Annotated in this window: 57 protein-coding genes (1 of these 57 running past the window's edge); 22 read left to right on the top strand and 35 right to left on the bottom strand. The window is 67.7% G+C overall.

All coding sequences use genetic code 11. The features are described 5' to 3' along the window. The 3 genes from CQ393_RS10880 to CQ393_RS10870 form a co-directional block, all read left to right on the top strand. Positions 1-46, top strand: the 3' end of a protein-coding gene (locus CQ393_RS10880; protein WP_153191619.1) for an alpha/beta fold hydrolase. Its footprint begins 986 nt before the window's first position; the window shows 46 of its 1,032 coding nt (coding positions 987-1,032); its start codon lies off the left edge, out of view; its stop codon occupies positions 44-46. Positions 47-109: 63 nt separating this feature from the next. After that, positions 110-2,179 (top strand): tetratricopeptide repeat protein, encoded by a 2,070-nt coding sequence (locus CQ393_RS10875; protein WP_153191567.1) that lies wholly within the window; start codon positions 110-112, stop codon positions 2,177-2,179. A 65-nt stretch (positions 2,180-2,244) separates the two neighbouring features. Continuing rightward, complete coding sequence (locus CQ393_RS10870; protein WP_153191566.1) at positions 2,245-2,856, top strand: YbhB/YbcL family Raf kinase inhibitor-like protein; 612 nt, start codon at positions 2,245-2,247, stop codon at positions 2,854-2,856. Positions 2,857-2,993: 137 nt separating this feature from the next. On the opposite strand, the gene CQ393_RS10865 is transcribed toward CQ393_RS10870, so the two are convergent. Beyond that, positions 2,994-3,815 (bottom strand): META and DUF4377 domain-containing protein, encoded by an 822-nt coding sequence (locus CQ393_RS10865; RefSeq protein WP_153191565.1) that lies wholly within the window; start codon positions 3,813-3,815, stop codon positions 2,994-2,996. A gap of 84 nt (positions 3,816-3,899) precedes the next feature. Further along, positions 3,900-4,694 carry an undecaprenyl-diphosphate phosphatase gene (locus CQ393_RS10860; RefSeq protein WP_153191564.1) on the bottom strand — a complete coding sequence of 265 codons (795 nt, stop codon included), beginning with the start codon at positions 4,692-4,694 and terminating at the stop codon, positions 3,900-3,902. 211 nt (positions 4,695-4,905) lie between these two features. On the opposite strand from CQ393_RS10860, the gene glnA reads away from it, so the two are divergent. From glnA to CQ393_RS10820, 8 genes are all read left to right on the top strand, one after another. Then, on the top strand, positions 4,906-6,315 hold the full coding sequence (gene glnA / locus CQ393_RS10855) for a type I glutamate--ammonia ligase (protein WP_153191563.1): 1,410 nt from the start codon (positions 4,906-4,908) through the stop codon (positions 6,313-6,315). 289 nt (positions 6,316-6,604) lie between these two features. After that, complete coding sequence (locus CQ393_RS10850) at positions 6,605-6,943, top strand: P-II family nitrogen regulator (RefSeq protein ID WP_153191562.1); 339 nt, start codon at positions 6,605-6,607, stop codon at positions 6,941-6,943. 203 nt (positions 6,944-7,146) lie between these two features. Then, entirely contained in the window at positions 7,147-8,490 is a 1,344-nt protein-coding gene (amt, locus tag CQ393_RS10845) for an ammonium transporter (RefSeq protein ID WP_153191561.1), read from the top strand. Positions 8,491-8,572: 82 nt separating this feature from the next. Then, on the top strand, positions 8,573-9,631 hold the full coding sequence (locus CQ393_RS10840; RefSeq protein WP_153191560.1) for an ATP-binding protein: 1,059 nt from the start codon (positions 8,573-8,575) through the stop codon (positions 9,629-9,631). Further along, positions 9,624-11,048, top strand: a complete 1,425-nt coding sequence (gene ntrC, locus CQ393_RS10835; protein WP_153191559.1) for a nitrogen regulation protein NR(I) — start codon at positions 9,624-9,626, stop codon at positions 11,046-11,048. Before CQ393_RS10840 ends, ntrC begins: the two co-directional genes overlap by 8 nt. Before the next feature lie 158 nt (positions 11,049-11,206). Next, positions 11,207-13,675 carry a serine/threonine-protein kinase gene (locus CQ393_RS10830; RefSeq protein ID WP_153191558.1) on the top strand — a complete coding sequence of 823 codons (2,469 nt, stop codon included), beginning with the start codon at positions 11,207-11,209 and terminating at the stop codon, positions 13,673-13,675. 150 nt (positions 13,676-13,825) lie between these two features. Beyond that, the gene (locus CQ393_RS10825) at positions 13,826-14,395 is read left to right on the top strand and encodes a superoxide dismutase family protein (protein WP_153191557.1); all 570 of its coding nucleotides are present in this window, start codon (positions 13,826-13,828) and stop codon (positions 14,393-14,395) included. A gap of 44 nt (positions 14,396-14,439) precedes the next feature. Further along, positions 14,440-15,054 carry a superoxide dismutase family protein gene (locus tag CQ393_RS10820; RefSeq protein WP_153191556.1) on the top strand — a complete coding sequence of 205 codons (615 nt, stop codon included), beginning with the start codon at positions 14,440-14,442 and terminating at the stop codon, positions 15,052-15,054. A gap of 85 nt (positions 15,055-15,139) precedes the next feature. On the opposite strand, the gene CQ393_RS10815 is transcribed toward CQ393_RS10820, so the two are convergent. After that, positions 15,140-16,027, bottom strand: a complete 888-nt coding sequence (locus CQ393_RS10815; protein ID WP_194269647.1) for a hypothetical protein — start codon at positions 16,025-16,027, stop codon at positions 15,140-15,142. A 107-nt stretch (positions 16,028-16,134) separates the two neighbouring features. On the opposite strand from CQ393_RS10815, the gene CQ393_RS10810 reads away from it, so the two are divergent. Then, on the top strand, positions 16,135-17,415 hold the full coding sequence (locus tag CQ393_RS10810; RefSeq protein WP_153191555.1) for an acetyl-CoA C-acetyltransferase: 1,281 nt from the start codon (positions 16,135-16,137) through the stop codon (positions 17,413-17,415). A 103-nt stretch (positions 17,416-17,518) separates the two neighbouring features. Here the strand turns inward: CQ393_RS10810 and CQ393_RS10805 are convergent, their stop codons facing one another. The 4 genes from CQ393_RS10805 to CQ393_RS10790 form a co-directional block, all read right to left on the bottom strand. Continuing rightward, entirely contained in the window at positions 17,519-18,235 is a 717-nt protein-coding gene (locus tag CQ393_RS10805; RefSeq protein ID WP_153191554.1) for an ankyrin repeat domain-containing protein, read from the bottom strand. Between the two features lie 23 nt (positions 18,236-18,258). Continuing rightward, positions 18,259-19,521 carry a heme biosynthesis HemY N-terminal domain-containing protein gene (locus CQ393_RS10800; RefSeq protein ID WP_153191553.1) on the bottom strand — a complete coding sequence of 421 codons (1,263 nt, stop codon included), beginning with the start codon at positions 19,519-19,521 and terminating at the stop codon, positions 18,259-18,261. Next, the gene (locus tag CQ393_RS10795; RefSeq protein WP_153191552.1) at positions 19,518-20,498 is read right to left on the bottom strand and encodes a uroporphyrinogen-III C-methyltransferase; all 981 of its coding nucleotides are present in this window, start codon (positions 20,496-20,498) and stop codon (positions 19,518-19,520) included. The genes CQ393_RS10800 and CQ393_RS10795 overlap by 4 nt, the downstream gene beginning before the upstream one ends. A 100-nt stretch (positions 20,499-20,598) precedes the next feature. After that, positions 20,599-21,381, bottom strand: a complete 783-nt coding sequence (locus tag CQ393_RS10790; protein ID WP_153191551.1) for a uroporphyrinogen-III synthase — start codon at positions 21,379-21,381, stop codon at positions 20,599-20,601. Between the two features lie 48 nt (positions 21,382-21,429). Between CQ393_RS10790 and CQ393_RS10785 the strand changes: the two genes are divergently transcribed. From CQ393_RS10785 to CQ393_RS10765, 5 genes are all read left to right on the top strand, one after another. Next, positions 21,430-21,888, top strand: coding sequence for a YiiD C-terminal domain-containing protein (locus tag CQ393_RS10785; protein WP_153191550.1), 459 nt, complete (start codon positions 21,430-21,432; stop codon positions 21,886-21,888). Between the two features lie 76 nt (positions 21,889-21,964). Further along, complete coding sequence (locus CQ393_RS10780) at positions 21,965-22,342, top strand: hypothetical protein (RefSeq protein ID WP_228114470.1); 378 nt, start codon at positions 21,965-21,967, stop codon at positions 22,340-22,342. A gap of 64 nt (positions 22,343-22,406) precedes the next feature. Beyond that, positions 22,407-22,850, top strand: a complete 444-nt coding sequence (locus tag CQ393_RS10775) for a rhodanese-like domain-containing protein (RefSeq protein ID WP_343199935.1) — start codon at positions 22,407-22,409, stop codon at positions 22,848-22,850. 104 nt (positions 22,851-22,954) lie between these two features. After that, positions 22,955-23,467 carry a protein-export chaperone SecB gene (gene secB, locus CQ393_RS10770; protein WP_153191548.1) on the top strand — a complete coding sequence of 171 codons (513 nt, stop codon included), beginning with the start codon at positions 22,955-22,957 and terminating at the stop codon, positions 23,465-23,467. Positions 23,468-23,486: 19 nt separating this feature from the next. Continuing rightward, positions 23,487-24,515, top strand: a complete 1,029-nt coding sequence (locus tag CQ393_RS10765) for an NAD(P)H-dependent glycerol-3-phosphate dehydrogenase (protein ID WP_153191547.1) — start codon at positions 23,487-23,489, stop codon at positions 24,513-24,515. Between the two features lie 290 nt (positions 24,516-24,805). Here the strand turns inward: CQ393_RS10765 and CQ393_RS10760 are convergent, their stop codons facing one another. After that, positions 24,806-25,378, bottom strand: a complete 573-nt coding sequence (locus tag CQ393_RS10760) for an Ax21 family protein (protein WP_153191546.1) — start codon at positions 25,376-25,378, stop codon at positions 24,806-24,808. Between the two features lie 423 nt (positions 25,379-25,801). Between CQ393_RS10760 and CQ393_RS10755 the strand changes: the two genes are divergently transcribed. Both CQ393_RS10755 and CQ393_RS10750 read left to right on the top strand, forming a co-directional pair. Next, a complete protein-coding gene (locus CQ393_RS10755) occupies positions 25,802-26,218 on the top strand; it encodes an H-NS histone family protein (RefSeq protein WP_153191545.1) in 417 nt (138 codons plus the stop codon). Positions 26,219-26,574: 356 nt separating this feature from the next. Beyond that, a complete protein-coding gene (locus tag CQ393_RS10750) occupies positions 26,575-27,327 on the top strand; it encodes a DNA-formamidopyrimidine glycosylase family protein (protein ID WP_153191544.1) in 753 nt (250 codons plus the stop codon). A gap of 115 nt (positions 27,328-27,442) precedes the next feature. On the opposite strand, the gene CQ393_RS10745 is transcribed toward CQ393_RS10750, so the two are convergent. From CQ393_RS10745 to CQ393_RS10665, 17 genes are all read right to left on the bottom strand, one after another. Beyond that, positions 27,443-27,862 (bottom strand): c-type cytochrome, encoded by a 420-nt coding sequence (locus tag CQ393_RS10745; RefSeq protein ID WP_153191543.1) that lies wholly within the window; start codon positions 27,860-27,862, stop codon positions 27,443-27,445. 53 nt (positions 27,863-27,915) lie between these two features. Beyond that, a complete protein-coding gene (locus tag CQ393_RS10740; protein WP_153191542.1) occupies positions 27,916-29,595 on the bottom strand; it encodes an electron transfer flavoprotein-ubiquinone oxidoreductase in 1,680 nt (559 codons plus the stop codon). A 171-nt stretch (positions 29,596-29,766) separates the two neighbouring features. Beyond that, positions 29,767-30,150 carry a nuclear transport factor 2 family protein gene (locus tag CQ393_RS10735; RefSeq protein ID WP_153191541.1) on the bottom strand — a complete coding sequence of 128 codons (384 nt, stop codon included), beginning with the start codon at positions 30,148-30,150 and terminating at the stop codon, positions 29,767-29,769. A gap of 50 nt (positions 30,151-30,200) precedes the next feature. Further along, positions 30,201-30,662 (bottom strand): hypothetical protein, encoded by a 462-nt coding sequence (locus tag CQ393_RS10730; protein ID WP_153191540.1) that lies wholly within the window; start codon positions 30,660-30,662, stop codon positions 30,201-30,203. Continuing rightward, positions 30,647-31,129, bottom strand: coding sequence for a DUF2007 domain-containing protein (locus CQ393_RS10725; protein ID WP_153191539.1), 483 nt, complete (start codon positions 31,127-31,129; stop codon positions 30,647-30,649). The genes CQ393_RS10730 and CQ393_RS10725 overlap by 16 nt, the downstream gene beginning before the upstream one ends. A gap of 89 nt (positions 31,130-31,218) precedes the next feature. After that, on the bottom strand, positions 31,219-31,560 hold the full coding sequence (locus CQ393_RS10720; RefSeq protein WP_153191538.1) for a transcription initiation protein: 342 nt from the start codon (positions 31,558-31,560) through the stop codon (positions 31,219-31,221). Further along, positions 31,545-31,967, bottom strand: coding sequence for a hypothetical protein (locus tag CQ393_RS10715; protein WP_228114464.1), 423 nt, complete (start codon positions 31,965-31,967; stop codon positions 31,545-31,547). The genes CQ393_RS10720 and CQ393_RS10715 overlap by 16 nt, the downstream gene beginning before the upstream one ends. A 329-nt stretch (positions 31,968-32,296) precedes the next feature. Continuing rightward, complete coding sequence (locus CQ393_RS10710) at positions 32,297-32,557, bottom strand: YdeI/OmpD-associated family protein (RefSeq protein ID WP_194269646.1); 261 nt, start codon at positions 32,555-32,557, stop codon at positions 32,297-32,299. Between the two features lie 927 nt (positions 32,558-33,484). After that, entirely contained in the window at positions 33,485-33,823 is a 339-nt protein-coding gene (locus CQ393_RS10705; RefSeq protein WP_153191537.1) for a hypothetical protein, read from the bottom strand. Between the two features lie 68 nt (positions 33,824-33,891). Next, positions 33,892-34,323, bottom strand: coding sequence for a tetratricopeptide repeat protein (locus CQ393_RS10700; RefSeq protein WP_153191536.1), 432 nt, complete (start codon positions 34,321-34,323; stop codon positions 33,892-33,894). Positions 34,324-34,824: 501 nt separating this feature from the next. Further along, positions 34,825-35,595: a hypothetical protein gene (locus tag CQ393_RS10695; protein WP_153191535.1), complete on the bottom strand. Its 771-nt coding sequence runs from the start codon at positions 35,593-35,595 to the stop codon at positions 34,825-34,827. A gap of 771 nt (positions 35,596-36,366) precedes the next feature. Further along, positions 36,367-36,762, bottom strand: coding sequence for a hypothetical protein (locus CQ393_RS10690; RefSeq protein WP_153191534.1), 396 nt, complete (start codon positions 36,760-36,762; stop codon positions 36,367-36,369). A gap of 92 nt (positions 36,763-36,854) precedes the next feature. After that, positions 36,855-37,172 carry a hypothetical protein gene (locus tag CQ393_RS10685; RefSeq protein ID WP_153191533.1) on the bottom strand — a complete coding sequence of 106 codons (318 nt, stop codon included), beginning with the start codon at positions 37,170-37,172 and terminating at the stop codon, positions 36,855-36,857. Positions 37,173-37,243: 71 nt separating this feature from the next. Next, the gene (locus CQ393_RS10680) at positions 37,244-37,543 is read right to left on the bottom strand and encodes an immunity 53 family protein (protein WP_153191530.1); all 300 of its coding nucleotides are present in this window, start codon (positions 37,541-37,543) and stop codon (positions 37,244-37,246) included. 57 nt (positions 37,544-37,600) lie between these two features. Continuing rightward, positions 37,601-37,930, bottom strand: a complete 330-nt coding sequence (locus tag CQ393_RS10675; RefSeq protein WP_153191532.1) for a hypothetical protein — start codon at positions 37,928-37,930, stop codon at positions 37,601-37,603. Positions 37,931-38,043: 113 nt separating this feature from the next. Further along, positions 38,044-38,424 (bottom strand): hypothetical protein, encoded by a 381-nt coding sequence (locus CQ393_RS10670; protein WP_153191531.1) that lies wholly within the window; start codon positions 38,422-38,424, stop codon positions 38,044-38,046. Positions 38,425-38,506: 82 nt separating this feature from the next. After that, entirely contained in the window at positions 38,507-38,806 is a 300-nt protein-coding gene (locus CQ393_RS10665; protein ID WP_153191530.1) for an immunity 53 family protein, read from the bottom strand. Between the two features lie 920 nt (positions 38,807-39,726). On the opposite strand from CQ393_RS10665, the gene CQ393_RS10660 reads away from it, so the two are divergent. Next, positions 39,727-40,752: an integron integrase gene (locus CQ393_RS10660; RefSeq protein WP_153191615.1), complete on the top strand. Its 1,026-nt coding sequence runs from the start codon at positions 39,727-39,729 to the stop codon at positions 40,750-40,752. A 74-nt stretch (positions 40,753-40,826) separates the two neighbouring features. Here CQ393_RS10660 and ilvD read toward each other — a convergent pair whose 3' ends face one another. Further along, on the bottom strand, positions 40,827-42,665 hold the full coding sequence (gene ilvD / locus CQ393_RS10655) for a dihydroxy-acid dehydratase (protein WP_153191529.1): 1,839 nt from the start codon (positions 42,663-42,665) through the stop codon (positions 40,827-40,829). 260 nt (positions 42,666-42,925) lie between these two features. On the opposite strand from ilvD, the gene CQ393_RS10650 reads away from it, so the two are divergent. Together CQ393_RS10650 and CQ393_RS10645 are read left to right on the top strand one after the other, a co-directional pair. After that, on the top strand, positions 42,926-43,495 hold the full coding sequence (locus CQ393_RS10650) for a DUF1190 domain-containing protein (protein ID WP_153191528.1): 570 nt from the start codon (positions 42,926-42,928) through the stop codon (positions 43,493-43,495). Positions 43,496-43,499: 4 nt separating this feature from the next. Next, positions 43,500-44,687, top strand: a complete 1,188-nt coding sequence (locus CQ393_RS10645) for a glutathionylspermidine synthase family protein (RefSeq protein WP_343199934.1) — start codon at positions 43,500-43,502, stop codon at positions 44,685-44,687. Positions 44,688-45,079: 392 nt separating this feature from the next. Here CQ393_RS10645 and CQ393_RS10640 read toward each other — a convergent pair whose 3' ends face one another. From CQ393_RS10640 to CQ393_RS10600, 9 genes are all read right to left on the bottom strand, one after another. Then, a complete protein-coding gene (locus tag CQ393_RS10640; RefSeq protein ID WP_153191527.1) occupies positions 45,080-46,378 on the bottom strand; it encodes a DUF58 domain-containing protein in 1,299 nt (432 codons plus the stop codon). Positions 46,379-47,234: 856 nt separating this feature from the next. Next, positions 47,235-48,254 carry a MoxR family ATPase gene (locus CQ393_RS10635; RefSeq protein WP_228114462.1) on the bottom strand — a complete coding sequence of 340 codons (1,020 nt, stop codon included), beginning with the start codon at positions 48,252-48,254 and terminating at the stop codon, positions 47,235-47,237. Further along, entirely contained in the window at positions 48,251-49,396 is a 1,146-nt protein-coding gene (locus tag CQ393_RS10630) for a DUF4350 domain-containing protein (RefSeq protein ID WP_153191526.1), read from the bottom strand. Before CQ393_RS10630 ends, CQ393_RS10635 begins: the two co-directional genes overlap by 4 nt. Continuing rightward, positions 49,393-50,970, bottom strand: coding sequence for a DUF4129 domain-containing protein (locus tag CQ393_RS10625; protein WP_153191525.1), 1,578 nt, complete (start codon positions 50,968-50,970; stop codon positions 49,393-49,395). The genes CQ393_RS10630 and CQ393_RS10625 overlap by 4 nt, the downstream gene beginning before the upstream one ends. Then, entirely contained in the window at positions 50,960-51,952 is a 993-nt protein-coding gene (locus CQ393_RS10620; RefSeq protein WP_153191524.1) for a stage II sporulation protein M, read from the bottom strand. Before CQ393_RS10620 ends, CQ393_RS10625 begins: the two co-directional genes overlap by 11 nt. Further along, complete coding sequence (locus CQ393_RS10615) at positions 51,949-52,626, bottom strand: RDD family protein (RefSeq protein ID WP_153191613.1); 678 nt, start codon at positions 52,624-52,626, stop codon at positions 51,949-51,951. The genes CQ393_RS10620 and CQ393_RS10615 overlap by 4 nt, the downstream gene beginning before the upstream one ends. A 198-nt stretch (positions 52,627-52,824) precedes the next feature. Further along, the gene (locus tag CQ393_RS10610) at positions 52,825-53,133 is read right to left on the bottom strand and encodes a hypothetical protein (RefSeq protein ID WP_153191523.1); all 309 of its coding nucleotides are present in this window, start codon (positions 53,131-53,133) and stop codon (positions 52,825-52,827) included. A 31-nt stretch (positions 53,134-53,164) separates the two neighbouring features. Then, positions 53,165-54,064, bottom strand: coding sequence for a DUF2167 domain-containing protein (locus CQ393_RS10605; protein ID WP_153191522.1), 900 nt, complete (start codon positions 54,062-54,064; stop codon positions 53,165-53,167). 201 nt (positions 54,065-54,265) lie between these two features. After that, on the bottom strand, positions 54,266-54,785 hold a 520-nt coding region (locus CQ393_RS10600), incomplete at its 5' end, for a gamma carbonic anhydrase family protein (protein ID WP_153191521.1).

Raw genomic sequence — 54,785 nt, 5'->3', positions numbered from 1 at the left:
CGCGTGGCGGGCGCCGCGGGAAGCCGCGTTCGCGCTGGGCTCCTGACCCGCGGCCAGCCGGCGGACGCACCCCGGCTACAATGGCGTTTTGCGCTTACGCCGGACCGCCATGCAAGACACGATCATTCAAGCCCTGCGCCGCAACGCCACCGACGAAGCTGTCGCCGCGGCGCGGCAGTGGGTCGCCGCCGAACCGCAGCAGCCGCAGGCGCACCGCTGGCTGGCGCTGGCTTTGCAGCAGCAGGGCGACGCCGCCGCCGCGCAGGCCAGCCTGGAACAGGCGCTGGCGCTGGCGCCGGACAATGCCGACCTGCACCTGCAGCACGCCGGCCTGCTGCTGGCCCAGCGCCGCATCGACGACGCCGGGCAGGCGCTGGAGCGCACCACCGCGCTCAACCCCAACGAGTTCTCCGCCTACCTGATGCAGGCGCACCTGGCGCTGGCGCGCGAGGACATCGACGAGGCCGAGCGCCTCGGCCGCATGGCCGCGCGCGTGGAGCCGGACAGCCCGGAACTGGGCGCCATCGAAGGCATGGTCGCGCTGCGCCGCGGCGACGCCGACCGCGCGCTGGCGGTGCTGTCGGCCGCCAGCCAGCGCCTGCCCGACGACCCGCGCGTGCTCTACGCGCTGGGCTTCGCCTACCTGGGCAAGGACTTGCTGGCCTTCGCCGAGCAGGCGTTCCGCCGCGTGGTCGAACTCGCTCCGTCCAACCACGCGCTGCGCGGCCTGCTGGTGCAGCTGGCGCTGCGCCAGGGCCACCCGGACCGCGCCGCCGAGGTGATGCGGCAGGTGCTGTCCACGCCGGAAGGCGACACCCCCGGCATGCGCCGCCTGGCCGGCGAACTGGAGCTCGATTCGGGCCAGCCGCTGCAGGCGCTGGAGCACCTGCGCCCGCTGCTGGCGCAGCTGCCCGGCGACCGCGCCACCCTGCAGATGCTGCTGGTCGCCTGGCAGCGCCTGGGCCGCGAGGACGAGGCGCGCGCCGAATTGGACGCGGCGCTGGCCGCGCACCCGCAGCTGCACGACCTGTGGCTGGCGCGGCTGGCGGTGGCGCCGGTCGGCAGCCCAGAAGCGGTGGAGGTGGTCGAGCGCTGGCTGGCGGCGATGCCCGACCACCTGCCGGCGCTGGAAGCGCGCATGCGCCTGCACGACATGAACGAACAGGCCGACGCCGCCGAAGCGGTGGCGCGGCGCATCGTCGCGCTGGAACCGGGCCGCGTCAGCGGCGAGCAGCGCATCGTCGAAGCGCTGCTGGAACGCGAACCGGCGGCGGCCATCGCCCATGTGCAGGCCCTGATCGACAGCGCGCCGGAAGCCGCGCAACCGGAACTGCGGGTGTGGCTGGGCGCGGTGCAGGACCGCGCCGACGAGCCGGCCGCGGCGCTGGCCACCTGGCTGCGCCTGCACGGCGACCTGGCGCCGTCGCGGCTGCCGCTGCCGCCGCAGGCCAGGGCGCCGGGCGAATGGCCGGCGCTGGGCGAGATCGCGCAGGACAACCCAATGCGGCCGCTGTTCGTCTGGGGCGCGCCGGGCTCGGGCGTGGAGCGCGTAGTCACGGTGATGGCCGCCGGCAGCCAGGTGCTGCGCGGCGACCGCTTCGGGCCGAACCCGCCGGACGACGCCTTCCAGAACTTCCACACCCTGCAGCGCTTGGCCGAGGACGCGCTGAGCCCGGCGCAGTTCGTGCAGCAGTGGCGCGACGCCCTGCCGGCGCGCGGCATCGCCGACGGCAACGTGATCGACTGGCTGCTGTGGTGGGACAACGCGCTGCTGTGGGCGCTGCGCCCGCAGCTGCCGGAAGGCCGCCTGGTGGTGGTGGTGCGCGACCCGCGCGACATGCTGGTCGAATGGCTGGCGCTGGGCGCGCCGGCGCCGCTGGCGCTGACCTCGGCCGACGAGGCGGCGCGCTGGCTGGCGCGCGCGCTGGAGCAAGTGGCCGACCTGCACGAGCAGGATCTCTACACCCACCTGATCCTGCGCATCGACGACGCGGTCAACGACCCGGCGGCGCTGGGCAACCTGCTGGAACAGGCCTTCGGCCTGCGCTTCCCACCGGTGCGCAGCATCGGTCCGGCCACCATTCCGGCCGGCCACTGGCGCCGGTACGCGCAGGTGCTGGCCGCCGAGTTCGCGCACCTGGCCCCGGTCGCCGCACGCCTGGGCTACCCCGAAGCCTGAGCGCGTTCCACCCGTCGTGAGACGGGCGCCGGCCGCGGCCGGCGCCTCCCCTTCAGGAGAAGGCAATGCAACTGAGCAGCCAGAGTTTCGACAACGGCCAACCGATCCCGGCCGAATTCGCCGCCGGCGACGCCAAGGGCTTCGCCGCCAACCGCAACCCGCAGCTGGCCTGGAGCGACGTGCCGGCAGGCACGCGCTCGTTCGCGCTGGTCTGCGTGGACCCCGACGTCCCGACCGTGCCCGAACTGGTCGGCCGCGACGACGTGACCATCCCGCTGGAACAGCCGCGTGGCGATTTCATCCACTGGGTGATGGTGGACATTCCCGCGTCGTCGCGCGCGATCGCCGCCGGCAGCTGCAGCGAGGGATTCACCGCGCGCGGCAAGCAGCCGCCGATGGGGCCGGAAGGCGCGCGCCAGGGCGTGAACGACTACACCGCCTGGTTCGCCGGCAACCCGGACATGGCCGGCATCTACCGCGGCTACGACGGCCCGTCCCCGCCGTTCAACGACGAGCGCGTGCACCGTTATTTCTTCCGCCTGTTCGCGCTGGACGTGGAACGCCTGCCGGTGGAAGGCGACTTCACCGCCGCCGACGCGCACCGCGCCATGCATGGCCACGTGCTGGCCGAAGCGGCGGTGCACGGCACCTACACGCTCAATCCGGCCCTGGCTTGAGCGCGTAGGAGCGCACTTCAGTGCGCGATGGGGCTCTACCGGGAAAGCCCCATCGCGCACTGAAGTGCGCTCCTACGGGACAAAAACGAAGGGCGCCGCAAGGCGCCCTTCGTCGTTTTCAGCTTTGGCGGTGCCGGTTACTTCTTCACCGTTTCCGAACCGACCACCATGTCCAGCACGTAGGCCTGCGCGGACGCATCGGCCGGCGGGTTCTTCACCGCATAGCGCTTGACCCGCAGCACGTTGCGCACGCCGTCTTCGTGGGTATAGCCCTCGATGCCGTCGTAGAAATTGCTGAACTCGCCGCGCTTGCCCTGCTCCAGGCCCTTGTCGTCGTAGTGCACTTCGCGCACCTGCAGGCACTGCTTGTCGGGGATCAACGGGTGCGAGCACGGCCTGGTCTGCGCGTCGACCTCCAGGAAGACGGTCTCGCCCGGGCCGCCGTAGCGGGTCTCGGCGGTCGGCTCGCCGCGGAAGCTCAGCACGTCGCCGGCGGCGTTGGTCAGGGTGAGCGTGGAGGCGTCGTGCTGGCCGATTTTCAGCGTGCCCTCCAGGCGGCTGCTCACCGCCTGGTCGAGCGCCATCAGCGCCTGGTCGGTGCAGGCCATCATCGTCGATGCCATGCGCGAGACGGTGATCTCGCTGCCGGCCAGGGTGTAGCCGCCGCCCATGCGGTTGCAGGTGTTGTCCACCGCCACGCGGCCGTCGGCGAAGTCCAGGGTGACCGGCTTGTCGGCGCGCACGAACAGGCCGTCGATGCGCTTGCCGGCGCTGTCGGTGGCGTTGTCGAGCACCCAGTGGTTGGCGCCGAGCTGCGCGGCGTCGACCGGCGTGGCCGCGGCCGCCGGCGCGGCATCGGCCGCAGGCGCGGGCGTGGCGTCGGCCGGGGCGGTGGAGGGGGTGTTGTTGCAGGCGGTCATCAGGGCGATGGGCAGGGCCAGCAGCAGGATGCGCTTCATGTCGTACTCCTTGGGAAGCTGTGGAAAGGACGGAGGGGAAAACGGATGGCGCCGGCTGCGGGGGTTACCGGCGGCTTTCCGCATTCAGTTTCCAGCAGGCAGGAACAGCAGCAGCGCGGCACCCAACGCCAGCCTGTATATCGCGAACCACGTGAAGCGATGGTGCTTGATGTAGCCCAGCAGCCACTTCACCACCACGAAACCGGTCGCCACCGAAGCGGCGAAGGCGATGCCCACGTCGCCCCAGTCCTGGTGGCCGAGCTGGCCGTGGCGCGCCAGTTCCAGAAAGGCATAGGCGCTGGCCGCGAACATGGTCGGGATGCCGACCAGGAACACGAACTCGGCGGCGGCCGCGCGCCGGCTCAGGCCCAGCAGCATGGCCAGGAAGATCGCCGCGGCCGAGCGCGAGGTACCCGGGAACACGCCGGCCACCACCTGCGCCAGGCCCACGCCGACGGCGACCTTCCAGGTGACGCTGTCGCGGTCGGGCAGGCGCGCGGCGAAACCCTCCGCCAGCAGCATCCACCCCCCGCCGATGACCAGCGCCCAGGCTACCGGCGTCACCGTCTCGGGCAACTCCCAGCCGGCCAGGCGCACCGGCAGGCCGACCACCGCGGTCACCAGGAACGCGGTGCCCAGCTTCAGCACGTAGTCGCGGTTTTCGCGTTCGCCCAGGCCGGTGGCCAGCGACCACAGCCGCTGCCGGAGCACAAGCGCGACGGCGAGGATGGCGCCGGCCTGGATGACGATGTTGAAGAAGTCCGAGCGCGCGCCGAGCCAGCGCTCGGCGATGAGCAGGTGGCCGGTGCTGGAAATGGGCAGGAATTCGGTCAGGCCTTCGAGGATGCCGAGCAGCAGGGCGGAAATCGGGTCGGACATGGGTGTGCAATGGGAAAAGGACCGGCAGAGGATAGAGCATCGTCCGTGCGCACCCATGTGGTGCGGACCTTCAGGAATTGCACCTTTGCGGTGCAATGTTTCTGCGCCGAACCAACCGGAGCCATTTGAAAACAAGGACTTGCAGGTCCTCCGGAGTTGGCACGCGAGTTGCTCTACCCAAGGCACGCCACTCCATCCGAGGTTTTGCCCGATGTCCCTGGAAAACGTTGAGAAGCTGATCAAGGACAACCAGGTCGAGTTCGTCGACCTGCGTTTCGTCGATATGCGCGGCATCGAGCAGCACGTGACCTTCCCGGTCTCGATCATCGAGCCGTCGCTGTTCGAGGAAGGCAAGATGTTCGATGGCAGCTCGATCGCCGGCTGGAAGGGCATCGCCGAATCGGACATGGTGCTGCTGCCGGATCCGGACAGTGCCTACCTGGATCCGTTCTACGCCGACCCGACCCTGGTGCTGACCTGCGACGTGCTCGACCCGGCCACCATGCAGGGCTACGGCCGCTGCCCGCGCGGCATCGCCAAGCGCGCCGAGGCCTACCTGAAGTCCTCGGGCATCGCCGACCTGGCCTTCTTCGGCCCGGAACCGGAATTCTTCATCTTCGACTCGGTCCAGTTCGCCAACGACATGGGCCACACCTTCTTCAAGATCAACTCCGAGGAAGGCTCCTGGAACACCGGCAAGAGCTACGACGGCACCAACACCGGCTACCGTCCGGCGGTGAAGGGCGGCTACTTCCCGGTGCCGCCGACCGATTCGCTGCACGACATCCGCGCCGAGATGTGCAAGGTGCTGGAAAAGGTCGGCATCGAGGTGGAAGTGCACCACCACGAAGTGGCCAACGCCGGCCAGTGCGAGATCGGCGCCAAGTTCAACACGCTGGTGACCAAGGCCGACGAACTGCAGCGCATGAAGCACGTCATCAAGAACGTTGCCCACCGCAATGGCAAGACCGTCACCTTCATGCCCAAGCCGCTGGTCGGCGACAACGGCAGCGGCATGCATGTGCACCAGTCGCTGGCCAAGGAAGGCAAGAACCTGTTCTCCGGCGACGGCTACGGCGGCCTATCGCAGATGGCGCTGTGGTACATCGGCGGCATCTTCAAGCACGCGCGCGCCATCAACGCCTTCGCCAACTCCGGCACCAACAGCTACAAGCGCTTGGTGCCGGGCTTCGAGGCGCCGGTGATGCTGGCCTACTCGGCGCGCAACCGCTCGGCCTCGTGCCGCATTCCGTGGGTGTCCAACCCGAAGGCGCGCCGCATCGAGATGCGTTTCCCCGATCCCATCCAGTCCGGCTACCTGACCTTCACCGCGCTGATGATGGCCGGCCTGGACGGCATCCGTAACCAGATCGACCCGGGTGCTCCCTCGGACAAGGACCTGTACGACCTGCCGCCGGAGGAGGAAAAGCTGATCCCGCAGGTCTGCTCCTCGCTGGACCAGGCGCTGGAAGCGCTGGACAAGGACCGCGAGTTCCTCAAGGCCGGCGGAGTGATGAGCGACGACTTCATCGATGCCTACATCGCGCTGAAGATGAAGGAAGTGACCGCGTTCCGCGCGGCCACCCACCCGCTGGAGTACCAGCTGTACTACGCCAGCTGACCGTGGCGGCCGCCATCGCGCGGCCGCCCACCCTCTTGCCGCCGGGATCGGCGGCGATGGCAAAGTCCCTCCCCTCCCGCTTTCGCCATCGCCGCCCCCTGGCGGCAAACCCCGGCAACACCCAGGCAGTGGCAAGAGAAACCGGAAACGCGCCGCGCGGGCCAGGCCTTCTTCCCCGCGTCACCGGCCCGCGGCGCATCCGGCGCAACGCCAGCGGCCGCTCCATGGCCGATGGAAGACACGGCACCGGCCCGCGGCGGGCCGGTCTCCTCCACATCGGGACCTGCGCATGAAACTGATCTCCGCCATCATCCGGCCGTTCAAACTCGACGAAGTACGCGAGGCCTTGGGCGCGGCCGGCGTTTCCGGCATCACCGTCACCGAGGTCAAGGGCTTCGGCCGGCAGAAGGGCCACACCGAGCTGTACCGCGGCGCCGAATACGTGGTCGATTTTCTTCCCAAGATCCGCATCGAGACCGCCGTCACCGACGACCACGCCGAGGCGGTGATCGAAGCGCTGCAGGCGGCTGCCGGCACCGGCAAGATCGGCGACGGCAAGATCTTCGTCACCGCGCTCGAACAGGTGGTGCGCATCCGCACCGGCGAAACAGGCGCGGACGCGCTCTGAACCCCACCCCCTGAATCAGCGCGAAGGACGGTTGTTCCTCCTCCCTTCGGGAGAAGGTGGCGCGAAACGCCGGATGAGGGGCGAATGGAGCCGGTGATGCTTGAACCATCGGGACTCCATCACCCTTCGCCCCGATCCCTCTCACGGAGGGAGCGGGGCCGACAGCCGCCTCTGCGCTGATCCAACCCCAACCGGAGTCGACAATGCGAAAGGAAATTTTCACCGGGTCCAGGGCCCGGGTCGGTGGTCTGTGCCCGTCGTCCCTGCTGGCCGGCCTGGCGCTGGCCCTGCTTCCCCTCGCCGCATCGGCGCAGGAAGCCGCTCCCGCGTTCGACCGCGGCGACGTGGCCTGGATGCTCACCTCCACGCTGCTGGTGCTGATGATGGTGGTGCCGGGCCTGGCGCTGTTCTATGGCGGACTGGTGCGCGCCAAGAACGTGCTGTCGGTGCTGAGCCAGGTGCTGGTGGTGTTCTCGCTGGTGCTGCTGCTGTGGGTGGCCTATGGCTACAGCGCGGTGTTCAGCGCGGGCAACCCGTTCTTCGGTTCCTTCACCCGGTTCGCCTTCCTCAAGGGGTTCACTCCCGAATCGGTGGGCAATACACCGATCGTCGGCCTGCCGGATTTCCTGTTCGTGGCCTTCCAGTCCACCTTCGCCGGCATCACCACGGCGCTGATCGTCGGCGCGTTCGCCGAGCGCATCCGCTTCCGCGCGGTGCTGCTGTTCTCCGCGCTGTGGTTCACCCTGGCCTACATCCCGATGGCGCACATCGTCTGGGGCGGCGGCTGGCTGGGCGAGATGGGCGCGATCGACTTCGCCGGCGGCACCGTGGTGCACATCAACGCCGGCGTGGCCGGACTGGTGGCGGCATGGTTCGTCGGCAAGCGCCTGGGCTATGGCCACACCGCGCTGAAGCCGCACAACCTGCCGCTGACCTGGCTCGGCGCGATGCTGCTGTGGGTGGGCTGGTTCGGCTTCAACGCCGGTTCCGCCGCCGCGGCCGATACCGTCGCCGCGCTGGCCTTCCTCAATACCGTGCTGGCCACCGCCGCGGCGGTGCTGGGCTGGACCCTGGTGGAGGCGGTGACCAAGGGCCATCCCTCGGCGCTGGGCGCGGCCTCGGGCGCGGTCGCCGGCCTGGTCGGCGTGACCCCGGCCTGCGGCACGGTGGGGCCGATGGGCGCCATCGTGATCGGCTTGGTCACCGGCATGGTCTGCGTGTGGGGCGTCACCGGCCTGAAGCGGCTGCTGCGGGCCGACGACACCGCCGACGTGTTCGGGGTGCACGGCGTGGGCGGCATCGTCGGCGCCCTGCTCACCGGCGTGTTCAGCGCGCAGTCGCTGGGCGGCACCAAGGCGGGCCTGGATATCGGCCACCAGCTCTGGGTGCAGGCGGTCAGCATCGGCTTCACCGTGCTGTGGAGCGCGGTGGTCACCGCCTCGATCCTGCTGGTGGTGCGCGCGCTGGTCGGCCTGCGCGTGAGCGAGGAAGCCGAGCGCACCGGCCTGGACATCAGCACCCATGGCGAATCGGCCTACGAGGCCTGAGCGGGAGCGGCCAGGTCCGCCCAGGCGGGCCTGGCCGGTTCCGGCATGGCGACCGTCCCCTTCTTTGCACTACATTGGTGCAATGCGCGATACCGGTTCCCTGCCCACCGCCGAAATGATGGCCACGCCGCTGGCATGGGCGACGCCGGACGGGCGCATCGCCGGCGCCAACCCGGCGTTCTGCCGCTGGCTGGGGGTGAGCGTGCGGCGCCTGCTGGGGCAGCCACTGGCCTCGCTGGAAAGCCAGGGCGAAGCGCTGGCCGAACGGCTTGCGCAGGCCGGCGCCGCCGATGCCGTGCGGCTGTCGCGGCTGGCGCTGGCGCTGCCCGGCGAGCGCCCCCGTTTCGCCGAGGGCTGGCTGACGCCGCTGGACGCCGGCGGCTGGCTGCTGGAGGCGCACCCGGTGGACGAATTCGCCGCGCCCGATCCGGCGCAGGTGCTGCCCGGCGCGTTCAGCGCCGCGCTCAAGGGGCTGGCGCACGAGCTGCGCAATCCGCTGGCCGGATTGAAGGGCGCCGCCCAGCTGCTGGCGCGGCGCGCGGGCAACCGCGACGCCGCCGAGGGCGAACTGATCGAACTGATCGGCGCCGAGATCGAACGCCTCAACACCCTGCTCGAACAGCTGCTGTCGCCGGCGCCGCAGCGGCCGCACGCGCCGCTCAACATCCACGCCGCGCTCGAGCGCGTGCTGCGCCTGGCCGAGAACGAGGCCGGCTGGGCCCTGCAGCTGCAGCGGGACTACGACCCGAGCATCCCCGAATTCGCCGGCGACGCCGACCGCCTGACCCAAGCCCTGCTCAACCTGGTGCGCAACGCGATCCAGGCCGGCGCCACCCGCATCGTGCTGCGTACCCGGATCGAACATGGCGTGCGCATCGCCGAACACGCCTCGCCGCTGGCGCTGCGGCTGGAAGTGGCCGACGACGGCCGCGGCGTGCCCGACGACCTGGCCGAACACCTGTTCCTGCCGCTGGTCAGCGGCCGTGCCGAAGGCACCGGCCTCGGCCTGGCGCTGGCGCAGCAGGTCGCGCGCGAGCATCGCGGCACGCTGAGCTTCCGCTCGCGCCCCGGGCATACCGTGTTCACCCTGCTGCTGCCGTTGCCGGCCGCCAGCGAGGAAAAGGAGGCCGCCGATGCATGACCCCACCGCGCCGGCGGCGGTCTGGGTGGTGGACGACGATCGCGCGGTGCGTTTCGTCCTGACCACCGCGCTGCGCGATGCCGGCTACGCCGTGGAAGGTTTCGACAGCGCCGCCGCGGCGCTGGACGCGCTGGCGCGGCGACCGGCGCCGGACCTGCTGTTCACCGACGTGCGCATGCCCGGCGACGACGGCCTGGTCCTGCTGGAGAAACTCAAGGCCGCGCATCCGCAGCTGCCGGTGATCGTGATGTCGGCCTATACCGACGTGGCCAGCACCGCCGGCGCGTTCCGCGGCGGCGCGCATGAATTCCTGTCCAAGCCGTTCGATCTGGACGACGCGGTGGAACTGGCGCGCCGCGCGCTGCCCGAACCCGAGCCGCGCGTGGAGACTCCGCCCGCGGCCGCGCAGGACGAGCAGGCGCCGCAGCTGATCGGCGATACGCCCGCCATGCGCGCGCTGTTCCGCGCCATCGGGCGCCTGGCGCAGGCGCCGCTGTCGGTGCTGATCAATGGCGAGACCGGCACCGGCAAGGAACTGGTGGCCAACGCGCTGCACCGCGAATCGCCGCGCGCGCGCGGCCCGTTCGTCGCGCTCAACACTGCCGCCATTCCCGCCGAGCTGCTGGAAAGCGAGCTGTTCGGCCACGAGGCCGGCGCCTTCACCGGCGCGGCCAGGCGCCATATCGGCCGCTTCGAGCAGGCCCATGGCGGCACCCTGTTCCTGGACGAGATCGGCGACATGCCGCTGCCGCTGCAGACGCGGCTGTTGCGGGTGCTGGCCGAAGGCGAGTTCTTCCGCGTCGGCGGGCGCGAGCTGATCCACGTCGACGTACGCGTGGTCGCCGCCACTCACCAGGACCTGGAGACGCTGGTCGAGCAGGGCCGCTTCCGCGCCGACCTGCTGCACCGGCTGGACATGGTGCGGCTGTGGCTGCCGCCGCTGCGCGAACGGCTGGACGACGTGGCGACGCTGGCCGCGACCTTCCTCGCCGGCGCCGCGCACCGCCTCGACATGCCGCCCAAGCGCCTGTCCGCCGCCGCCGTGCAGGCGCTGCGCCAGCACGCCTGGCCCGGCAACGTGCGCGAACTGGAGAACGTGTGCTGGCGGCTGGCCGCCCTGGCGGTGGCCGACACTATCGCCGCCGCCGACGTACAGGCGGCGCTGGCCCGTGCTGGCCGTGCGCGCGCGGGCGGCGCGGCGCCCGCGCAATGGGACCAGGCGCTGGCCGAATGGGCGCGGCAGCGCCTGGCCGAAGGCGCGAGCGGCCTGCACGCCGAGGTGCGCGAACGCATGGAGGCCGTGCTGCTGGACGCGGCCCTGGCCGCCACCGACGGACACCGCAGCGAAGCCGCGGCCAGGCTCGGGCTCGGCCGCAACACCGTCACCCGCAAGCTGGGGCCGGGAAGGAAGCGCTGAGCATCCGGTCACTCCGGGCAGGCCGGAGGGGCCGTGTATGATCGGCCCCCGATGGGGACGCAGATGCCACCTTCGGACATCGCGGGCATCGTCCGGCGCGTGCCGGATGGGCTGCCGCTGGAGCCCTGCGGCCGCGCCGGGCCTGCGAAGCGGCCGCCATGTTGAACGCCGATGCCTGGAACCGTCTGACCGAGCTGTTCCACCGCGCCACGGAGCTTCCCGAATCCGAACGGATCACCTTCGTGCACTCGCAGGCCGGCGACGATCCGGAGCTGCAGCGCGAACTGCTGGCGCTGATCGCCGCCGATACCGATGCCACGCGCCTGCATGCCCCGTTGCGACGCGTGGTCGAGACGGTCGTGCGGGCCAGCGATCTGGACGTCGCGCCCGGGACGCGTTTCGGCCCGTGGGCGGTGGAGCGGATGATCGGCTCGGGCGGCATGGGGCGCGTCTACTTGGCGCGGCGCGCGGACGGGGCCTACGAGCGCGAGGTCGCGCTCAAGCTGGTGCGCGCGGCGGCCCTGGTGGATGCGCGCCGCCACGGTCATTTCGAGTACGAATGCCGGCTGCTGGCGCAGATGCAGCACCCGGCCATCGCGCAGATCCACGACGCCGGCGTCGAGGAGGATGGCCATGCGTGGCTGGTGATGGAATACATCCATGGCCAACCCCTCTCCAGATGGTGCGACGAGAACGCGCTGGACCTGCGCCAGCGCATCGAACTGCTGGTCAAGGCTGGTGAGGGCGTGCAGCACGCGCACCAGAAGGGCGTGATCCATCGCGACCTGAAACCGGGCAACATCCTGGTCGCCGAGGTCGATGGACAGCCCCTGCCGAAAATCATCGATTTCGGCATCGCCATGGAAACCGAAGGCACGGCGGAAACGGTCGGCGGCGGCACGCCCGGTTACATGAGTCCGGAGCAGGCCGACCCGGGCAGCGGCATCGATGCGCGCAGCGACGTGTATTCGCTGGGTGCCCTGCTGTACGAACTGGCCTGCGGCAGCCGCCCGGAAAGCAGCGCCCTCGTCGCCCCTTCGCGGTACCTGCGGGCACAGCCGGTGCCGCGCCAGAGGGAGCTGGCGGCGCTGCGCGGCAGCACGCCGGGCAGGCTGCGGCGCGAACTGCGCGACGGCGTCGACGCGATCGCCCTCAAGGCGTTGCAGCCCGAACGCGCCGCGCGCTACGCATCGGTGTCGTCGCTGCTGGAAGACCTGCGGCGCTGGCTTTCCCACTATCCGCCGCATGCCGCCGGCCCGGCGCGATGGCTGGCCCTGCGGACGTTCGTGCGCCGCAACCGGCTGGCGGTGGCGGCGTCGTGCATGGTCGCGGCGGCGCTGGTCGCGGGCCTGGCGGCGACCGCCTGGTCGCTGCGCGAAGCGCGCCAGGAAGCGGCGCGGGCGAAAGTGACGTCGGAGTTCTTGGCCTCGGTGCTGGACAGCGTCGATCCGGCGATCTCGCAGGACCTGGACAAGACGCTGATGCTGCGCGTGCTCGACGACGCTTCCAGGCGTGCGTCGCGGGAGCTGGCCGCCTACCCGGACATCCTGGCCGACATGGAACTGCTCATCGGCATCAACCAGAACCACCTGGCCGAGTTCGGGCTCACCGTGGCGCACCTGCAGGCGGTGCGCGAACTGGCCGGCAGGCATCCGGACCGGCTCGAGTTCCAGTATCTGCGTGCGACCCAGGTGCTGGGCGATGCGCTGGTGGGAGCCGGAAAACACAAGGAAGCCGACGCGCTGCTCGCCGAAGGCATCGAGAGGGCGCGGAGCGGCAAGCCCGAGCACCTCTGGCTCGCCCACGACATGCAGTCGCGCCGGGCGATGGTGCTCATCGACCTCGGGCTTCCGGACGCGGCGTTGCGCGAGGCACGCGCGGCGGAGGAAGGACTCGCGCGCCTGCTGCCCGCGGACGACCCGTACCGGCTGGATGCGGAAAAGCGGCTCGCCAACGTGCTTTCCAGCACCGGCGGGCAACGGCAGGCCATCGCAATGCTGCGCGACCTCGTCCAGCGCCGTGCGCGCCTGGAAGGCCCCGACCATCCGCTCACCCTGGTCACCCGCCGCGACCTCGCCATCGCCTACCTGTACCAGCGCGATTTCGCCGCGGCCGAGGTCCAGCTGCAGCAGGTGGTGGGCGCGTATCGGCGCCTGTACGGGGAAAACAACAGCTACACCGCCTTCGCCCGCGGCATGCTCGCCGGCGCGCTGCGCCAGCAGGGCAAGCTGGAGGAATCCGGGCCCCACTACCGCGCCGCGATGGAGTGGAGCATCGCCCACTCGGGCCCCGAGTCGCTGGATACCCTGGTCAACCGCCACAACCACGCCAACTGGCTGCTGGCGGCGGGCCGCACGCGGGAGTCGCAACAGGAGCAGCGCGCGCTGCTGGAAATCGCGGAGCGGACGCTGTCGCGCGATCACCCGGTCACCGCCGAGATCCTGCGTGGCCTGGCCGAGGCCGAACTCGCGCTTGGAGATATCGTTGGCGCGCGCGTCCATGCCCAGGCCGCGCTGGCGGCGATGCGTGCCGTGTACGGCGACGGGCGCGAAGATCCGCTGCGCAGCGTGCGCGAGACGCTGGCCAAGGTCGAAGACGCCGGGAAGAACGCCGCCGGAGCGAGGTAGCGGCGGGACGGCGCGTCGCTTGGCGTTCTGGTCGACCCGCAGCGGTAATCGTGCGGCGAGCGGTCGACGGCACGAGCCGGCGACACCGATGCATGCGAGGATTTTTTCGTCCGAGGCAGTACGCTTGCGGCAAATGTTCAGGAGCCCGCCATGCATCTTCGCCTACCTCTGACGGCCCTCGCCGGCACAGCCCTGCTGGCCGCCTGCGGCACCCATGCGCCGGCCAGGCCGGAAGCGCCGCCGGCGCCACCGGCGGTCAGCACCGCGCAGATGGCCGAAGCGAACCTCGCGCCGGCATCGGCCAGCCTGGTCAGCGGCCGGGTGGTGCTGGTGCCGGAAGCCGGCGGCGTGCACATCACCGGCGTGATCGGCAGCCTTCCGCGCGGCAGGCAGGCGGCGTTCCACGTGCACGAGAAGGGCGACTGCAGCGCGGTCGACGCCAGCAGCGCCGGCGGCCATTTCAACCCCGCGGCCCAGCCGCACGGTCGCGCCGGCAACAACGCGCACCATGCCGGCGACATGGACAACCTGCAGGTCAACGCCGAGGGCGTCGTACACGTGGACGTACACCTGCGCGGGGTTACCCTTGGCGGGAGCGCAGCCAACGACATCGCCGGCCGCGCCCTGGTGGTCCATGCCGACGCCGACGACTACCACAGCCAGCCGGCGGGCAACGCCGGCGCCCGGATCGCCTGCGGCGTGATCCGCGTCACCCGCTGAATGCGGCGATCCGGCCGATCCAGTCCAACGAAGGGAGTACGACGATGCGTTTGATCCACACCAGCCTGTTCCTCGCCAGCGCACTGGCGCTGAGCGCCTGCAAACAGGGCGCCGAGCCCGCCGCAACGCCGGCCGATACCGCGTCCGACACTCCGGTTGCCGCACCGGCCGCCGCCCCCGCCGCTCCGCCGGCAATGGACGCCGCGGTGGCCATGGCCGACCTGCAGCCGACCAAGGACAGCACGGTGAAGGGCAGCATCCGCTTCACCGTCGTGGACGGCAGGCTGCATGCCAGCGGCGACATCAGCGGGCTGAAGCCGGGCAGCGAGCACGGCTTCCACATCCACGAGAAGGGCGATTGCAGCGCACCGGACGGCACCAGCGCCGGCGGCCACTTCAACCCGGGCGACGCCAAGCACGGCAGCATCGACGCGGCCGCGCACCATGGCGGCGACATGCCCAACATCGTCGCCGACGCGCAGGGCAACGCCCACGTCGACGGCCCGGTGTCGAGCAACGTCAACGCCGGCAAGGGCGACGCCTTCGACATCATCGGCCGCGGCCTGATCGTCCATGCCGACCCGGACGACTACCACAGCCAGCCGACCGGCAACGCCGGCGCGCGCCTGGCCTGCGCGGTGATCGCCAAGGCCGAGTAAGGCCACCCGCCGCACGCAGGGAAAACGCCGGCGGATGCCGGCGTTTTCCGTTCGAAGCAGGTGGGCGTCGGCGCTTGCCCGGCCCTCAGCGCGCCATCGCCGCGCGCGCGTCCTGGCCGGCCTCGACGTGCACGTACAGCACGTCCATGCCATGCGCCTCGAGCACCGCGGCCATCTGCCGCTGGCGCATCAGGTACTGCTCGTAGATGCGCTGCAGGCGATCGCAGTCGTTCCGGTCCTGGGCGTAGTGCGCGCACCAGCCAGCCGGATCGAACAGGGCCATGCGCACCTCGCTGCCGGCATAGCGCAGCAGCGGTTCGGGCGCGGCGTCCAGCCACTGCTCGCGCTCCGGCGAGAACATCGCCGTCTCCAGCAGCGGCCACAGTCCGGCCAGGCCCTGGTTGTCGTACTGCATGGCCATCATCGCGGCCAGGTCGTTGACGGTGAAATAGCGCGCGTGCTCGATCTGCGCGTCGAAGGCGGTATGCGCCAGCAACGCGGTATCGGCCTGGGCCATGCCGTTGGCCAGCAGCACCTCTTCCAGCGCGTCGCGGGTCTCGGCCAGCAGGGCGGCATCGCTGCCGGTCAGCACGAACGGCAGGACGCGCAGGCCGCCGCCGGCGAGCGCGGCATCGGCCTGCAGGGGCAGCGGCACGTCGCCGGACGCGTCGGCACCGAAGGCGAGCAGGCGCGGCCCCTGGTTGCGGCCGGGCGCGCGCATCTGCAGCTCTTCCAGGCGCCGGTGGACCGGCCAGCCCGGGCGCAGCACCTCGGCCGGATCGAAATGCGCCGCGGCCAGCACTAGGTCCAGCCCGCTGGCCTGCGGCACCAGCCTGGCCAGGTCTCGGCCCACCAGCGCGGCCAGTTCGCCGGCCTGGCCGGCAGGCAGCGCGGTGCGTCCGGGCTGCTGGCCGCCGGCCAGTTCCAGCGCCATCACGCCCAGTGCGTTCATGTCGGGGTTGGAAATGCTCATGGTTCGCGGTTGGCCCGTCACGGGCTCGAAGCTACACTCGATGTCCATTATGCCTGCTGCCGCAGGCAGGTCCGCGTCGCCTTCCCCCATCAGCCCCAGGTAACCGCATGTCCAGCGCCCGTCCCGTCGCCATTCTCGGTGGTGTCCGCATTCCGTTCTGCCGCCAGAACACCGCCTACGCGGATGTCGGCAACCTCGGCATGTCGGTGCGCACGCTCGGCGCGCTGGTCGAGCGCTTCGGCCTGCACGGGCAGCAGCTGGGCGAAGTGGCGATGGGCGCGGTGATCAAACACCCCAGCGACTGGAACCTCGGCCGCGAGGCCGCGCTGTCCTCCGGGCTGTCGCCGCTGACCCCGGGCATCACCCTGCAGCGCGCTTGCGGCACCTCGCTGGACAGCATCATCACCGTGGCCAACAAGATCGCCTTGGGCCAGATCGACTCGGGCATCGGCGGCGGTTCGGACACCACTTCCGACGTGCCGATCGTCTATGGCAAGAAGCTGCGCGGGCGCCTGCTGGCCGCCAACCGCGCCAAGTCGACCGGCGACAAGGTCAAGGCGCTGCTGTCCGGCTTCCGCCTGTCCGAGCTCAAGCCCGAGTTCCCGGGCGTGGCCGAGCCGCGCACCGGCAAGAGCATGGGCGACCACTGCGAGGACATGGCCAAGCAGTGGAACATCTCGCGCGATTCGCAGGACGAATGGGCGGTGTCCTCGCACCGGAAACTGGCCGCCGCCTACGAACGCGGCTTCTTCGGCGACCTGATCGCGCCGTTCCGCGGCGTGGAGCGCGACAACATCCTGCGCCCGGATACCTCGTTGGAGAAGCTGGCCACGCTGAAGCCGGCGTTCGACAGGACCTCCGGCCGCGGCACGCTCACCGCCGCCAACTCCACGCCGCTGACCGACGGCGCCGCCGCGGTGCTGCTGGCCAGCGAGGAATGGGCGCGCGCCCACGGCCACGAGCCGCTGGCGTACCTGCGCGACGCGCAGGTGGCGGCGGTGGATTTCGTGCACGGCGAAGGCCTGCTGATGGCGCCGACCATCGCCGTACCGGAGATGCTCCGGCGCAACGGCCTGACCCTGCAGGATTTCGACATCTACGAGATCCACGAGGCCTTCGCCGCGCAGGTGCTGTGCACGCTGCGCGCGTGGGAAAGCGAGGACTACTGCCGCAACCGCCTGGGCCTGGATGCGCCGCTGGGCCGCATCGACCCGGAGAAGATCAATCCGCTGGGTTCGTCGCTGGCCACCGGCCATCCGTTCGCCGCCACCGGCGCGCGCATCATCGCCACCGTCTCCAAGGAACTGGCCGAACGCGGCGGCGGCCGCGCGCTGGTGTCGATCTGCACCGCCGGCGGCATGGGCGTGGTGGCGATCGTCGAGCGCTGAGCGCAGGCGACGGCTGTCGGCCTGCGGCACGGGCCGGCGGCGGCTCCCACAGGTCTGCGTGACGCGCCGAATCCCGCGCCTGCTTCCATCGGGTGAACCGGCGTCAGTGCCCGCTGGCGGCATCCAGCCGCACGTCCCGCTTGATCGCCGACTGGCGGATGGCCTCGTCCGGCGCGGCGCCGGCCGCCAGCAGCAGGTCCACCATCGGTTGGTTGCGGCAGCCGACGGCATAGCGCAGCGCCGTGGCGCCGCTGCCGGCCGCGAGGTTCGGTGAGGCGCCGGCCTGGAGCAGGACGCGGGCCATGTCGATCCGGTTGTTGGCCGCGGCGACGATCAGGGCGCTGACGCCGGACTCGTTGGTCGCATCAGGCGCCGCGCCGCGCGCCAGCAGGTAATCGAGCACCTGCCGCGCGCCTGCATGGACCGCATCCTGCAACAGACCGCCAGCGCGTTCCTGCAGGGGATGGCCGCTGGCTTCCATGCGTTCGAGCATGGCCACGTCGTCGGCGAAGGTCGCCAGGATCAGTGGATCGAGCCAACTGCGTTCGGTCAGCAGGGCCGGGTTGACGAAGGCCGCAACGAACGTGGGATCGGGCGACTCGGGCAAGGGGGGCTCGACGCTTGCCAGTGCGGCGCTGACGGCGCTGCGTTGCGCCTTGGTTGGCAGCCCCAATGCGCAGACATTGCCGGAAGTGTGAGCGTTTTCGTATTGATGGCCCAGGACATCAAATGCCAGTGCGCGCGCCTGCGCGTAGCGGCTTTCCGCCAGCGCGGGCGAGGTGCACAGGACCAGCAGGGCGAGTGCGGCCAGTTTCTTCATGGGCGTCCTCGAGCGAGCGGTGTTCAACCCGGCAACCGCGGGAAACCGTGCGCGTCGCGTTCCTCGGCCACGGCCTGGTCCTGGATCTGCTGGCGCAGGTCGCGGCGCTGCAGCGGCTGCGTGGCGCGGCCGCGGCGGTGATGCAGCGCGTTGAGCAGGCATTGCCGGGCCAGCGCATCCTCGCCCGCGGCGGCGAAGCCTTCGCCCAGTTCCTCCCAGGCGTCGGCGCCGGCGCCCTGGGCGATGGCGCGGTGCAGGAATTCCTCGGCCTGGGTCCATTGGCCCTGGCCGCGCGCCAGCCGGCCCAGGGTCAGCAGCAGCGCGGGGCTGGACGCATGCGATTGCAGCCAGCGCTGCGCGCTGGCGCGGCGCGAGTCGAGCTTGTCCACCGGCAGATTGCCGTACAGCGCGATCAGGGTTTCGTCCCAGTGGCTGTCCAGCGCCTGTTCGATGCCGTGCAGGGCGGCGTCGTTCCAGTTCAGCGCCACCGCGCGGCAGGCGTAGCGCTCCAAGGCCTCCGGCGTGGCGCGCAGCGCCTTGGGCAGGACTTCCCAGCGCGCGGCCAGGGTGTTGACGTCCCCGGCCTCGTCGAGCATCTGCAGGGCGAGCCGGGTCTCCAGCGCGGCCAGGGCATCGGCTGGCAGCGCCTGCTGCTGGCGCAGCGCGCCGAGCTGGCCATAGGCCTCCTCGGCGCGGCCGGCGCGGGCCAGCGCCTCGGTGCGCAGCCACAGGCCGCGCGGCGGCAGCGGCTGGATCGCCGGCAGGTCCAGCGCGTCGATGGCCTGCTGCGGCCTGTCCTGCTGCAGCCAGCGTTCGGCGCTGTGCAACGCGTGCAGGGTGGCGTCCAGCGCGCCCAGTTGCTGCAGGTGGTGGCCGGCGCTGGCGGCGTCGCCGCGCGCCTCGGCCGCGCGCATCGCCGCGACCAGCGCGATCGGGCGCACTTGCTTCTCGCCGGCGGCGCTGAGCAGCAGTTTTTCCGCGCGCTGCCACTGGCCGCCGTCCAGCGCCTGCAGGCCGTCGATCAGCCGCGCGCGGCCCTGCCGGCGGCGGTAGCGCGCCCAGCTGCGGAACGGTGCGCTGAGCAGCGTCCACAGCAGCCACAGCAGCAACCCGGCGATCAGCAGCGCCAGCAGCGCCTGCGGCAGGGTGGCGATGTAGTCGTTGCCGCCAGCGCGCACGATCACCTCGCCGATGCCGCGCACCGATTCCTGTCCCAGCCATTGCGCGCCGAGGATGCCGATGGCGGCTACCAGCAGGACCACCACCAGCCAACGGAATGCTTTCATGGTGCCTCCTTCCCGTCGCGCATGGCGCGCAGTTGCTGCAGGGTGCTGCCCAGTTCCGGCAGCGCGATGTGCAGGTCGGCCCCGCGCAGTTCCGCCAGTGTCTGGCGCTGGCGGCGCCGTTGCGGCGAATCCGGCCACAGCCGCAGCAGCCAGCCGTCCATGCGCTGCACGGCCTGCTGCCATGCGTCGGTGTCGCCCCGTTCCAGCGCGGCGCGGGCCAGGCTCAGTTCGATCTGCAGCGCGTCGCCGGCGGCGATGCGTTCGGAACGGGCCACCAGCACCTGCGGATCGGCCGGCCGAATCTGCACCAGCGGCGAAAGCACCTGCTGCCACCACGGCCGGCGCGCGTCGGCCGGTTGTTCGGCCTGTTCGGGCAGCGCTTCCAGCGCGGTGGCCCACTGCGCCAGCTGGCCGGCGGTGCGGGCGCGCACGCCGGGGCCGAGCGCATCGACCGCGGTGCGTTCCTGCAGCAGCGCCTGCCGCAGGTTCAGGTAGGCAGGGCTGTCGATCTCCTCGAGCACGCCGGCGGCCAGCGCGTAGAGGCGCCGCGCGCCGTCCAGGTCGCCGGCATAGGCCAGGCGCTGCTGGGCCTGGCTGAGCAGCAGTTCGGCTTCCTCGCGGCGTACCGCCTGCGCACCCTGGCGCGAATGGTCGGCCAGGCGCGCCACGTTCTCTTCCAGCAGCGCGTTGCGCTGGCCCAGGCCCAGCACCTCGTCGCGCAGGATGCGGTTGGTGGCGGCCACGTCCTGCAGGCCGCGCGCGTTGGCGCGCTGGTCGCGGCGCAGCGCTTCCACGCTCTGCTGCAACGCCGCCAGTTGCTGGCTGGCGGTGGCGCGGTCGCGTTCGGCTTGGTGCTGGCGCGCCTGCCAGGCCCGCCAGCCGAACACGCCGGCCGCGCACAGCGCGACAAGCAGCAGGCCGGCGACGATCCAGCGCGTCGGGCGGTGCCGCGGAGAAAGGGAGGAAACGTCATTCATGGGGGTACGACATCCTTGGCAGGCATGCGGCCCAACGGGCGGCGATGCGCTTCAAGCATCGCCCGCGACGCGGCGCGGCTGCAAGCCGCGGCCATGCCGCTCAGGCGGCGGGCGGAAACAGGGCGGCATGCGCGGCGGCGGCGAGCTGGCCGGGCAGGGGGCCGGCGGCGACATGCGCATCGGCGAAGCCGAGCGTCGTGGCCAGCCCGGCCAGCCGTGCGCTGGCGGCGACCAGCGGTTGCCGTTGCCAGCGCCGGCGCAGCGCGGGCGGCAGCTGCGCCATCACGCGTTCGAGCGCTTCGCCGCTGCTTACCGCCAGCACGGCGGGGGCGTCGAGCGCCTGCAGCCGCGACCACAGCTTCGCCGGGACCTGCAGCGGCACACGTTCGTACACGTCCACGCGCAGCAGCTGCGCACCGCGCGCCTGCACCTGGGCGGCGATCATGCCGCGGCCGCCGGGCGCGGTGACCAGCGCCACCCGTTTCCCGCGCAGGTCCGCCATGGCCGGCAATGCCAGCAGGCCCTCGCTGTCCATCCGCGCGGGCGCCTGCACCGCCGCCGCGCCATGCCGGCGCAGGGCCCGGGCGGTGCCCTGGCCTACGGCGACGAGGCGGCCGGCGTCCAACCGCTCCAGCGGCATCAAGCCGGCGGAGGCCGTGGCGGCTGCCGGGCTGGTGAAGACCAACCGGTCACATGCCAGCGCCTGCTCCAGCTGGCCACGGGTGGTGTCATCGTCGCGGGCCTGCAGCCGCCATGGCGAAACCGCCACCGTGCGCGCGCCGAAGCGGGCGGCGGCGCGCCGCAGGCCATCGTGCTGGCCGGAAGGACGCAGGGAGATCAGATACCAGGCCGTGTCGGCCGGCACATAGGCGCGGCTGTTCATTCCATGCATTATGCGGGCGCTTTCCGTTTCCCGTTCCCGCACGCCCCCATGTCCGATACACCCGACCGCGACACCCTGCTGCATCGCCTGCAGGCCACCCTCGATGCGATGCCGCCGGTCGCGGCGATGGGCATCCGCATCGCCGGCTACGCCGACGGTGCGCTGCGCCTGCAGGCGCCGCTGGCCACCAACGTCAACGACAAGGGCAACGCCTTCGGCGGCAGCCTGGCCTCGGTGATGACACTGGCCGGCTGGGCGCTGGTGAGCCTGCGCCTGTCGCTGGCCGGGCAGGAAGCCGAGGTCTACGTCGCCGACAGCAGCATCCGCTACCGCGCGCCGGTCTACGGCGACCTGGACGCCATCGCGCAGGCCGCCCCGGGCGAGGACTGGGACGCCTTCCTGGCCCTGTTCGGCAAGCGTGGCCGGGCGCGCATCGCCGTGCGCGCGCAGATCGAAGGCGGCGCCGCCGAACTGGAAGGGCGCTTCGTCGCCCTGGCCAAGGGGTAGGATGGCGCTGCCCCGGGGAGAAGCCATGCACCGACGCCTCATCCAGTCCGCCGTCGTCCTGTTGCTGGGCTTGGCCATGGCCGCCCAGGCCGCCGGCCCCAGCCGCGGCCAGCGCAACAAGCTCGCCCAGACCCAGGACGCCTACGTGGCGGCGGTACGCTGGAGCGACTTCGAGGCCGCCGAGGGTTTCATCGACCCGGAGTACCGCCAGGCGCACCCGCTGACCGACCTGCAGCGCGAGCGCTACAGGCAGGTGCAGGTATCCAACTACCGCGAACGCTCCACCGGCGTCGCTGCGGACGGTGCGGTCGAGCGCCGGGTCGAGATGGGCGTGGTCAACCGCAACACCCTGGCCGAACGCACGGTGATGGTGACCGAACGCTGGCGCTGGGACGCGGAAGCCAAGCGCTGGTGGCAGGCGCAGGGGCTGCCGGACCTGTGGCAGGGCCAGTAGCCGCTGGCCGTCCCGCGGCCGGCTTGTGCGACAATCGCCGCCCGCTTGTCTGACCGTGACCCGAGTGAATTACGAAGAGCTGCTGGCCTTCGCTGGCCGAAACCCGATGCTGTCGCTGGCCTTCGCCGGCCTGACCATCGCCATCATCGTCACCGAGATCGCACGCCTGTTCCGCGGCTACCGCTCGATCAAGCCGGCCGAACTAACCCGCCTGATCAATGGCGGCAACGCGGTGGTGATCGACCTGTCGGCGGGCAGCGACTTCGAGAAGGGCCACATCACCGGCAGCCGCAACGTGCAGCCGGCCCAGCTGACCCCGGCGCACAAGCTGCTGGCCTCGGCCAGGCAGTCCCCGGTGGTGCTGGTGTGCCGCACCGGCACCGGCACGGCCTCATCCAATGCCGCCAAGGCGCTGAAGAAAGCCGGTTTCGAGCAGGTATCCGTGCTCGATGGTGGCATCGCGGCCTGGCAGGCGGCGGACCTGCCGCTGGTCAAGGGCCGCGGCTGATCCTTCATTTGGCGTTAAGCCCTTGTGCAGGGCCGGCGCCGCCCCCATCGCAGGTGGGGTAACAATCCCATTCAACGAACGAACCGTTCTGGAGTCCTAGAGAAATGTCCGAAGAGAACAACAACGCCGTCCCGGCCGAAGCCAACAACGGCCCGGCGTTCACCGTCGAAAAGATCTACGTCAAGGACGTTTCCTTCGAATCCCCGAACTCGCCGACCATCTTCAACGAGAACGTGCAGCCGGACCTGCAGCTGAACCTGAACCAGAAGGTGCAGCGCCTGTCCGAGAACGCCTTCGAAGTGGTGCTGGGCGTGACCCTGACCTGCAAGGCCGGCGACAAGACCGCCTACGTGGCCGAAGTGGAGCAGGCCGGCGTGTTCGGCCTGATCGGCCTGGAGCCGCAGGCGATCGACGTGCTGCTCGGCACCCAGTGCCCGAACATCCTGTTCCCGTACGTGCGCTCGATGGTGTCGGACCTGATCCAGGCCGGCGGCTTCCCGCCGTTCTACCTGCAGCCGATCAACTTCGAAGGCCTGTACGCCGAAACCCTGCGCCAGCGCCAGCAGCAGGCCGATGGCACCTCGCTGGCCGATTCCGAGCCGGCCGGCAACGCCTGACCGGCGTCCATCCCTGCGGATGAGTACCAACGACGCGGAAAAGATCGCCGTCCTCGGCGCGGGCTCCTGGGGCACCGCGCTGGCCAGCCTGCTGGCCCGGCACGGTCACCCGACCGTGCTGTGGGGGCGCGACGCGAACGTGGTCGAGGCGATCGACCGCCGTCACGAGAATCCCCGGTACCTGCCGGGGATTCCGCTGCCCGATTCCCTGCGCGCCAGCACCGACCTGGCCGGTACCGTCGCCGGTGCCCGCTGGATCCTGGTGGTGGTGCCCTCGCACGCCTTCGGCGAAACCGTGCGCACCCTGGCGCCGCTGCTGCCGGCCGGTGCCGGCGTGGCCTGGGCGACCAAGGGCTTCGAGCCCGGTTCCGGCCGTTTCCTGCATGAAGTCGCGCGCGACGTGCTGGGCCCGGACGTGCCGCTGGCGGTGGTCACCGGCCCGTCCTTCGCCAAGGAAGTGACCCTGGGCCTGCCCACGGCCATCACCGTCCATGGCGACGATGCCGCGTTCACCCAGCAGGTCGCCGACGCCATGCACGGCCCGGCGTTCCGCGCCTATACCGGCGACGACATGGTCGGCGCCGAGCTGGGCGGAGCGATGAAGAACGTGCTGGCGGTGGCCACCGGCGTGGCCGACGGCATGCAGCTGGGCCTGAACGCCCGCGCCGGCCTGATCACCCGCGGCCTGAACGAGATGCTGCGGCTGGCCGCGGCCATCGGCGGCAAGCCCGAGACCCTGATGGGTCTGGCCGGGCTGGGCGACCTGGTGCTCACCAGCACCGGCGACCTGTCGCGCAACCGGCGGCTGGGCCTGGCGCTTGGTCGTGGGCAGAGCCTGCCCGACGCGGTGAAGGAGATCGGCCAGGTGGTCGAATCGGTGCAGACCGCCGACGAAGTCATGCGCCAGGCCGGCCGCCACGGCATCGACCTGCCGATTTCCAAGGCGGTGCAATCGGTGCTGCATGGCGAACTGAGCCCTTCCGATGGCCTCAAGCAGCTGCTGGCCCGCGAGCAGAAGCCGGAATACCCGGAAACGCTGTTCAAGTAGGAATCGGCGAAGATCAAGAAAAAAGCCCGGCAATGCCGGGCTTTTTATTGTCCGTCACCCAGGCCGCGGCCCCCGTAGGAGCGACTTCAGTCGCGAAGGGGCCTTCCCGAAAAATCCCAGCCCCAGCCCCAGCCCCAGCACACCGGCACCCGCCATCCCCGGCAAGGCGCCCATGGACCGCCGCACTCCTCTCCCATCGCCCGCAAAAAGAAAGAGCCCGGTCGGGGAGGACCGGGCTCCGGGGCGCGGGGGAGAGAGAGCACGCGCCTTTGAAACGATGTACTGCCGGCTTACCAGGTGAAGCGCGGGCCGACGAACCATTCCTTGTCGCCGCCCTTGCCCAGCTTCACTTCGCCGCTCACGCCCCAGTTGGCGTTGAACTTGGCGGCGGCGCCGACGCGGCCGTAGAACTCGCCGTCCGGGTCGTAGCCGTTCTTCTTGCTGTAGTCCTCGTAACCGGCCAGCGCATAGCCTTCGATCATCGGGGTGAAGGCGGTACGCACGCCGACCTCGGCGCTGTAGCCGTTGAGGTTGGGGGCATGCTGCAGATCAAAGCGCTGGTAGGCCACGCGGGCCAGCAGGTCGGTGTTCGGGGCGACGCCGTAGTTGTAGCCCACGCCCAGGCGCCACTGGTCGACGTCGTTCTTGAACTTGTCGGTCTCCTGGGCGCTGTAGTCGCCGAAGACATGGAAGTTCGGGTGCACCGCCGCCGAACCCTTCACCTTCCAGCCATCGGCGTCGCCGCCCTTGGCGTCGGTGTTCACGTAACCACCTTCCACGTAGTTGTAGGACAGGCCATCGGTCGCCGAAGCAGCGAACGGCAGGGCGGCCAGCAGGCCCAGAGCGATCAGGGAAGTCTTCATTACGGATTACCTTTTTATTTTGGTTTGATCGACTGGCGGGGAACGCTTGCCGGTCGACAGGTGTGAATTATCCGTTAGCCGATGGAATCGCCCCTGAATATCAAACTGACCAGTACATAAATTAGACGATGCCTGCGGGAACTTGTGGCGCGATGCCCGAACGGGTGTCAAACACGATGCAACCGCTGCTTCCTGCCAATGCGCGGGCGCCCGGCGTTCCGGTACATGGCGACAGAATGGATGCGGCCCGGGGAGCCGATGCGATGCCACGCTACTGATCAACCGTCAGCGATGGTTTGTCCGTGTTCCTGCAATGCGCGTTTCCGGAATCGGTGCGAGCTCCCGATGGGTATGCCGATCCGCTACGGCGACAGCGGAAACCATGCCTTGACACCCGCACGGTCTGGAATCGACGCTAACGCCATGAGCATTGACCTGATCCCGCTGAATCTCCGCGAGTTGAACACCCTCATCCGGGCCGCCCAGGACAGGCACAGGGCGCTCACCGAACGCGAGCCGGCCGCGAAGATCAGGCGCATGCTGATCGCACAGGCGCAACGCGTCGGATACACGATCGAGGAGCTCTTCGGGCTGGATGCGGAACAGCCGCGGCCGACGCCGAAAGGCCTGCGCAGGCGCAAGCGGGCGCGGGTCGAGCCGAAGTACCGCGACCCCGACAACCGCCGCAACACGTGGACCGGCCGCGGTCGCATGCCGCGCTGGCTGGCGGCCAAGACCAAGCATGGCCGCAGCGTCGCCGACTTCCTGATCCCGGGCGTGGCCAAGCTCACGCCAAAGGCCCCGGCCACCGGCCGGCGCAGGCTGGTCAAGCAGAGCTGACGGAGCATCCGCCCCTGCAGAGGCGGACATCGTTGCGACGCGCTTTCTGCGCATGGGGTGCGAAGCACGGGCAGCATCGTGCCCGTCGCGTGCCGCGTGCGGTATCGCCACTCTCCGTTGAACCTTGCATGTCGCCTGGGACGCACCGCCCTTTCTTCACGGATGCGCATGCATCGGTTCACGACTGGATGACGGAGACGGTGGGACGGTAAGGCACTCTCCCTACCGGAAGCGTTCGATGTTCCATGACCGGAGTGCTTCGGCCCATGGGCGGATCGTAGGCGCCAGCGCGGCTGGGCGCAGACCGCCGTCGAAAACCGGTGCGTCCGCCTACCTGCCGGAAGAGCGCCGCCGGCATGCCTGAAGGTCCTTCCATCGTGCTGCTGCGCGAAGCCGCCGGGCGGTTCCGTGGCCAAGCGGTAAGGCAGGTAAGCGGAAATTCCCGCGAGGATCTGGCGCGCATGCAGGGATGCGAGGTGGTCGGCGTGCGCAGCTGGGGCAAACATTTCCTGCTCGAGTTCGCCGACTTCAGCATGCGCATCCACCTGATGATGTTCGGCAGCTGGCTGATCGACGAACGCAAGCCCACGCCGCCGCGGGTGTCCCTGCGTTTCGACAACGGCGAGCTCAACTTCTACGCGTGCTCGGTGAAGTTCATCGATCAGCCGCTGGACGAGGTCTACGACTGGCGCGCGGACGTGATGAGTGATCGCTGGGATCCAGCCCTGGCCCGCCGCAAGCTCAAGGCGTCACCCGACATGCTGGTCTGCGACGCGCTGCTGGACCAGCAGATCTTCTCGGGGGTCGGCAACATCATCAAGAACGAAGTGCTGTTCCGCATCCGCGTGCACCCGGCCACGCGCATCGGCGACCTGCCGCCGCGGAAACTCGGCCAGCTGATCGCGCAGGCGCGCGAATACAGCTTCGACTTCCTCGCCTGGAAACGCATCTTCGAGCTGAGGAAACACTGGCAGGTGCACACCCGCCGAACCTGCCCCGTCTGCGGCGGCCCGATCAGCAAGGTCTACATGGGCAGGACGAATCGCCGCACGTTCTTCTGCACACATTGCCAGAAGAACTACAGCGCCGGGGAAGGTGCCGGAACCTGACGCCGTTACCTGGTCGCATCAGCAGATGCTCTGTTGCCGCGGCTGTTGCAACGAAACGAAGGCGCGAAAGCACCGATTGTTTCGTCGCGAGGAGCGAACGGTCTCGAACCCGCCGTCAGTGCCGCGAGAGATACTCGATCACCGCCCTGCGTCGCTGCGGATCGGACGTGGCGTTGCGCATGCGCGTGCCGGGTACCTGCTTCTGCGGCGAGGCGAGGAACGCATCCAGCGTCTGCGCATCCCAGACGATGCCGCTGTTTTTCATCGCATCGGAGTAGGTATAGCCCGGCGCGCTGCCCGCGCGGCGGCCAATCACGCCGTGCAGGTTGGGGCCGACGCGATGGCCCAGGTCGGCGCGGGTGTCGTGGCAACCGGCGCAGAGCGCGAAGGCGCGCTCCAGTTCGCGCTCGTGCGGCGTGGCATCGGCGGAATGGTTGAACACGTCGCGCTGGCCGCAGGCGCCGAGCAGCAGGCAGGCGGCCACGGCCGACAATAGGCGGGACAGCGATCCGATGGACGAGCGGCCGGATCGCATCCAGCTGCTCGCATGCCCTTCAGCCTGCGATCCGGTCACGCCGTTCCGCCGCCTCACATCGCCGGGTAGTTGGGCCCGCCGCCACCCTGCGGGGTGACCCACACGATGTTCTGGGTCGGGTCCTTGATGTCGCAGGTCTTGCAGTGCACGCAGTTCTGCGCGTTGATCTGCAGCCGGGTGTCGCTGCCCTCGCCGACGAATTCGTACACGCCCGCCGGGCAATAGCGCGCTTCCGGGCCGGCGTACTCGGCCAGGTTGATGCGCACCGGCACCGTGGGGTCCTTCAGCGTCAGGTGGCTGGGCTGGTCTTCCTCGTGGTTGGTCGAGGACAGGAACACCGAGCTGAGCCGGTCGAAGGTCAGCACGTTGTCCGGTTTCGGGTAGTCGATCTTCGTGTGCCTGCACGCCGGTTCCAGGCATTCGTGGTCGGCCTTGGCGCGGTGGAGCGTCCACGGCGCATTGCGCAGGCCCAGCCTGGGCAGCAGCCACTGCTCGATGCCGGTCATCAGCGTGGCCAGGGTGCGGCCCTTCTTGAACCACTGCTTGAAGTTCTTGGACTGCAGCAGCTCGGCCTTCAGCCAGCTGGCCTCGAAGGCTTGCGGATACGCGGTGAGTTCATCGCGCGAACGCCCGGTCGCCAAGGCCTCGAACGCCGCCTCGGCCGCCAGCATGCCGGTCTTGATCGCCGCATGGCTGCCCTTGATGCGGCTGACGTTGAGGTAGCCGGCCTCGCAGCCGACCAGCGCCCCGCCCGGGAACACCGTCTTGGGCAGCGCCAGGATGCCGCCGGCGGTGATCGCACGTGCGCCATAGGCGATGCGCTTTCCGCCTTCCAGGTGTTTGCGGATCGCCGGGTGGGTCTTGAAGCGCTGGAACTCCTCGAACGGGCTCAGCCAAGGGTTCCTGTAGTCCAGGCCCACCACGTAGCCGATGGAGACCTTGCCGCCGTCGGCGTGGTACAGGAACGCGCCGCCGTAGGTGTCGTCGTCCAGCGGCCAGCCGGCGGCATGCACCACCAGGCCCGGCTCGTGCCTGGCCGGGTCGATCTGCCACAGCTCCTTGATGCCGATGCCGTAGGACTGCGGGTCCTTGCCTTCGTCGAGCTTGAATCTGCTGATCAGCTGGCGGCCGAGGTGGCCGCGCGAGCCCTCGGCGAAGATCGTGTACCTGGCGTGCAGCTCCATGCCGCGCTCGTAGTTCGGGCCCGGCGTGCCGTCCTTGTGGATGCCCATGTCGCCGGTGGCCACGCCCATCACCGCGCCGGCGTCGTCGTACAGCACCTCGGCGGCGGCAAAGCCGGGGAAGATCGCCACCTCAAGCGTCTCGGCCTGCTGCGCCAGCCAGCGCGTGACCTCGCCCAGGCTGACGATGTAGTTGCCGTGGTTCTGGAAGCACCCGGGCAGCAGCCAGTTGGGGGTGGCCTTGGCGCTCTTCTCGTCCAGGAACAGGAATTCGTCGCGGGTGACGGCCTGCTTCAGCGGCGCGCCCTTGGCCTGCCAGTCGGGGAACAGCTCGCTCAGTGCGCGCGGGTCCATCACCGCGCCGGACAGGATATGCGCGCCCGGCTCGGAGCCCTTCTCCAGCACGCACACCGACAGCTCCTGCCCCTTCTCCACCGCCAGCTGGCGCAGGCGGATGGCCGTGGCCAGCCCGGCCGGGCCGGCGCCCACGATCACCACGTCGAACTCCATCGCTTCGCGCGGCGGAAGGGTGGAGGAGGCTTCAATGTTCATGCAGGGACTCTTGGCTGGGGCCGGCGACGGCGTGGCGACGGTCTGAGGTCCCATTTTCGCCGACCCGGCGGCGATGTTCCAATCGGCGGGCGCTGCCCGTATTCCGCCGGGAGCGTGGCATGGGCGAACAGGCGCCGGTGAGACAGGCCGGCTGGCACCGCTTCGTGTCCGTCAACTGCGGTCGACCAGCCGCGTGATGCAGCCGTCGCCGAAGGAGAATTCCGACTGTCCGGCCAGTTCAAGCCGCGTGCCCGCCACCGGCCCACCGGGGATGTCCTGGGCGAGCCTGCCACGGTAGGCGATATCCACGACCAGCGAATCGCCTTCCTCGCGGAGGGAGACGATGGTCTGCTCGCGTTCGGAAAAAAGCGCCTTGCCCTGCTCGGCCAAGCGCCTGAATTCGTCCTTGCCTTCGGACTGGGCGGTGAGTTGCCCGGAAGAAAAGTTCTGGAACACCACGTCCGCCGAAAGTGTCGCGAGCATGCCTTCCACGTCGAAGGCGTTGTAGGCGGCGATATAGCGCTCGACGAGTTCACGCCGTCCGGGTGTATCCATCGTTGTCTCTCCGTGCTGTGGAAGTAGGAACCGGCATGCGCCGGATGCCGTCAGGCCCGCCTTCCCGACAGGAAGGAGCGCGCGGCCAGGGCGATCGGCAGGCCGAACAGGAACATATGCGACAGCAGGTCGTACAGCGCGCCGGGCATGTCGAAGTTCATCGGCTTGGGAAAGGCGGACAGCGGCAGCACGACCAGGCGCATGCCGAGGAAGACGAAGGCGCCGAACAACGGTCCGCTCAACCATGCGCGCGACGTCAAGCGGAACCACGTCGCCAATGCGACGAACAGCGCCGCCCATCCCAGCGAAAGCGCGAAGTGGGAAACGAGTCCGATGGCCACGCTCACCGCGCCCATATTGAAGGACGCACTCCCGAACCAGCCGCTGGCGATGGCCTGGAGCAGCGTGGAAGGCGCAAGCCCATTCGATGCGGCGAAGCCGATCGCGAACGCCAGGTCCAGCGCACCGCCAACGAGAGCGCCGATACAGACAGCCTTCACTGTGGGCCGCATGACGCTTCTCCAGAGGAATTGCCAGGCATCGTGGCCGAGGTGGCTATCTGATCCCCGTACCGCCACTGCTTCCCGCATGCCCTGCATGTCATGCGCGACGCGCGCGTCGGGAAAGGACCCGACGCGAAGAAGAAGGTGGCAACGGCCAGCAGCCGTTGTCCGGGAGGAACCGTGGCACTTATCTCCGTCTTTCCACAATCCGGACATGCCTCCGCGGCCTCCGGATGTGCGGCGATCAGATCCTGCTCGAGAATGCCGGCGTGATATGCGGTGATGATTTCCCGCGCCTGCCCGGCATGGCTGTCCGGGACCTGCAGCGCAGCGCCCCCCAGGGCCACCGACAACGGCCAGTTCGCGATGATGTGCTGGTCGCCGGTGACGCGGGCGGGAATGCCCTCGACCTCGAGGCGGGCGCGCAGAATGTGCGCTTCCCAGGGATCAAAGTAGCGCGCGATGGTCAGGAGCATGGTTCAAGGGTCGGTATCGGGGCGGATTGCGCCATGAAGCAATGACCTGGAAGTGGAGTGCCGTGTCGCATCCGCGTCATCCTGCGCCATCAGGACCGCGGATCAAGTCCGAAAACACGCAGTTCCTGGTCGCAGCGGCAAGCCTTCGCCACGCGTGCGGCCCATGCCACGGCCTCCTCGCGCGTCGGCAGTTCAAGTACGGTGAAGCCACCATTGAGCGGCGGTGCCCACGGATAGCCGCCCGCGGCGACCGCGCCATCGGCTGAAACCCGCACAGGGGGAACGTCTTCGTCGATGCCACCGGCGAAGACGTAGACACCAGCGGCCTTGGCTTCCTGGATCACGCTATGCGCATCGTTCCCCACCGCTTCCCACTCGCCGTCGGGTACGACCATTGCCGCGCTGGGGAAGGAGATCAGGTATCTGGCCATGTGCTTGTCCTCGGGTTGGTGCTGCACTGCCACTGCTCCGTGGTGCCAGTGGCTAGAACATGCGTAGCCTGTTCGGCAGATGCCTCTGCTGGCCGATATCCCACATTTCCACGATTCTGCCGTTCTCGAAACGCGGGATGTGGATGACGGCGATGTCGATACCCCACGTTGCTGCGGCGCACATGGGAAAGCAGTGCCACCCGTTCGCCGGCCTCCATGACCCATTTGGCGGTGAATGACCTGTCGGGCTCGATCTTCGCGTTTTCTTCCATTCCCCGCGGCAAGGATTCCCGGGCCTCGGGGAAATACGCGTCGTGATGGCGGAAATCGTCCGAGACATAGGCATCGTAGGGATGCCTGACCTGGCCGGCCGTGCATGTGGCCAGGAAATCGGTGGCTTTGTCCACGTCGCCTCGAATGGCCATGGTCTCTCGGTGCAGTTGGCATCGGGTTGCGTTGCCGGCACGGCGGCAGGTGCCGCAAGACTACCAAGCTGCGTCGGCAGACACCGCGAAGACCAGCCCATACCGGCCTTCGCGTGTCGTGTTCATCGGCGCGGCCGCGCTAGCAGATAGCCGGGCCATGCGAATGGAAGGTAGGCGGAGGCCAGATCCGTGGTGATAAACGAGGCTGGCGGATGCCCTCATGCGTCTTCCCCCGGCCCGTTGAACGCTCCACCGAACGGGCCGTGTGGGCGGACTGCACTGCTTGCCAGGGGAACTCGTGCCTGAAGCTGTCAGGTCTGAGATCGGCCGCCGGACCAGGCCATGTTCATGTACTTTCCTCCCTCCTTGAGCTCGGCCAGCATCTGATCAATCCGCTTTTGCCGGGTCGCATCGCGTTTGGCGCGGGAAATCCAGCCCAGATAGTCATTCCGCTGATAGGGCGGTCGCGCCTGGTATGCCTCCAGGAGCCCATGCTCGTTCAATGCGGCTTCCACAGATGCCGGCATGGGGTTTCTGGCGCGCTTGAAAGCTGTCTTTTTCTCGACTGTCATCGAAGTCTCAAGGCAAGCCTGACGCCTGAGTCAGACCGCGCCACGACTGGTGTCGGCTTGAATAAGTTGTTAGGTAACCGCTTCATGGCAATGCATCCACCAGGTGCTGGCACCATTTATCGGATCTGGTTGCGTTGTAAGAATGCCGTATTCTGGTTGGCGGATCATCGCTGAATCGATACGTGAATTATCGAGGATTGCGCTCTACGTAGATTGAGCAGAATTTCTGTCCAACCAGCATGGTCTTGGGATCGCTTGTCTTCGTAACGGTCTCGCACAAGCTATTGCCTGAGATTTCATAGACCATTGTCAGGGCGAACTCAGGGCCGCCAGGGATCCTGCCACAAGCGTCTGATGTGCCATCAGTGTAAATCTCTCCATACCCGAAGCATGTCTTTCCTGCGTCGTTGGAGCTGCATGAGACACGAATCAAGTCCTCAGCCGAGAACTTCTGCGCACCAGCAGAACAAGGGACGAGAGTCGCTGCAACAAGCAAGCAACAGAGAGGGTTCATGGGTTTCCTAGCTCCCGAATCAAGCGGACCGGCGCAATGGGTTCGGCTTGAATGGATTGTGAGGCGGTACCTCAGTGAACCACAAGCTCATCGGCAAGCCGCTCCATGAAATACGCGCGAACTGCCATGGCCAATGGAACAGCAACGATTATGGCTACGGCCTTGGACCACTCCGGGAATGAAAAGAGTCCGGCGAGAAAAAGCATATAGATAGGCGTGCCAACGACTAAGAGGCTGACAAAAAAGGACATGACTCCAGTGGTCTGACCCGTTGTACACGTCTTCCTGCAACTAAGGCAGAAGAGCGCCGCGCGACCGCGATTGCTCAGAAAGACGAAGTCAGCCCACGAGAAGCTCAACGGAGAATCGCAGTGTGGACAGGGGGGCGCCCGCATAGCCGCCTCACGCCAGAGTTAAGCCGAGCCGCGAAGCAGCTTCGGCTTGAATGAGTGGTTGAGCTGTACTCGGCAACCGATAACGAATGCTGCTGCCGTAAAGAGTACAGCCCACGAGAAAAGCGCTCCTGTGACAACGAGCAAGAGGTAGGCGGGTGCCCCTCCTTCCGGCACGAGCCAGCACACAACTGCGGTTGGAGTGATCTTGCTGAGTATTGGAGCGATGTGCGCGCCAGGCCACAAATAAGCGACCGAAGCCAAGCCGGATGGAAAAACAAAGAGCACCAACGAGCCAATCGCGGCAGAGAGGAATATGCCAAGAAAAGCAAGCAGCAAAATTGTGCGGATGTTCTTCATACGCCCTAACGTCTGAACCAAACCGAGCCGCGAAGCCCGTTCGGCTTGAATGAATTTTCAGCCATCATCTATTGAACTGGCTTGGGCCGCTTTTGGGCAAATTCTGCCTCAAGAAGCTCTAGCCATGCATCAACTCGATAGTGTTCCTCTGGGGCGACTCTGAGCAGGCCCTTTAGAACCTGCTTCGCCTCGGAGAGCTCGCCAAGCTGGTAATGCGCTTTGGCAAGAGCCCAGTGGGCCTCAGGGCGTCTGGGTTGAGCGCCAACCCACTCCATGGCCGTGAATTTCGCTGCCGTGCTTTGGCCCGTGGCGAGTAGGTCCTCTAGCTCATTGTGTTTGGATTGACTGGCGTTATCACGACGGCTTTCTCGCATCACGCTTATGATGTTGAGCGCCAAGAAGAAGAAAATTCCGACAATCGCAGCAACGCCAAGAGCGATGAACGCGAGCAGCCACTTGATGGCAGTCAGTTCGCGAAGAAGTGGCTCGACAGATTCCAAGAGACTCTCCGCTGTGAGGGCTGATGCCAGAATTAAGCCACGCCGCGGAGCAGCGACGGCGTGAATGAATTTTTAGGCCGCGTGTACAGGACGCGACCGGTAGCGACGAACAGAGAGCCCGTTGACTACGGCCCATACGACCAATGGGATGATGGTGGATGGAACAACTCTATGCAGCGCGTCCATACCGGATGATGTAACTGCGTCCGGCCCCATACCATCCCGCAAGAGCCAGGCTACCGACAACCAAGATGCTAATGCGGCGCTGGTGCTCACCACGACTGAGATGAGTGCCGGAAGCGAACCTTTGGCTAGCACCCACAGGAATGCCGCAACGGCAGCAGCGCACGCCAGTAGCGGAGGAACTGCCAAGGTAAGGAACACCATATGCTTTCCTGCGGACTAACGCCTGAGTTAAGCCGGACCGCTGCGCGGCACGGCGGAGTGGGAAACGCTACCACTTAAGCCGAGCCGCGAAGCGGTCTCGGCTTGAACGAATTATTAGGTGTCTGCGGCGCAGTCCTTGAGGAAGGGTTCTGGATTGTCCTTAAAGGGGATGGGGACGATGATCCAGTCGTTCTCTGTAACAATTCCCTCAGCGAGAACCATGCAAGTCCCATCAAACAATCCCCAACATATCTCAGCCGCTAGGTCGGTTTGCTTGAAAAGCCATGCGGTTGCTGCCTGAACCGCCTCTTCTCTCAAGGGCTTCAGCTCACTTTGGCCGAGTGCATTGATTGAGAGGTCAAGTGCGCTGAGCCTCGCCAGTTCTGGGTCACTGTTTCGATAGCGACGACTATGAACATGCTCTCCTCTGGTAGTGATGAAAGGAGCAAGCTGCTTCTCGGCGAACTCTCGGAGATCTTTGCAGACTCCGACAATTGGCTCTGCGAAATCTTTGTCCTTTTTATACTTTCGCTCGGCATAGGTGACGAAGTCACCAAGCCGAAGCTTGAGGATGTAAACCTCATTGAGGTAGGACTCGCTCCAATAGGTGATTACGGCAGTTAAGTGCTCGTCAGGGGTTTGTGAGAGCGTTTGCCGCGTCAGGATGCTAATCACATCCATTGTTTGACACGAGTGCATACACTCATGGAAGAGGTTGAAAAAGTCGCGTAGGAAGGTGATCTCGCGTGTTTCATCGACTACGCCGCCTTCATAATCCCAAGGGGCGGAAATCAATGAGGCGTTTCGCTGAAAGGTGTGCTCCCACCTCCCTTTCGGGTTCTCCTTCCTAAGCCTTTCCGCCGGCTTACTAAACGCATCCAGCATTCGCTTTACATGGGGTGGGAGAGTCTCTGTCACGGACACCTAACGCCTGAGTTAAGCCGCGCCGCGAAGCGGCGTCGGCCTGAATGAATTGTTAGGCCGCAGCATAGCCGAACTGCCAACTGAGCCAACAGGCGGACGCCACTGCTAGAGCAGCCATCACCGTGACCACTTGCCAAGTACGGTACGTACCCGTACACGCCAGATAGCGAAAGCCTAGGAAGCCCCAGGCGACCGATAGCACGATAATGATTGGTAGGGTAAGCGGTGCCCACTCTCCTCGCCGGTCAATGGGAAAGTCTATCCATTCGAGTATTGATGCCGAAATGATCAGTCCGGCTCCAAGAATGTACGCAGAAGCCGCGAGAAGCAGCCAACCCACGACCCTTTTGACAAGTTGCGACCCTCTTCCCATGCGGCCTAACGCCTGAATTAAGCCGACCCGCGAAGCGGGTTCGGCTTGAATGAATTGTTAGGCCGCTCCCGAGACGGGTGTTTACCAAACACGGACGTTATCCTCGACATAGAGCGGAATATTGTTGGATGCACACCAAGCGGCAAGCTCTGCGTGCAGTTGCGGCCAAAGTAGCTTTGCCCAAGAGGGCGAGTGCTTTGGCCATGATTTTTCAGAGGGCAGGACGACGGATACCACACCCATTGGCATATCCAAAACGAAAGTGCCTGCGGGATGTGAACACACAAGCTCCTCTTTCCATCTTGGCTGGAACTGGAATTGTGCCAACGAAATTGCTCCCGAGCGGCCTAACGCCTGAATTAAGCCGCGCCGCGAAGCGGTGTCGGCTTGAATGAATTGTTAGGGCCGTCCCGATTAAACCATTGGTTGCTGGCCGAAACGTAGAGAAGAATGACCTCCACGATCTTTGTTGCCAGGGCAGTCAGCCCGAGAGTGCTTATGCCTGTGGCATGAGAAAGAGTTGCTAGGAGGCCAAAAGCAGCTAAGGCCGTGTATGTGGTGCGCGCCCAACGCTTGCCGCGTAGCATCATGGCCAGCAATAGAGCAATAAAAAGATAGCAAATTGCCAGCGTGATGTAGGGCATCCATAGCGGCACGCCAAGAGTTTTTGAAATGCCGATCATCTCCCAAAGGCCGGCTGCATGAACCATGGCAAGGAGAAGAGTTGCGATGAGGATCGATTTTGGGGGCTTCATTTGCATTGATCTATAGACGGCTCTAACGCTCTGAGTTAAGCCGCTGCCACGAAGTGGCAGTCGGCTTGAATGAATTGTTAGGCTGCGGGCCCTTACGCATAGAAGCGCCGCCCCTCAATAACCGCGTCCAGCTCTCGCAATGCCTCATCCGCCACAGATGCAGGAAATGTTAGCGCCCAACTGTCAACGCTCGGTGCGGCTTGTGCATCGAACTTTGCCAGAAGCGGAAGTACACGCTTGGGCTCCCACATCAGCGAATCCGTCTTGTCGGTGAAGGATAGAAACACGGCTACTTGGGTCGCATCGCGGGAATTCTGGACTAGCCCCTTGACCCCGCGGCTAAACACGTAACGGCGAGTAGTTCCATCAAATATTTCTTTGATCTCAGTCTCGAAGTGTGGAGTAGTCACCATTGGCTTCCCTAGCAGCCTAACGCCTGAATTAAGCCGACCCGCGAAGCGGGTTCGGCTTAAATGAATTGTTAGGCCGCACGCGCAGCCCACGTAAGGAAGGCACGCAATAGCTCGGCCAGGTTGTTGCAGCCACCAGCGCCCATGAACTTCTCATGCTCTACCTTGCAGCGAATCCAGTCAGAGTCGTCCTCTGTGTCGCCGCGACTTAGTGGCTCAAAGCTGCGCTCCGTTAGCTCAGTCTCTCGCAGGTCAATCTCAATGGACCAGCCGGGATTGTCCAGGGTGTCGATCTTGACGCCATACGTGTGCTCCCAATCGCCGTTGCACTGCGAGGAGTACCAATCTTGGAGTTGCTGAAGTTCGTCCATGCGGCCTAACGCCTGAGTTAAGTCGCGCCGTGAAGCGGCGTCGGCTTGAATGAATTGTTAGACCTGTGATGGTGAGCCATAAGGAACTAGCCCTTCAATTGGCGGCATTGCATCAGGAATGCTCTGCCCATCAATTGACCACAAGTCCAAGCCTGCAAGAAGGCTATCCTGCTCGAACACGAAAGCACCGAACAAATGGCCTTGCGAATCTTGCCACATGAAGTCAGAGAGCACTTGCATCCCCAAGTCTTTGGGGCGCTTGCCGTTTATGGATAAGCCTATGCTGGCGCAACCACAGGCACACAAACGGATGACGCGAGCATGATTGAGCTGTGCCAGGAATGCGGTGTTGTCTCCGTCGCCGTGCTCAAGAAGCCAGCGAATCACCGAGTGTTCCTCGGTGGCTAGCGGTCTATCAATCTCAACGTCTGATGGAGCGTGTGTCACAGGTCTAACGCTGGTGTTAAGCGGCGGCGAAGCCGTCCGCCTTGAACGAATTGTTAGCCATCTTGATCTTCATTTTTTGCATGCTGAAGAGATACCCAAGGCTGTGATTTTCCTGATGCAAAGGAGCCTTGCGCTTTCTGAGTAACGCCAAGTGCGTTCAGCTCGGAAATGGCTTCTTGCTCCGTGCTGCCTTCGTGACGGAATGTCACTGAAGTCGTGTGAGTTCTTTGCTCAACAAGAACCCCGTCAGCAGCTAGCGTATTTGATCCGTCGTTTTGGTCATGGGAGAAGTAAACCCCACTCTCAAAGGTGGCTTCTTTTATCCCCATCTGACGAAGTACGTGAATCATCTTCTGTGCCTGATCTGTAACCAAGTTAAGATCCAGGCCGCCTGATTGGATGTCTGAGAATGGAACTATGGGGTTGTCGCTCATGTATGAATTTCCCTAAAGGTTTGGTGACGGCTAACGCCTGAATTAAGCCGACCCGCGAAGCGGGTTCGGCTTGAATGAATTGTTAGGCCGCACGCGCAGCCCACGTAAGGAAGGCACGCAATAGCTCGGCCAGGTTGTTGCAGCCACCAGCGCCCATGAACTTCTCATGCTCTACCTTGCAGCGAATCCAGTCAGAGTCGTCCTCTGTGTCGCCGCGACTTAGTGGCTCAAAGCTGCGCTCCGTTAGCTCAGTCTCTCGCAGGTCAATCTCAATGGACCAGCCGGGATTGTCCAGGGTGTCGATCTTGACGCCATACGTGTGCTCCCAATCGCCGTTGCACTGCGAGGAGTACCAATCTTGGAGTTGCTGAAGTTCGTCCATGCGGCCTAACGCCTGAATTAAGCCGCCTTGCGAAGCAAGGTCGGCTTGAATGAATTGTTAGGCCTTGATCAAGACGATCTGGCTTTGCGGCGTCTTAGTGCCTCCATAGAGCATTTCATTGCCTTGTACCCAGGTGGAGGAAGCCCAAGTATGCAGGCTTTGTACTCTTGGTCATACCAAGTATCCGGTTGCTTGCACTTCTGCATCCTAGACTCTCGCAGTTGATTTTCATTGGTTATGCCTGGAAATCCGCCAGTTGCTATGTAAGGACGCATGAAATCGACCTCGCGATTTACTGTTTCTAGACATTCTTCGTGGGTCAGAATCCCTGTTTTTCCGCAGGAGGTAAGGGGCAATGAAAGTAGAATTATTGCAAGAGCCGCTGTCCGAATCTGCATGGCTGTTCTCCAAGGCCCTAACGCCTGAATTAAGCCGCGCCGCGAAGCGGCGTCGGCTTGAATGAAATGTTAGGCAGCGGTGGCCGAGAGAGTTGCCGCCGGCCACTGCTGCCTGCTTTGAATCACGTACCGGAAACCGATAGTGCCACAGCCGCATGACTGTGGCTTGTCCGGTGAAGCCGGAAGCGCGGAGCAACCGAAGCCGAGTGCAAACCGAGTGCGACAAACGTGATGCCAAGGCCGAGGCCGCGAACTTGCCGATACCGAAAACAGTGAAGAACGGTGGCCGGAGCCGACTGGAAAACTGCCGGCGGATTTGCCGAGGTAGGAACCACCCAGCCTTTGCTCCACTGCGGCCTAACGCCTATTCGGCCGCCTACCTGCGGCGTTGCCCGGAGTATGGCTGCTTCCCGTTGCCTTGTGAACCGGATAAATCCCACCTCGTATCAATGGGTTGGGTGATGGAGGCGGGTGAGGCGCGGGCTGCAGGATGGCAGCGTTATGCCGCAGGAACGCTGCCATATGGATTACACCCCTCAATCTGCTGGTGTACTTGAGCCCAAATCACCGCGCCTGCTTGATCAGGTCCGTGAGCGGATCCGGTTGCGCCATTACAGCATCCGCACCGAGCAGGCCTACGTCGGGTGGATCCGGCGTTTCATCCTCGCCAACGGCAGGCGCCATCCAAGGGAATTGGGGGCGAAGGAAGTCGAGGCGTTTCTTACCCGGCTGGCGATGCAGGGCAATGTGGCGGCGGCCACACAGAACCAGGCGTTGTCGGCGTTGCTGTTCCTCTACCGTGTGGTACTGGAGATCGAATTGCCGTGGATGGAGGAAGTAGTACGCGCGAAGCGGCCGCGCCGCCTGCCGGTGGTGCTGTCGCAGGAGGAAGTGGCGCGGATGCTGTCGGTTATGCCGGAAGGTATGCCAGAGCTGATGGCGCGCCTGTTGTATGGAACCGGCATGCGCCTGCTGGAATGCCTGCGCCTACGGATCAAGGACGTGGATTTCGCCCGGAAGGAAATCTGCGTGCGCAGCGGCAAGGGCGACAAGGATCGACGGGTGCCGTTGCCGGAATCATTGCGCGGGCGTCTGCTGGGGCAGCGCGAGCGGGTGTTGCAGCTGCATGGGCAGGACCGGGTCGCCGGCAGCGGGCGGGTATATCTGCCGTATGCGTTGGCACGGAAATACCCGAATGCCGACAGCGAGCCGGGTTGGCTGTACCTGTTTCCTTCCGGGCGGATTTCTGTCGATCCACGCGGTGGCCGGGCAGGGCGCCATCACGCTGGCGAGGAGACCCTGCAGCGGGCCATCAAAACCGCACGCATGCGTGCCGGCATCGCCAAGCCGGCCACCTGCCATTCGTTGCGGCATTCCTTCGCTACGCATCTGCTGGAGGCCGGCCACGATATCCGCACCGTGCAGGAACTGTTGGGTCACAAGGACGTGGCGACCACGCAGATCTACACGCACGTGCTGGGGCGTGGTGCCGGTGGCCTGCTCAGTCCGCTGGATCGACTGCCGGGCGCCGGGTTGCAGCCGGAGTGACGGCGCAGTTCGATCCGTGGATGCGCAGGAATCCCACAGGCGCCGTGCAGGCCGGGTACCTGCGGTGTGAGCATTCAGCCTTCGAGTAGCGCCTTGTCCCGCACCGCGCCCTTGTCCGCACTGGTCGCCAGCAGCGCATACGCCTTCAGCGCAGTGCTGACCTTGCGCGGGCGCGGCTGCGCGGGTTTCCAGCCTTGTGCGGCCTGTTCCTCGCGGCGGCGCGCGAGTTCGGCGTCGTCCACCAGCAGGTGGATGCCGCGCTGGGGGATGTCGATGCGGATGCGGTCGCCGTCGCGGACCAGGCCGATGGTGCCGCCGGCGGCGGCTTCCGGCGAGCAGTGGCCGATGCTCAGGCCCGAGGTGCCGCCGGAGAAGCGGCCATCGGTGAGCAGGGCGCAGGCCTTGCCCAGGCCCTTGGATTTCAGGTAGCTGGTGGGGTAGAGCATTTCCTGCATGCCGGGGCCGCCCTTGGGGCCTTCGTAGCGGATCACCACCACGTCGCCGGCCTGCACCTCGTTGCCGAGGATGCCCTTCACCGCCGCGTCCTGGCTTTCGTAGACGCGGGCGCTGCCCTCGAACACGTGGATGGACTCGTCCACGCCGGCGGTCTTCACCACGCAGCCGTCGGCGGCGAGGTTGCCGTACAGGACAGCCAGCCCGCCTTCGCTGGAGAAGGCATGGGCGACGTCGCGGATGCAGCCCTCGGCGCGGTCGGTGTCCAGCGACGGCCAGCGCGTGCTCTGGCTGAAGGCCACCTGGGTGGGAATGCCCGCCGGGCCGGCCTTGTAGAACTCGTGCACGGCGGCGTCCTGCACCTGGGTGACGTCCCAGCGTGCGATGGCATCGCCCAGGGTGCGGCTGTGCACGGTCGGCACGTCGGCATGCAGCAGGCCGCCGCGCGCGAGTTCGCCGAGGATGGCCATGATGCCGCCGGCGCGGTGCACGTCCTCGATATGGTACTTCTGCGTGTTCGGCGCGACCTTGCACAGCTGCGGCACGCGCCGCGACAGGCGGTCGATGTCGCGCAGGTCGAAGGCGACTTCCCCCTCCTGCGCGGCGGCGAGCAGGTGCAGGATGGTGTTGGTCGAGCCGCCCATGGCGATGTCCAGGGTCATCGCGTTCTCGAACGCCTCGAACGTGGCGATGCCGCGCGGCAGGGCGCTGGGGTCCTCGCCGCCGTACCAGCGGTGGCACAGTTCGACGACCAGCCGTCCGGCGCGCTTGAACAGCGCCTCGCGGTCGCTGTGCGTGGCCACCACGGTGCCGTTGCCCGGCAGCGACAGGCCCAGCGCCTCGGTCAGGCAGTTCATCGAGTTGGCGGTGAACATGCCGCTGCACGAGCCGCAGGTGGGGCAGGCGCTGCGCTCGATGGCGGCCACCTGCTCGTCGCTGACCGCCTCGTTGCCGGCGGCCACCATCGCGTCGATCAGGTCGAGCTTGTGCTCGGCCAGCTTGGTCTTGCCGGCTTCCATCGGCCCGCCGGAGACGAACACCACCGGGATGTTGAGCCGCAGCGCGGCCATCAGCATGCCGGGGGTGATCTTGTCGCAGTTGGAGATGCACACCAGCGCGTCGGCGCAGTGCGCGTTGGCCATGTACTCCACCGAGTCGGCGATGATCTCGCGGCTGGGCAGCGAGTACAGCATGCCGTCGTGGCCCATGGCGATGCCGTCGTCCACGGCGATGGTGTCGAATTCCTTGGCCACGCCGCCGGCGGCCTCGATCTCGCGCGCCACGAGCTGGCCGAGGTCCTTCAGGTGCACGTGCCCGGGCACGAACTGGGTGAAGGAGTTGGCCACGGCGATGATCGGCTTGTGGAAATCGCCGTCGGTCATGCCGGTGGCGCGCCACAGGGCGCGGGCGCCGGCCATGTTGCGGCCGGCGGTGGAGGTTTTCGAGCGGTATTCGGGCATGGGGAAGGCAGTGGAACGCAGTGCCGCGATTCTGCATGAAGAACCCGGTTGCTGTTGCAACCATCAGCCTTGGCGCGCGGGGCTCTGGAGCGGGCGGCGGCCGCGATGCGCGATCGGCAAACCGGCGATCGGCCGGGGACCGCATGACGCGGGCGCCTCGCAGCTACCTGAAACGGCGTTCAGGTTGGCGGCGCCCGCGATTTCCGCCTGTGCGGCCGGATCGGGCATCATCCGGGAACGACTTTCATGGGGTTACGACGATGAAGCGATCCAGGACCACCGCGCTGCTGCTGATGGGCGCCGCGCCGCTGCTGTTCACCGCCTGCCAGAAGGAACAGGCCGTGCAGGTGCAGGAAGGGCTGTACACCTCGGTGGAAGCCTGCAGCGAGGCCACCGGCGATCCTTCCGCCTGCCGCACCGCCTTCGCTACTGCACAGCAGCAGGCCGCCGACGCGGCGCCGCAGTACGCCAGCAAGGAAGAGTGCGCCAGGGAGTACCCGGCCGAGCAGTGCACCCAGCAGCGCACCAGCGCCGGGCATTCGTTCGTTGGCCCGATGATGATGGGCTTCTTCATGTCGCAGATGCTCAACAGCGGCCGTGGCGCCGTGGCCGCCCCGCCTGCCGCGCAACCGGCGTTCAGGGACAACGCCAATACCTGGGCCAAGCCGGCCGCCGCACTGGGCGGCAGCGGTGGCCTGAACACCGCCAGCCGCATCGGCGCCGGCAAGGCCGGGCTGGCGCCGGTGGCGGCCGAGCCGAACCGTGCCGTCACCGCCAGCCGCGGCGGCTTCGGTTCGCGCAGCGGCGGCCGCACCACCGTCGGCGGTTGATGCGGTGAGGCGGATTGCCATTGCCGAGCGTTCCAACTGGCGCGCCCGCGCCGCCGAGGCGGGGTTCCGTTTCCACACCATCGACGGCGCGCCGTACTGGGACGAAAGCGCGTACTACGCCTTCACCCTGCGCCAGATCGAAAACGACCTGGAAGACCCCAGCGCCGAGCTGCACGTGATGGCGATGGACCTGGTCGGCGAGGTGGTAGCCAGCGAGGAACTGATGGAGCGGCTGGCGATTCCTGCGCCGTTCCGCGACTGGATCGCCGAGAGCTGGCGCCGTGGCGATCCGCATCTCTACGGCCGGCTGGACTTCGCCTACGACGGCAACGGCCCGGCCAAGCTGTACGAACTGAACTACGACACGCCGACCTCGCTGTACGAGGCGTCTTTCTTCCAATGGCAGTGGCTGGAGGACCAGCGCAACCGCGGTGCGCTGCCGCAGCAGGCCGACCAGTTCAATTCCCTGCACGAAACCCTGGTCGAACGTTTCGCCGAGCTGGCGGCGCAGTTGCCGCCGCCGCTGTACTTCAGCGCGGTACGCGATTCGGAAGAGGACCAGGGCACGGTCGCCTACCTGCGCGACTGCGCGGCGCAGGCCGGCCTGCACGGCGCGGCGATCGCCATCGAGGACATCGGCCTGTCGGCCGACGGCCGCTTCACCGATCTGGACGACACCGTGATCGGCAGCCTGTTCAAGCTGTATCCTCTGGAAGACCTGATGCGCGAGGAATTCGGTGCGGCCCTGCCCGGTTCCGGCGTGCAGCTGCTGGAGCCGGCGTGGAAGGCGGTGCTGAGCAACAAGGGCATCCTGCCGCTGCTGTGGCAGCGCCACCGCGGCCATCCCAACCTGCTGGAAGCGCATTTCGACGACGGCAGCGCGCTGCCGGCCGGCTGGGTGCGCAAGCCGCTGCATTCGCGCGAGGGCGCCAACGTCGCCATGCACATAAGCGATGGCCGCTGGCAGGAGAGCGAAGGGCCGTATGCGGGGCCGTGCATCGTGCAGGCCTTCCATCCGTTGCCGGCGTTCGAGGGCAATTACCCGCTGGTCGGCAGCTGGGTGGTGGGCGACCGCGCCTGCGGCATCGGCGTGCGCGAGGACGACAGCCGCATCACCCGCGACAGCGCCCGCTTCCTGCCGCACGCGATAATCGATGATGCGCCGCAGGGTAATACCCGCATCTACGTCTGAAGCCCTCGCGTCGCGGCAACCCCCGTAGGAGCGGCTTCAGCCGCGAGAGGCTCTACCGATGGACCCGGAGGGCGACGCCTATCGCTGCCGTGGTGTTCTGCGCGAAGGCGTAGCGTCGCAGCAAAGCCGGTGGCGGAGCCATGGCATGCATGGCATGTGGCCGTGCGGGCGGGCTGCAAGTGGCGGTTGGCCTTGCCGCGGGTGTGGAGAGATGTGATGTGCCTTTTTCGGGAAAGCCCCATCGCGACTGAAGTCGCTCCTACAGGGGGCTCTGCGCCGTGGGTCGGGGCTATGTCCCCGACACGTGCGTTCCGGCATTTCGTGCGTCGGGGGTTTAACTCCGATCTGCGTTGTCGGGGAAGCTTCGTTGTCGCCCCGGGCGTTGCAGCCGCCTACAACAACCCGTCGCGCTTGACCGCCAGGTAGCGCTCCACCAGCGCGGCGGGCAGTTCTTCGGCGGTGACGTCCAGTACCATCACCCGGTGGCTGCGCAGCGCCTCGTGCGCGGCGGCGCGCTGCTGTAGGTAACGGGCGATGGCGCCGGCCTGCACCGCGTCGGGCAGGGTGTCGGCGCCGCGGGCGAGGGCGTCGTCCAGCTCGCGCTCGCGCAGGCTGGCCACGCACACCAGGTGCCGCTTCTGCAGCAGGCGCACGGCGGCGAGCAGGTCCTCGATGTCCTCGTCGCGCACGTTGGTCGCCAGCATCACCAGGCAGCGCCGCGACTGCCGCAGCGACAGTCCGGTGGCGGCGGCGAGGTAGTCGGTGGCCACCGGCTGCGGCTGCAGGTCGTAGCTGGCACGCAGCAGCGTGTCGATCGCGCCGAGCCCGCGCTGCGGCGCCACCCAGCGGCTCTCGCCGCCGCTGGCGAAGAGGCCCACGCCATCGCCCTGGCGCAGCGCCAGATAGGACACCACCAGCGAGGCATTGAGCACATGGTCGAAGTGCGACAGCCCGCCCTCGTCGGCCAGCATGCGCCGGCCGGTGTCGATCATCATCACCAGTTGTTGGTTCTTCTCGTCCTGGTACTCGCGCGAGATCAGCTTGCGCGCGCGCGAGGTGGCCTTCCAGTCGATCTGGCGCAGGCTGTCGCCGACGCGGTATTCGCGCATCTGGTGGAAGTCGGTACCCTCGCCGCGGCGCCGCTTCAGGTGTGCGCCGACCAGGCGCGAAGCCATTTCCGCGCTGAGCAGGGCCAGCCGCGTTAGCGGCACGAAGTTCGGATAGACGCGCACCTTCTGCGCTGGCCCGGCGATGCGCGATTGCCGCCACAGCCGCAGCGGCGAATGCAGGCGCAGTTGCATGCCTTCGAAGACGAAGGCACCGCGCGCGCCCGGGGTGAAGTGGTAGCTGAAGCGGGATTCGCTGGCGCGCGACAGCCGCAGCCTGCGCGGCAGCCCGCGTGTGCTCCAGCCGCCGGGTACGAGGTCGAACACGTCCACGCGCTGTCGGCCGAAGCTGTCCAGCTGGAGCCAGGTTTCGCGCTCGACGCCCAGCGCCAGGGTTTCGGGCAGTTCGCGCCGTACCGTGGGCGTGGGCCGGCGCCGCAGCCACAGCGCGTCGGCCAAGGCGGGCAGGGCGATCGCGCAGGCGGTTGCCGTCCAGGTTTCGGTGGGTAGCAGGTGCAGGGCGATGGGAATGCCGAGCAGGCCCCACAGGGCGAGCAGTGCGATCAACAGCGGTGCGGGCCTCATGCGGTGGCCCTCATGCCGGATGCGATGCCTGCGGACGAGTGCGAAAGCACAGAATCCTTTGCGGTTGCGGGCGATTTTGCTGCTGTTTTTGGCTTTTGACTTTCGGATCCCCTTCCGTAGTGACGGAGCTGGCGGGAAAAACCCGAAGGGCGACGTGCAGGGATGCACGTCGTTTTTCTACGAGACATGGATGTCTCGTAGAAAAATCCCGACAGCGGAGTGGACCCGGAGTGCGTAGCACGGAGGGCGCGGAGGCAGGGGCGTGTTTCTTTGGGCCACGTTTCTTTGCACGAGCAAAGAAAGGTGGCTCGCTCCTGCGAAGCAGGAGTGAAAGCTCTGCTTTCAAGCGGCTGCTTTGGCTGTTTTTTTCTGGAAAGCAGAGGCAACGGTACAAGCAAGATCAAAGGCTTTCGCTCCCCTTCGGGGCGCGAGCTACTTTTCTTTGCTCGTGCAAAGAAAAGATAGCCAAAAGAAACACGCGCCGGACGCGATCCGATGCGGCTGCGCCGCATCGGTTCCCTGCGCTCCTCGCGTGCCGAGGGGACGGCGCACAACTCGCTTCGCTCAGACACGTGCGCCTCTTCGCCCCTCGGCCCGCTGCGGTGCTCGGCTCGCTCTACGGCGATAGGGGTCAAAAGCCGGAAGGCAGAAGCAAAATCACGGGCAACGGCAACGGCAACGGCAACGGCAACGGCAACGGCAACGGCAACGGCAACGGCAACGGAAGTTCCTGCTGGTGCGGCGACCGCAGCGGGCGCATGCAGCGCAATGACGGCAACAACAGCCCACCCCAGCCAAGCTCTTCGCACCGCGTACGAAGAAGCGGGAACCGAAGCCGCCTGGCCGCCAAACAAACTCACTTGCGCGGCGCCTCCACCTTCGCCAGCAGCGCGGTCAACGCATCGTCGGCCGACTGCCCCTCGATCTGCAGCTCCGGCGCCAGCGCAATGCGGTGCCGCAGCGCCGGCCTGGCGATTTCGCGTACGTCGTCGGGGGTGACGAAATCGCGCCCGGCCAGCACCGCCTGCGCACGCGCCGCGCGCACCAGCGCAAGGCTGCCGCGCGGGCCGGCGCCGAGGGCGATGCCGGGCCATTTGCGGGTGGTGGCGACGATGCGCACGGCATAGTCGATCACCTGCGGGTCGACGGTGATCGCGGCCACCGCCTGCTGCATGCGCACCACGTCGGCGCCGCTCATCACCCGCGGCACCTGCGACAGGTCGAAGTCGCTGGCGCTGCGGCCGGCGGTGATCGCCTCGACCATGCGCTTCTCGTCCTCCAGCTGCGGGTAGTCGATCAGCACCTTGAGCAGGAAGCGGTCCAGCTGCGCTTCCGGCAGCGGGTAGGTGCCTTCCTGCTCCACCGGGTTCTGCGTGGCCAGGGTGAGGAACGGCGGGTTGAGCGGGAAGGCCTTGCCCTCGATGGTGACCTGGCCTTCCTGCATCACTTCCAGCAGCGCCGACTGGGTCTTGGCCGGCGCGCGGTTGATCTCGTCGGCCAGCAGCAGGTTGGTGAACACCGGGCCGCGGCGGATCTTGAAGCTCTCGGTCTTGGGGTCGTACACGGCGTGGCCGCTGACGTCGCTGGGCATCAGGTCGGGCGTGAACTGCACGCGTGCGTAGTCCAGCTCCAGCGCCTGCGCCAGGGCGCGCACCAGCAGGGTTTTGCCGAGGCCGGGCACGCCTTCGATCAGTACGTGGCCGCCGGCCAGCAGCGCGACCAGGATCTGGTCCAGCACGTCGGCCTGGCCGATGAAGGCCTGGCCGACGGCTTCGCGCAGGCGTTCGACGCGTTCGATCAGGTCGGTGTTGCCGGGCGCGGGCGCCGGTGCGGGCGCATCGCCGGGGAGGGCGGGCGGAGCGGGCAGGTCGGTCATAGCTGGTTTCTCATCTGGATCAGCAGGGCGATGCGTTCGCGCAGCGCGGCGTCGTCGCGCGACGGGGGAACTTGCAGGGCGAGCCGCACGCGTTCGGGCGGCCAGCGCAGGTGGTCGGCGATGGCATGCAGCTGGGCGTCGCCGGTGAGGGCGGCGGCCAGCGGTGCGCGCCGGCGCAGACGCGCAAGAAAGGACTGGCGCACGGCGTCGTACAGCAGCGGCGACTTGCCGTAGCGGTGCAGGTGCTCGCCGCTGGCGCGCACGTGTTCGAGCAGCGAGCGGCGTTCCTGCCGCGGTGAGGGCAGCAGCGGGCCGAAGCGCTGGGCGCGCATCCACAGCCATGCCAGCAGGGCCAGCAGCAGCGGCAGCCAGATCGGCCAGCCGCGCTGCAGCACGGTGCGCCACAGCGACGGCGCTTCGGCCGCGTAGACCAGGTGCATGCGGCCCTTGCCGTAGTTGGGGGCGAGCACCAGCCGCGCGAGGTCGCGGTGCGGCAGGTCGCGCAGGCCGGTGTCCTTCTCGTCCTGGCCGTTGCGCAGGAAATCCATGTCGGCCAGCACGTCCACCCGGCCGCTGCCGTAGCGCAGCCGCGCGTAGGCCAGCGTGTCGTCGCTGGCGTCGCCCCAGCGCCGCTCGGCACGGACATCCTCGCCCAGGGTGAAGCGGTTGCCGGCGCAGAATTCCTGGTGTTCTTCCTGCCCCTGCACGCGCCATGGCTGGCAGCGCGGCGCGACCTCGCCGGGCACGATGCCGAAGCGGTCGAGCAGCGTGCGTTCGTCGTCCAGCGTCTCGTCGGGCGTGGGCATGCGCAGCAGCAGGTGGCCGCCGTACTCCACCCAGCCCACCAGCTGTTCGACCTGTGCGGGTGCGAGCTGGCGCGGGTCGTCGAGCAGCAGCACGGTGTCGCGCGGCTGCAGGCGCATGGCCGGCAGGTCGAGCGTGCGCCGCGTCTCGGCGTCCACGCCGTCGCGGCGCAGGGTTTCGCGCAGCGCGAACAGCGGGTTGAAGCTGGGCTCGCCATAGGCCGGCAGCGTGGCCTGTTCGCAGACGCGCTGGTAGCTGCGCAGGAACCACATCACCGCCACGCCTGCCAGCAGCAGAACGGCCAGGGCGATCAACGCATTGCGCCAGCGCGGGCTCATGCCGGCCACCCGTACTGCTGGCGCAGGTCGTCGAGCAGGGCCTGGAATTCATCGTCCGATGGCAGGCGCCCGGCGTAGGCGGCGTACTGCCAGGTGCGCACCATGCGTGCGAACAGGCGCCGGTCCGCTTCCTGCGGCATGCGCCTTGATGCGCGCAGGCACTGCGCCTCGGTGCTGCCCGGCGGCAGCACGATGTCGGCGCGCCTGGCCAGTTCATCCAGGCTGGCGCGGTACAGCAGGGCCAGCGCATGCCGCGGCCTGCCGTCCTGCCACAGGCGGCGGGCGCTGGCGAGGATGTCCGGCGGCAAGGTGTCGGGCAGCTGCAGTTCGTGCTGGGCGACGTCCGACTCGGCTTCGTGCCGGCGGCGGCGCCCGCTGCCGCGCAGCCAGGGCAGCCACCAGCGGGCGGTCAGCGCCAGCGCAAGCAGCAGCGCGCCGACCACGATCCACAGGAAGCCTTCGCTGAGCAGGGCCAGCAGCTTGACGAGCGCACCGAGCAGCTCGCCGCCGGGGAAATCCCAGTCGCGTGCGGGCTTCTGTTTCTCCTCAACGGCCCTGCGCTCCCAGCGGCAGACCATGTGTTTGGCGCCAAGTTGGGGGTCCTCGTAGGCGCGTGCGGCAGCCTGGCGGAAGCCGGCCGTATCGACCTGCGAAGGGCCGAAGATCGCCTCCGGCGTGGCTGCCGCAGGTACCGGCCCGGTGCTGCCCTTGTGGTTGGCGTGTTCCACCGGTGCCGCATTACCGGCTTCCTGCGCATGGACCGGCAGCGACCACGGCGCGAACGCCAGCGCCACCAGCAGCAGGAGCGGCACCGCGCGCGCCAGCCGCTCACGCAGGCGGCGGAACGCGATCTCCACGTCCCACGCTTCCAACTGGGTGCGGCGGTTGAGGTACAGGCCGAAGCCGGCGCCGCTGTAGAACGGGCCGATGACCGTCATCGCCGCCCAGGCCAGCAGGTTGAAACCCAGCCACACCCACGCCGGGGTATCGCTGCCGATCAGCGATAGCGCGATGCGCAGCGATTCGGGCAGCGAATCCAGCGGCACGAACATGAAGACCAGGGCGATGCCGGCCAGTTGCAGCATCATCTCGAAATGCCAGCACACCAGCGTCAGCAGCGCCGCATGGCCATAGGCCGCGCCGCCCAGCACGCGCCGCCGCAGCCGTCGTTGCCCGGCGTCGCCGCCTTCGAGCAGGTCCACCGGCATCAGCAGCGAGCGCGCCGGGCTGAGCCGGCGCCAGCCCAGGTAGGCCAGCAGGCCGCGCCAGCCCCAGCGCCATTGCGCGCGCAGGGTGTCTGCGGTGCCGGGCACCGCGCCGAACGCGCCGCGCGAGATCACGTACAGCGGGATGCGCTCGAACGCCGGCTTCAGCCACCACATCAGCAGCGCCGGCAGCCAGAAGGCATCCAGCCACCAGCCGGCGAGGTTGAGCAGCACGAACACCGGCAGGGTCAGCAGCAGCCACGGCTTCCAGATGGCCGCGGCATGGCGCCGCACCAGCGCATTGCCCAGTTCCATCGCCTCCCACTGCGAACGTGCGCGCAGCACCACGTCAAGCTGGTCAATGCGCATCGCCGCCCCCGTGCCCGCCGCGCCACAGCCAGGCGAATACCAGCGTCCACAGCACGCCGGAGACGGTGAACTTGCCCCACGCCGGCACCCAGGCGATGGACGACCAGAACGCCTCGATGAAGGCCGCCACCAGCAGCATGAACGCCACCCCCAGGCACAGCCGCGCGCCGATCACCCCGCCTTCCACCAGGGCGTCGATGCGCCGCTGGCGGCCTGGCGCGATCAGCCGCAGGCCCAGCTGCAGCCCGGCGCCGCCGGCAATCACGATGGCGGTCAGCTCGAACGGCGCATGCCCGACCACGAAGCGCCAGAACGGGTCGCCGTAGCCCATATGTTGGAGGTGGCCGGCCACCGCGCCGATGGTCAGGCCGTTGAACAGCAGCACCAGCACCGTGCCGATGCCGGCCAGCAGGCCGCTGGCGAAGGTGCGCAGGCCGATGCTGATGTTGTTCATGATGTAGTGGCCGAACATCGCCCAGTCGGTGCCGCTGTCGCGGCCCAGTCGGTCGGCGGCCGGGTCGTACGATTTTTCCATGTGCGCGATCTGCTGCGGGTCCAGCAGCAGGTGCACCAGTTCCGGCCTGTACTGCAGCAGCACGAACACGCCCACCAGCGGCACTACGAACAGCGCGCACGCCACCCACATCGCCGCGGCCTGGCTGCGCACCAGCTGCGGGAAACCGGCGAACAGGAACTCCACTGCGCGCTGCCAGCGCGGCGCCGGCGCGCGGTACAGCAGGTTGTGGCCGCGCTGCATCAGCTGCTGCAGGCGCTCGACCAGCTGCGGGCTGTAGCCGCGGCGGCGCGCCAGCGCCAACTGCTGGCACAGGCGCCGGTAGCGCTCGGGAATGGTCTCGTCGCCCGGCAGGTCGGGCGCGGGCGTGCCGCGCGCCTTGCGCGCGCTGCCGCCGCGCTGCTGCAGCCAGTCCTCGAACTGCCGCCATTCGTGCTGGTGGCGGGTGACGAACTGTTCCTGCCTCATCGCCGTCCCAGCAGCCAGTTGGCCATCGCGTACAGGCGCAGCACGCCGGTCTGGCCCTGCGCCCGGCTCAGGCCGCCGGCGATGTCGGCCAGCTCGATCTGGCGCGGCCCGGACAGCGCCGGGGCGCGGTCGGCGAAGGCGATCACCGCCTGCTGCTCGGCCGGCTGCAGCGGCAGCGGCGGCGCCAGCACGGTGTCGATGCGCGCCGGCGGCACCGGCGCGGGCGCCGGCACGTGCACCACCAGGCTGCCGGCCACCAGGTCGCCCAGCCGGCGCCCGTGCGCATCGCACAGGCAGGCGACCAGACCGAGCGCGTAGCCGAACGGCAGCATGTCCACGGTGCGCAGCAGGTTGCGCACGATCGCCGGCATCCAGCCCAGCGGCGCGCCGTCGCGCGCCACCACGCGCAGGCCGAGCGCGCGCTTGCCCAGGGTCTGGCCGAACCAGACCTCCAGCACGATGGGGTAGCCCCAGAACATCAGGAACATCAGCCCCAGGTACAGGCCCTGGCCCAGCCCGCCCAGCGCCAGCAGCAGCGGGCTCATCAACCCCAGCACGCCGAAGCGCGCCATCAGGTCGATCAGCCACGCCAGCGCGCGCGGCACCGGGCCGGCCGCCGGCAACTGCAGCGGCACGCCTTCGGGCGTGATGACCTCGCGGTAGGTATCGAGCATGGCCTGCGCGCGGTTCAACGCACCGCCACCGGCGCCGTGCAGGCAACGGCCGGGGTGCGGGCGGAAACGGGTACTCCGGCGCGGGAAACTGCCGCTGGCATGGGGTTCTCTGCTGCGTCCTTGTCAGGCGCCGACTTTACCTGCCGGCTACCGCAAAACCCAGCCTGTGCGCATGGCGGCGCCGCCATGCGCCCGCGTTCAAACGGCCGAATAGACCATCAGCACGGCGCCGATGACGGTGGCGGCCAGCGAGCCGGAGAAGATCCATTCGGAGATGCTGACAAGGCGGTTGGCGTTGGCGCTGCCCTGGTTCTTCTGCGCCAGGTAGCCGAGCACGACGACGAACAGGAAGCCGAGCGAGGAGAACAGGAAGAAATCGTCCGCCGCCACCTCGACGTGGTCGATCGAGGTCTTGGCGGCCAGGATCGCCACCAGCGCCAGGTTGATGCTCGCCAACGTGCCGCTGATGGAGATCAGGGTGTCGATGGATTGTTCGGTATGGGCCATCGCCTGCCTTCCTGCGCCGGTGCCGCCGGGTTCAGCGTACGGTACCGCGCCCGCGGTCGCCGCCGAAGAACTTCCGCGCCGCGCCGCCCAGCGCGATGACGCCGATCAGCAGCAGCTTCCAGAACTTGGCCAGCAGCAGGCCGACCTTGGCGAACAGCCCGGCCTTGGCCGCCAGCCCGCCGCCGATCAGCGTCGCCACGCCATAGGCGGCGATCTTGTCGGTCTTGGGGTTGTGGTCGGCATAACGCGCGCCGGGCTCGAACTCGGCCATCGGCAGCAGCTTCTCCATGCCGGTGCGCACCAGCGGCAGCTCGCCCATGCCCGACACCGCGTTGAGGCTCAGGTAGCCGTGGCGGCCGAGCACGCGGATGTCGTAGTTGAGCACGTGGGTGGGCTGGCCGTTGAACGCCAGTTCCTTGGCCCAGTACAGCTTGTTGTTGCCGGCGTCGTAGCGCGGCGGCACCGCCCAGCCCACCAGCTGCAGCGTGCCGTAGCCGGCCTTCTCGCGCTCCGGGTTGGCGGCGTTGGTCTGCTCCTGCATCTCGCGCAGCAGCTTGGCGTAGTCCATCTTCGACGCGTCCTCGTCGGACACGTAACCGTCATCCGAATAGGTGACCACCACCGCCCAGCTGTCGTCGTCGGCCAGGCCTGGCGAGCGCGGCACGATCAGCCCCAGCACGTCCTCGTCGGGCGGATTGCCCCACATGTCCTCCAGCACCCGCCGCGCGTCGGCCTGGTCCAGGTAGCGGAACTCCGGGCCCAGGTTGAAGCGCGCCTTGGCGGCGGGCACCTCGATGGCGCCGGTGCGGAAATGCAGCGACTGCACGAACGCCGCGCCGTCCTGCCCGTCCTGCGCCAGCGCGGCCGGCGAAGCGGCGCACAACAGCGTCGCACCGGCCAGCAGGCCCAGCGCCATGGATCTGATCGACATGAAAGGGTTCCTTTCCCTGGAAGGGCGTCCCCACGCCCGAGGCCGGGAAGTGTGAGGCAACCGCGACCCCGGCGGCAACGGACCCCCACCCCTCGTAGGAGCGGCTTCAGCCGCGCCCCCCCTCCGACCCGCGCGCACGACAACGGCACGCGCACCCAGTACCCCAGACACCCGGATGAAGCACACAGGAACCGCCCGCCGTCAGCCCGCCATCCCCAGATACTGGTCCTTCAACCGCACATAGTGGTCCGCGGAATACCGCAGCCCCTCGATGTCCTTGGCATTCAACAGGCGCGCCGGCCGCGCCGGGTTGCCCACCCACAACTCGCCGCGCGCCACCCGCTTGCCCGGCCCCACCACCGCACCGGCGCCGATGAACGCCTCGTCCTCGATCACCGCGCCATCGAGCACGCACGCGCCCATGCCGATCAGGCAGTAATCGCCAATGCTGCACGCATGGATGATGCAGCCATGCCCCACGGTCACGCCCTCGCCGATCAGCGTGGGGTAGCCGCCCTTGTTGTAAGGGCTCTCGTGGCTGACATGGATGATGGTGCCGTCCTGCACGTTGGTGCGCGCCCCGATGCGCACATGGTTCACATCGCCCCGGATCACCGTGCCCGGCCACACCGACACGTCATCGCCCAGCACCACGTCACCGATGATGGTGCAGGCGGGGTCGATGTAGACGCGTTGGCCGAGGGTGGGGGATTTGTCGAGG

The sequence above is a fragment of the Stenotrophomonas sp. MYb238 genome (assembly GCF_009496535.1).
In the GTDB taxonomy this organism is placed as follows: domain Bacteria; phylum Pseudomonadota; class Gammaproteobacteria; order Xanthomonadales; family Xanthomonadaceae; genus Stenotrophomonas.
This window is presented reverse-complemented; position numbering and strand designations above follow the sequence as displayed.

Excerpts from the sequence above, each read along its gene's own strand:
- secB (WP_153191548.1), top strand. The coding sequence starts at position 22,955 with ATGTCCGAAGAGAACAACAACGCCGTCCCGGCCGAAGCCAACAACGGC.
- CQ393_RS10750 (WP_153191544.1), top strand. The coding sequence starts at position 26,575 with ATGCCTGAAGGTCCTTCCATCGTGCTGCTGCGCGAAGCCGCCGGGCGG.
- CQ393_RS10695 (WP_153191535.1), bottom strand. The coding sequence starts at position 35,595 with ATGCTGGATGCGTTTAGTAAGCCGGCGGAAAGGCTTAGGAAGGAGAAC.
- CQ393_RS10800 (WP_153191553.1), bottom strand. The coding sequence starts at position 19,521 with ATGAAAGCATTCCGTTGGCTGGTGGTGGTCCTGCTGGTAGCCGCCATC.
- CQ393_RS10720 (WP_153191538.1), bottom strand. The coding sequence starts at position 31,560 with ATGGCCAGATACCTGATCTCCTTCCCCAGCGCGGCAATGGTCGTACCC.
- CQ393_RS10825 (WP_153191557.1), top strand. The coding sequence starts at position 13,826 with ATGCATCTTCGCCTACCTCTGACGGCCCTCGCCGGCACAGCCCTGCTG.
- amt (WP_153191561.1), top strand. The coding sequence starts at position 7,147 with ATGCGAAAGGAAATTTTCACCGGGTCCAGGGCCCGGGTCGGTGGTCTG.
- CQ393_RS10850 (WP_153191562.1), top strand. The coding sequence starts at position 6,605 with ATGAAACTGATCTCCGCCATCATCCGGCCGTTCAAACTCGACGAAGTA.
- CQ393_RS10610 (WP_153191523.1), bottom strand. The coding sequence starts at position 53,133 with ATGGCCCATACCGAACAATCCATCGACACCCTGATCTCCATCAGCGGC.
- CQ393_RS10765 (WP_153191547.1), top strand. The coding sequence starts at position 23,487 with ATGAGTACCAACGACGCGGAAAAGATCGCCGTCCTCGGCGCGGGCTCC.
- CQ393_RS10725 (WP_153191539.1), bottom strand. The coding sequence starts at position 31,129 with ATGCTCCTGACCATCGCGCGCTACTTTGATCCCTGGGAAGCGCACATT.
- CQ393_RS10615 (WP_153191613.1), bottom strand. The coding sequence starts at position 52,626 with ATGCTCGATACCTACCGCGAGGTCATCACGCCCGAAGGCGTGCCGCTG.
- CQ393_RS10745 (WP_153191543.1), bottom strand. The coding sequence starts at position 27,862 with ATGCGATCCGGCCGCTCGTCCATCGGATCGCTGTCCCGCCTATTGTCG.
- CQ393_RS10605 (WP_153191522.1), bottom strand. The coding sequence starts at position 54,064 with ATGTCGATCAGATCCATGGCGCTGGGCCTGCTGGCCGGTGCGACGCTG.
- CQ393_RS10625 (WP_153191525.1), bottom strand. The coding sequence starts at position 50,970 with ATGCGCATTGACCAGCTTGACGTGGTGCTGCGCGCACGTTCGCAGTGG.
- CQ393_RS10705 (WP_153191537.1), bottom strand. The coding sequence starts at position 33,823 with ATGAAGAACATCCGCACAATTTTGCTGCTTGCTTTTCTTGGCATATTC.
- CQ393_RS10640 (WP_153191527.1), bottom strand. The coding sequence starts at position 46,378 with ATGAGGCCCGCACCGCTGTTGATCGCACTGCTCGCCCTGTGGGGCCTG.
- CQ393_RS10865 (WP_153191565.1), bottom strand. The coding sequence starts at position 3,815 with ATGAAGCGCATCCTGCTGCTGGCCCTGCCCATCGCCCTGATGACCGCC.
- CQ393_RS10660 (WP_153191615.1), top strand. The coding sequence starts at position 39,727 with ATGGATTACACCCCTCAATCTGCTGGTGTACTTGAGCCCAAATCACCG.
- CQ393_RS10795 (WP_153191552.1), bottom strand. The coding sequence starts at position 20,498 with ATGAATGACGTTTCCTCCCTTTCTCCGCGGCACCGCCCGACGCGCTGG.
- CQ393_RS10740 (WP_153191542.1), bottom strand. The coding sequence starts at position 29,595 with ATGAACATTGAAGCCTCCTCCACCCTTCCGCCGCGCGAAGCGATGGAG.
- CQ393_RS10665 (WP_153191530.1), bottom strand. The coding sequence starts at position 38,806 with ATGGACGAACTTCAGCAACTCCAAGATTGGTACTCCTCGCAGTGCAAC.
- glnA (WP_153191563.1), top strand. The coding sequence starts at position 4,906 with ATGTCCCTGGAAAACGTTGAGAAGCTGATCAAGGACAACCAGGTCGAG.
- ntrC (WP_153191559.1), top strand. The coding sequence starts at position 9,624 with ATGCATGACCCCACCGCGCCGGCGGCGGTCTGGGTGGTGGACGACGAT.
- CQ393_RS10635 (WP_228114462.1), bottom strand. The coding sequence starts at position 48,254 with ATGACCGACCTGCCCGCTCCGCCCGCCCTCCCCGGCGATGCGCCCGCA.
- CQ393_RS10870 (WP_153191566.1), top strand. The coding sequence starts at position 2,245 with ATGCAACTGAGCAGCCAGAGTTTCGACAACGGCCAACCGATCCCGGCC.
- CQ393_RS10830 (WP_153191558.1), top strand. The coding sequence starts at position 11,207 with ATGTTGAACGCCGATGCCTGGAACCGTCTGACCGAGCTGTTCCACCGC.
- CQ393_RS10805 (WP_153191554.1), bottom strand. The coding sequence starts at position 18,235 with ATGAAGAAACTGGCCGCACTCGCCCTGCTGGTCCTGTGCACCTCGCCC.
- CQ393_RS10780 (WP_228114470.1), top strand. The coding sequence starts at position 21,965 with ATGGCCGCCCAGGCCGCCGGCCCCAGCCGCGGCCAGCGCAACAAGCTC.
- CQ393_RS10630 (WP_153191526.1), bottom strand. The coding sequence starts at position 49,396 with ATGAGCCCGCGCTGGCGCAATGCGTTGATCGCCCTGGCCGTTCTGCTG.
- ilvD (WP_153191529.1), bottom strand. The coding sequence starts at position 42,665 with ATGCCCGAATACCGCTCGAAAACCTCCACCGCCGGCCGCAACATGGCC.
- CQ393_RS10710 (WP_194269646.1), bottom strand. The coding sequence starts at position 32,557 with ATGACAGTCGAGAAAAAGACAGCTTTCAAGCGCGCCAGAAACCCCATG.
- CQ393_RS10735 (WP_153191541.1), bottom strand. The coding sequence starts at position 30,150 with ATGGATACACCCGGACGGCGTGAACTCGTCGAGCGCTATATCGCCGCC.
- CQ393_RS10820 (WP_153191556.1), top strand. The coding sequence starts at position 14,440 with ATGCGTTTGATCCACACCAGCCTGTTCCTCGCCAGCGCACTGGCGCTG.
- CQ393_RS10840 (WP_153191560.1), top strand. The coding sequence starts at position 8,573 with ATGCGCGATACCGGTTCCCTGCCCACCGCCGAAATGATGGCCACGCCG.
- CQ393_RS10620 (WP_153191524.1), bottom strand. The coding sequence starts at position 51,952 with ATGAGGCAGGAACAGTTCGTCACCCGCCACCAGCACGAATGGCGGCAG.
- CQ393_RS10785 (WP_153191550.1), top strand. The coding sequence starts at position 21,430 with ATGTCCGATACACCCGACCGCGACACCCTGCTGCATCGCCTGCAGGCC.
- CQ393_RS10790 (WP_153191551.1), bottom strand. The coding sequence starts at position 21,381 with ATGAACAGCCGCGCCTATGTGCCGGCCGACACGGCCTGGTATCTGATC.
- CQ393_RS10875 (WP_153191567.1), top strand. The coding sequence starts at position 110 with ATGCAAGACACGATCATTCAAGCCCTGCGCCGCAACGCCACCGACGAA.
- CQ393_RS10760 (WP_153191546.1), bottom strand. The coding sequence starts at position 25,378 with ATGAAGACTTCCCTGATCGCTCTGGGCCTGCTGGCCGCCCTGCCGTTC.
- CQ393_RS10690 (WP_153191534.1), bottom strand. The coding sequence starts at position 36,762 with ATGAAGCCCCCAAAATCGATCCTCATCGCAACTCTTCTCCTTGCCATG.
- CQ393_RS10650 (WP_153191528.1), top strand. The coding sequence starts at position 42,926 with ATGAAGCGATCCAGGACCACCGCGCTGCTGCTGATGGGCGCCGCGCCG.
- CQ393_RS10860 (WP_153191564.1), bottom strand. The coding sequence starts at position 4,694 with ATGTCCGACCCGATTTCCGCCCTGCTGCTCGGCATCCTCGAAGGCCTG.
- CQ393_RS10755 (WP_153191545.1), top strand. The coding sequence starts at position 25,802 with ATGAGCATTGACCTGATCCCGCTGAATCTCCGCGAGTTGAACACCCTC.
- CQ393_RS10810 (WP_153191555.1), top strand. The coding sequence starts at position 16,135 with ATGTCCAGCGCCCGTCCCGTCGCCATTCTCGGTGGTGTCCGCATTCCG.
- CQ393_RS10730 (WP_153191540.1), bottom strand. The coding sequence starts at position 30,662 with ATGCGGCCCACAGTGAAGGCTGTCTGTATCGGCGCTCTCGTTGGCGGT.
- CQ393_RS10680 (WP_153191530.1), bottom strand. The coding sequence starts at position 37,543 with ATGGACGAACTTCAGCAACTCCAAGATTGGTACTCCTCGCAGTGCAAC.
- CQ393_RS10670 (WP_153191531.1), bottom strand. The coding sequence starts at position 38,424 with ATGAGCGACAACCCCATAGTTCCATTCTCAGACATCCAATCAGGCGGC.
- CQ393_RS10815 (WP_194269647.1), bottom strand. The coding sequence starts at position 16,027 with ATGAGCATTTCCAACCCCGACATGAACGCACTGGGCGTGATGGCGCTG.